Source organism: Enterococcus infantis (assembly GCF_049166715.1).
Lineage (GTDB): Bacteria > Bacillota > Bacilli > Lactobacillales > Enterococcaceae > Enterococcus_C > Enterococcus_C leclercqii.
In genome coordinates, this window is record NZ_JBMHFB010000003.1 from 115,343 (window position 1) to 173,013 (window position 57,671).

At 44.5% G+C, this 57,671-nt stretch carries 48 protein-coding genes and 1 riboswitch (1 of these 49 cut by a window edge); of the genes, 32 read left to right on the forward strand and 16 right to left on the reverse strand.

Annotated features, from left to right (window positions below):
• Window positions 1-50: 50 nt before the first annotated feature.
• From ACOMA8_RS04595 to ACOMA8_RS04605, 3 genes are all read right to left on the reverse strand, one after another.
• Window positions 51-1,022: a GIY-YIG nuclease family protein gene (locus ACOMA8_RS04595; protein WP_421368875.1), complete on the reverse strand. Its 972-nt coding sequence runs from the start codon at window positions 1,020-1,022 to the stop codon at window positions 51-53.
• A gap of 242 nt (window positions 1,023-1,264) precedes the next feature.
• Window positions 1,265-2,815, reverse strand: coding sequence for a DUF4097 family beta strand repeat-containing protein (locus ACOMA8_RS04600; protein ID WP_421368877.1), 1,551 nt, complete (start codon window positions 2,813-2,815; stop codon window positions 1,265-1,267).
• Window positions 2,816-2,981: 166 nt separating this feature from the next.
• On the reverse strand, window positions 2,982-3,350 hold the full coding sequence (locus ACOMA8_RS04605) for a PadR family transcriptional regulator (protein WP_161900325.1): 369 nt from the start codon (window positions 3,348-3,350) through the stop codon (window positions 2,982-2,984).
• Between the two features lie 282 nt (window positions 3,351-3,632).
• On the opposite strand from ACOMA8_RS04605, the gene rsxC reads away from it, so the two are divergent.
• The 4 genes from rsxC to ACOMA8_RS04625 all read left to right on the forward strand — a co-directional run bounded on the left by rsxC (window position 3,633) and on the right by ACOMA8_RS04625 (window position 8,108).
• Window positions 3,633-4,958 (forward strand): electron transport complex subunit RsxC, encoded by a 1,326-nt coding sequence (gene rsxC, locus ACOMA8_RS04610; protein ID WP_161900324.1) that lies wholly within the window; start codon window positions 3,633-3,635, stop codon window positions 4,956-4,958.
• Complete coding sequence (locus tag ACOMA8_RS04615) at window positions 4,955-6,040, forward strand: RnfABCDGE type electron transport complex subunit D (RefSeq protein WP_421368880.1); 1,086 nt, start codon at window positions 4,955-4,957, stop codon at window positions 6,038-6,040. Before rsxC ends, ACOMA8_RS04615 begins: the two co-directional genes overlap by 4 nt.
• Before the next feature lie 11 nt (window positions 6,041-6,051).
• A complete protein-coding gene (locus ACOMA8_RS04620) occupies window positions 6,052-6,633 on the forward strand; it encodes a hypothetical protein (RefSeq protein WP_421368882.1) in 582 nt (193 codons plus the stop codon).
• Window positions 6,634-6,707: 74 nt separating this feature from the next.
• Entirely contained in the window at window positions 6,708-8,108 is a 1,401-nt protein-coding gene (locus ACOMA8_RS04625) for a gluconokinase (protein WP_421368883.1), read from the forward strand.
• A 183-nt stretch (window positions 8,109-8,291) separates the two neighbouring features.
• On the opposite strand, the gene ACOMA8_RS04630 is transcribed toward ACOMA8_RS04625, so the two are convergent.
• On the reverse strand, window positions 8,292-8,720 hold the full coding sequence (locus tag ACOMA8_RS04630; RefSeq protein ID WP_421368885.1) for an Hsp20/alpha crystallin family protein: 429 nt from the start codon (window positions 8,718-8,720) through the stop codon (window positions 8,292-8,294).
• A gap of 280 nt (window positions 8,721-9,000) precedes the next feature.
• Between ACOMA8_RS04630 and ispE the strand changes: the two genes are divergently transcribed.
• The 14 genes from ispE to thiT all read left to right on the forward strand — a co-directional run bounded on the left by ispE (window position 9,001) and on the right by thiT (window position 28,353).
• Window positions 9,001-9,852 carry a 4-(cytidine 5'-diphospho)-2-C-methyl-D-erythritol kinase gene (ispE, locus tag ACOMA8_RS04635; RefSeq protein ID WP_421368887.1) on the forward strand — a complete coding sequence of 284 codons (852 nt, stop codon included), beginning with the start codon at window positions 9,001-9,003 and terminating at the stop codon, window positions 9,850-9,852.
• Window positions 9,853-10,199: 347 nt separating this feature from the next.
• Complete coding sequence (locus tag ACOMA8_RS04640; protein ID WP_421368889.1) at window positions 10,200-11,192, forward strand: metal ABC transporter substrate-binding protein; 993 nt, start codon at window positions 10,200-10,202, stop codon at window positions 11,190-11,192.
• Window positions 11,193-11,374: 182 nt separating this feature from the next.
• Window positions 11,375-12,055, forward strand: a complete 681-nt coding sequence (locus ACOMA8_RS04645; protein WP_421368891.1) for a metal ABC transporter ATP-binding protein — start codon at window positions 11,375-11,377, stop codon at window positions 12,053-12,055.
• Window positions 12,028-12,858, forward strand: a complete 831-nt coding sequence (locus ACOMA8_RS04650) for a metal ABC transporter permease (protein WP_421368893.1) — start codon at window positions 12,028-12,030, stop codon at window positions 12,856-12,858. The genes ACOMA8_RS04645 and ACOMA8_RS04650 overlap by 28 nt, the downstream gene beginning before the upstream one ends.
• A 592-nt stretch (window positions 12,859-13,450) precedes the next feature.
• Window positions 13,451-16,231 (forward strand): LPXTG cell wall anchor domain-containing protein, encoded by a 2,781-nt coding sequence (locus ACOMA8_RS04655; RefSeq protein WP_421368896.1) that lies wholly within the window; start codon window positions 13,451-13,453, stop codon window positions 16,229-16,231.
• A 177-nt stretch (window positions 16,232-16,408) separates the two neighbouring features.
• Entirely contained in the window at window positions 16,409-19,663 is a 3,255-nt protein-coding gene (locus ACOMA8_RS04660) for a Mur ligase family protein (RefSeq protein WP_421368898.1), read from the forward strand.
• 16 nt (window positions 19,664-19,679) lie between these two features.
• Complete coding sequence (locus tag ACOMA8_RS04665) at window positions 19,680-19,955, forward strand: hypothetical protein (protein ID WP_237580464.1); 276 nt, start codon at window positions 19,680-19,682, stop codon at window positions 19,953-19,955.
• 234 nt (window positions 19,956-20,189) lie between these two features.
• Window positions 20,190-21,011 carry a pur operon repressor gene (purR, locus tag ACOMA8_RS04670; protein ID WP_161900314.1) on the forward strand — a complete coding sequence of 274 codons (822 nt, stop codon included), beginning with the start codon at window positions 20,190-20,192 and terminating at the stop codon, window positions 21,009-21,011.
• A 706-nt stretch (window positions 21,012-21,717) separates the two neighbouring features.
• A complete protein-coding gene (locus tag ACOMA8_RS04675; protein WP_421368901.1) occupies window positions 21,718-22,497 on the forward strand; it encodes a helix-turn-helix domain-containing protein in 780 nt (259 codons plus the stop codon).
• Window positions 22,498-23,032: 535 nt separating this feature from the next.
• Window positions 23,033-23,761, forward strand: coding sequence for a hypothetical protein (locus ACOMA8_RS04680; protein WP_421368903.1), 729 nt, complete (start codon window positions 23,033-23,035; stop codon window positions 23,759-23,761).
• A gap of 307 nt (window positions 23,762-24,068) precedes the next feature.
• Window positions 24,069-25,445 (forward strand): bifunctional UDP-N-acetylglucosamine diphosphorylase/glucosamine-1-phosphate N-acetyltransferase GlmU, encoded by a 1,377-nt coding sequence (gene glmU / locus ACOMA8_RS04685; protein ID WP_161900311.1) that lies wholly within the window; start codon window positions 24,069-24,071, stop codon window positions 25,443-25,445.
• Between the two features lie 615 nt (window positions 25,446-26,060).
• Entirely contained in the window at window positions 26,061-27,032 is a 972-nt protein-coding gene (locus ACOMA8_RS04690; RefSeq protein WP_161900310.1) for a ribose-phosphate diphosphokinase, read from the forward strand.
• Between the two features lie 180 nt (window positions 27,033-27,212).
• Window positions 27,213-27,500 (forward strand): iron-sulfur cluster repair di-iron protein, ric, encoded by a 288-nt coding sequence (locus tag ACOMA8_RS04695; RefSeq protein ID WP_161900309.1) that lies wholly within the window; start codon window positions 27,213-27,215, stop codon window positions 27,498-27,500.
• Between the two features lie 103 nt (window positions 27,501-27,603).
• Window positions 27,604-27,705, forward strand: a riboswitch (TPP riboswitch).
• A gap of 63 nt (window positions 27,706-27,768) precedes the next feature.
• Window positions 27,769-28,353: an energy-coupled thiamine transporter ThiT gene (thiT, locus tag ACOMA8_RS04700; RefSeq protein WP_421368907.1), complete on the forward strand. Its 585-nt coding sequence runs from the start codon at window positions 27,769-27,771 to the stop codon at window positions 28,351-28,353.
• 63 nt (window positions 28,354-28,416) lie between these two features.
• Here thiT and ACOMA8_RS04705 read toward each other — a convergent pair whose 3' ends face one another.
• Window positions 28,417-29,190 carry a hypothetical protein gene (locus ACOMA8_RS04705; protein ID WP_161900307.1) on the reverse strand — a complete coding sequence of 258 codons (774 nt, stop codon included), beginning with the start codon at window positions 29,188-29,190 and terminating at the stop codon, window positions 28,417-28,419.
• A gap of 287 nt (window positions 29,191-29,477) precedes the next feature.
• On the opposite strand from ACOMA8_RS04705, the gene ACOMA8_RS04710 reads away from it, so the two are divergent.
• From ACOMA8_RS04710 to ACOMA8_RS04735, 6 genes are all read left to right on the forward strand, one after another.
• Complete coding sequence (locus tag ACOMA8_RS04710) at window positions 29,478-30,200, forward strand: class A sortase (RefSeq protein ID WP_421368909.1); 723 nt, start codon at window positions 29,478-29,480, stop codon at window positions 30,198-30,200.
• Between the two features lie 398 nt (window positions 30,201-30,598).
• A complete protein-coding gene (locus ACOMA8_RS04715; RefSeq protein ID WP_161900305.1) occupies window positions 30,599-31,060 on the forward strand; it encodes a CtsR family transcriptional regulator in 462 nt (153 codons plus the stop codon).
• Between the two features lie 80 nt (window positions 31,061-31,140).
• A complete protein-coding gene (locus ACOMA8_RS04720) occupies window positions 31,141-33,687 on the forward strand; it encodes an ATP-dependent Clp protease ATP-binding subunit (RefSeq protein ID WP_421368911.1) in 2,547 nt (848 codons plus the stop codon).
• Between the two features lie 102 nt (window positions 33,688-33,789).
• On the forward strand, window positions 33,790-34,230 hold the full coding sequence (locus tag ACOMA8_RS04725; RefSeq protein WP_421368913.1) for a hypothetical protein: 441 nt from the start codon (window positions 33,790-33,792) through the stop codon (window positions 34,228-34,230).
• 363 nt (window positions 34,231-34,593) lie between these two features.
• On the forward strand, window positions 34,594-35,517 hold the full coding sequence (locus tag ACOMA8_RS04730; RefSeq protein ID WP_421368915.1) for a peptidase U32 family protein: 924 nt from the start codon (window positions 34,594-34,596) through the stop codon (window positions 35,515-35,517).
• A gap of 144 nt (window positions 35,518-35,661) precedes the next feature.
• On the forward strand, window positions 35,662-36,915 hold the full coding sequence (locus ACOMA8_RS04735; RefSeq protein ID WP_421368916.1) for a peptidase U32 family protein: 1,254 nt from the start codon (window positions 35,662-35,664) through the stop codon (window positions 36,913-36,915).
• A gap of 165 nt (window positions 36,916-37,080) precedes the next feature.
• Here the strand turns inward: ACOMA8_RS04735 and ACOMA8_RS04740 are convergent, their stop codons facing one another.
• Together ACOMA8_RS04740 and ACOMA8_RS04745 are read right to left on the reverse strand one after the other, a co-directional pair.
• Window positions 37,081-38,433 (reverse strand): NAD(P)/FAD-dependent oxidoreductase, encoded by a 1,353-nt coding sequence (locus ACOMA8_RS04740; protein WP_421368918.1) that lies wholly within the window; start codon window positions 38,431-38,433, stop codon window positions 37,081-37,083.
• Between the two features lie 11 nt (window positions 38,434-38,444).
• Entirely contained in the window at window positions 38,445-39,917 is a 1,473-nt protein-coding gene (locus ACOMA8_RS04745) for a helix-turn-helix domain-containing protein (protein ID WP_421368920.1), read from the reverse strand.
• Window positions 39,918-40,139: 222 nt separating this feature from the next.
• On the opposite strand from ACOMA8_RS04745, the gene ACOMA8_RS04750 reads away from it, so the two are divergent.
• From ACOMA8_RS04750 to ACOMA8_RS04775, 6 genes are all read left to right on the forward strand, one after another.
• A complete protein-coding gene (locus tag ACOMA8_RS04750) occupies window positions 40,140-42,989 on the forward strand; it encodes an L-type lectin family protein (protein WP_421368922.1) in 2,850 nt (949 codons plus the stop codon).
• Window positions 42,990-43,005: 16 nt separating this feature from the next.
• The gene (locus ACOMA8_RS04755) at window positions 43,006-43,326 is read left to right on the forward strand and encodes an LPXTG cell wall anchor domain-containing protein (protein WP_421368924.1); all 321 of its coding nucleotides are present in this window, start codon (window positions 43,006-43,008) and stop codon (window positions 43,324-43,326) included.
• Entirely contained in the window at window positions 43,313-43,873 is a 561-nt protein-coding gene (locus ACOMA8_RS04760; protein ID WP_421368926.1) for a WxL domain-containing protein, read from the forward strand. The genes ACOMA8_RS04755 and ACOMA8_RS04760 overlap by 14 nt, the downstream gene beginning before the upstream one ends.
• 57 nt (window positions 43,874-43,930) lie before the next feature.
• Complete coding sequence (locus ACOMA8_RS04765) at window positions 43,931-44,578, forward strand: hypothetical protein (protein WP_421368928.1); 648 nt, start codon at window positions 43,931-43,933, stop codon at window positions 44,576-44,578.
• Between the two features lie 75 nt (window positions 44,579-44,653).
• Complete coding sequence (locus ACOMA8_RS04770) at window positions 44,654-45,685, forward strand: DUF916 domain-containing protein (protein WP_421368931.1); 1,032 nt, start codon at window positions 44,654-44,656, stop codon at window positions 45,683-45,685.
• A 60-nt stretch (window positions 45,686-45,745) separates the two neighbouring features.
• A complete protein-coding gene (locus ACOMA8_RS04775) occupies window positions 45,746-46,537 on the forward strand; it encodes an AP2 domain-containing protein (RefSeq protein ID WP_421368933.1) in 792 nt (263 codons plus the stop codon).
• 187 nt (window positions 46,538-46,724) lie between these two features.
• Here ACOMA8_RS04775 and ACOMA8_RS04780 read toward each other — a convergent pair whose 3' ends face one another.
• Entirely contained in the window at window positions 46,725-47,072 is a 348-nt protein-coding gene (locus ACOMA8_RS04780) for an iron-sulfur cluster biosynthesis family protein (RefSeq protein WP_421368935.1), read from the reverse strand.
• Between the two features lie 164 nt (window positions 47,073-47,236).
• Between ACOMA8_RS04780 and gor the strand changes: the two genes are divergently transcribed.
• A complete protein-coding gene (gene gor / locus ACOMA8_RS04785) occupies window positions 47,237-48,583 on the forward strand; it encodes a glutathione-disulfide reductase (RefSeq protein ID WP_421368937.1) in 1,347 nt (448 codons plus the stop codon).
• A 99-nt stretch (window positions 48,584-48,682) separates the two neighbouring features.
• Here gor and nadA read toward each other — a convergent pair whose 3' ends face one another.
• The 3 genes from nadA to nadB all read right to left on the reverse strand — a co-directional run bounded on the left by nadA (window position 48,683) and on the right by nadB (window position 52,380).
• Entirely contained in the window at window positions 48,683-49,813 is a 1,131-nt protein-coding gene (nadA, locus tag ACOMA8_RS04790) for a quinolinate synthase NadA (protein ID WP_421368939.1), read from the reverse strand.
• A 99-nt stretch (window positions 49,814-49,912) separates the two neighbouring features.
• Window positions 49,913-50,758, reverse strand: a complete 846-nt coding sequence (gene nadC / locus ACOMA8_RS04795) for a carboxylating nicotinate-nucleotide diphosphorylase (RefSeq protein ID WP_421368941.1) — start codon at window positions 50,756-50,758, stop codon at window positions 49,913-49,915.
• A 56-nt stretch (window positions 50,759-50,814) separates the two neighbouring features.
• The gene (gene nadB / locus ACOMA8_RS04800) at window positions 50,815-52,380 is read right to left on the reverse strand and encodes an L-aspartate oxidase (protein WP_421368942.1); all 1,566 of its coding nucleotides are present in this window, start codon (window positions 52,378-52,380) and stop codon (window positions 50,815-50,817) included.
• A 328-nt stretch (window positions 52,381-52,708) separates the two neighbouring features.
• Here nadB and ACOMA8_RS04805 point away from each other — a divergent pair, with 328 nt between their 5' ends.
• Window positions 52,709-54,076: a cysteine desulfurase family protein gene (locus tag ACOMA8_RS04805; RefSeq protein ID WP_421368944.1), complete on the forward strand. Its 1,368-nt coding sequence runs from the start codon at window positions 52,709-52,711 to the stop codon at window positions 54,074-54,076.
• Between the two features lie 79 nt (window positions 54,077-54,155).
• On the opposite strand, the gene ACOMA8_RS04810 is transcribed toward ACOMA8_RS04805, so the two are convergent.
• The 5 genes from ACOMA8_RS04810 to ACOMA8_RS04830 form a co-directional block, all read right to left on the reverse strand.
• The gene (locus ACOMA8_RS04810) at window positions 54,156-54,641 is read right to left on the reverse strand and encodes a GNAT family N-acetyltransferase (protein ID WP_421368946.1); all 486 of its coding nucleotides are present in this window, start codon (window positions 54,639-54,641) and stop codon (window positions 54,156-54,158) included.
• A 369-nt stretch (window positions 54,642-55,010) separates the two neighbouring features.
• On the reverse strand, window positions 55,011-55,997 hold the full coding sequence (locus ACOMA8_RS04815) for a polyprenyl synthetase family protein (protein ID WP_421368948.1): 987 nt from the start codon (window positions 55,995-55,997) through the stop codon (window positions 55,011-55,013).
• A gap of 83 nt (window positions 55,998-56,080) precedes the next feature.
• Entirely contained in the window at window positions 56,081-56,638 is a 558-nt protein-coding gene (locus ACOMA8_RS04820) for a Gx transporter family protein (RefSeq protein ID WP_161900278.1), read from the reverse strand.
• A gap of 72 nt (window positions 56,639-56,710) precedes the next feature.
• On the reverse strand, window positions 56,711-57,154 hold the full coding sequence (locus tag ACOMA8_RS04825; RefSeq protein WP_421368951.1) for a NusG domain II-containing protein: 444 nt from the start codon (window positions 57,152-57,154) through the stop codon (window positions 56,711-56,713).
• A gap of 236 nt (window positions 57,155-57,390) precedes the next feature.
• Window positions 57,391-57,671 carry the end of an FAD-dependent oxidoreductase gene (locus tag ACOMA8_RS04830; RefSeq protein WP_421368952.1) on the reverse strand. 1,723 nt of this gene lie beyond the right edge of the window, so the window shows 281 of its 2,004 coding nt (coding positions 1,724-2,004); its start codon lies beyond the right edge, outside the window — the gene reads right to left on this strand; it ends in the stop codon at window positions 57,391-57,393.

The window sequence follows — 57,671 nt, forward strand, 5'->3', positions numbered from 1 at the left end:
GGTGGGGTCTATTCCTTTATTATGAAAAGAACCCTGGGATATCACTGGCATCAATTGTTTTCTGCAGTGGCTCGCATTATATAATTCATCAGAATATCTTCTGGATCCACTGCGGATTTAGTCAATGGCGGCGGTGTCGACAGTGGCTTGAGATCAAAGGTTTCCGGTGCCTCCAAGGGCAGCAGCTGAGTGGCTAATAACTGTCCACAGCTGACCAGATAAAGCTTTTTGGTCTTTCCGTCAGCCAGTGGCAGAGAAAAAAGCACCGCTTTTTGTTTCCGAAAAGACGCCCGCTGTTTGAGATAACGATGAAAATGTTGGGCCATTTCTAGCAGATGTTGGAGTTCCGCTGCATTTTCGAAGTTCAGTTGTTGGGCGCTGGCGGCAATCCGTGCTTGCAGGTCATCAAAAAAAGCAGTGGGTTCTCCTTGGAAAAACAGATGGACTTGATAAACCCGGTCTGTCAGTTGTTGTTGCGCCATATCCGGTAGTTGTCGCTTGACAGCTAGTTCTGTCAGATGGTTGATGCCTGGCAACAGGTAGGTATCCTGCAATACTTCCAATAAATGAGGAAGCTGTTTGTACTGCCGAAAAGGGCCTACAATACTCGGTGATTTCGCCTGCGCATCTGACAGCTGAAAAGTGGCAGGGGATACTTCTGAATCAGGAGGTAGCTTTTCTTGGAGAAGCTCGGCCCCATTTTTTGTTAAATGAATATAGGCGTAGTTGCGGTGATGATTCATCACCCGATTGTACAGTGGATGATGCTCTTGGATCAGGCGGCATTCCAGCAAAAGTGCATCCAACTCCGTATCAACGACGCGCCATTCCAAATCAGCGATGTTCCAAACCATTCGCTGCACTTTTTTGGAGTGCTGATTATTGTGCTGAAAATATGAACGAACACGATTTTTCAAATTTTTGGCTTTGCCTACGTAAAAGATTGCCCCGTGAGTATCCTTCATCAAGTAGATGCCCGGGAGTTCTGGCAATCGGCGCAGTTTGTCTTGTATAGTTTCCATGGATGAAAAATAACAGAAATCCACTCGGAAAACAAGCGCCGCCTTTTTGGAAAGAGGCCCCTTTCTGTTAGGAGCTTCAGGAAAAAATGCCGTGTTTACGATTGTTCCTAAATTAGCAAGCTTGACAGTATCAGCCTCTGAAATCTTTAACTGCGAACAGACGGCAATCTTCCAGCCTTTTTAAAGGAAGATTGCCGTCTGTTGCTGGTTGCACATTGGCCATTTTTAGTTGTTGCACTTAATTAGCTCACGGTGATACTACCACTTTTGCTAGTAGCAGTCAGGCTGAAGGTGGGGGCAGTGCCGATGGTCCCGGCCAACTGTTTCCGAGAAGAAAAACGATTGTGGATCTCGCCGCTGTGGTGGGTGCTGCCACTGCCAGATTTCAAGTCGAAATCATAGGATTGCTCAGGTGCCATCTGCAGACGAATACTGCCGGATTTCGTACCGATTTCCAGCTCTTCGGTCAGTGTTAACCGGCTGCCATTAATCGATCCGGAAGTTGTTTTTAACGTCCCGGAAGTCTGCAGCTCATCAAAATGCAGAGAGCCGCTGCGAGTGCTGCCGTCTATTTCACCAATTTTACTTTCATGAAGTTTTAAAGAGCCGCTCTTGGTAGCAGCAGTCAAATAGTCGGCGGTGACGGCGGCAATTTTGACGCTGCCGCTAGTCGCCGTTGCAGTCAATTCCTGAGAGCGACCATCAGATAGGCCGAGACTTCCGCTGGCAGTCGTTGCCCGCAGGTATTGTAAAGCAAATTTTTTGATGCGGATTGAACCGGAAGTCGCATTGACCTCAGCTTCTTCGGCCTGTACTTGCCGCAAATCCACACTGCCGCTAGTCGAAGAAACCGTCAGATAGCGGCTGTCTTGCTCTCGTAAAATCAGCGAACCAGCAGTCGTCGCCAGCTGAGTTTCCGCAAGCTCTGACAGACCGCCTAACCAGATGCGACCACTCGTAGTATTGATCTGGAGTGTTCCTGCAAAATGTTGTGGAACGTAAATGGTGAGCCAACTTTTCAGCTGCCAAGAAAAATGTGGTCGCGGGCCTTCCCGCAGAATTAGGTAGCCATCTTCTTGTTCACAATCAGAAAATAGGCTTTCATCTTGCTGATTGATTCGTTCGATAATCTGAAAGTTGTCGTCTTGGCTGGCAAATAGTGCCACGTTGGTTTGCGTAAAACGCTCCAACGACAACTCACTGATGGTGTCTCCTAAAACGTGATAGCGCTTATCAAAAAGGGTTTCTTTTTCCTGCATTTGCCACCAAGCGGCTTCCAGTTGGGCACTGTCTTTGATCCGGCCTTTTGCCAATAAGGGCTCGCCGATCATGTCGTCCACCATACCAAGAAGGTCGTTTTTCAAAGGATCAAAGTTTTCTTTCAGCTGTCGACCCAAGTCCCGCAAGTTACCAGCCAAATCTTGCTGAAGGTCTGCATCTTCGGAATCTTCAAGCTGGATCGTTGCATTGCGGGCTTCATCTGTCCTTTCCGAATCCGCCGCTTTTGGTTGCATTGAAGTAGTCTGTTCTGCATGTTCTTCTTTTAATTGGGCCAAGGTGTCTTTTTTCAAAGGAGCCAACTGACTCAAAGGCTCCGTCAAATCACCGGCCTCTTGAAAGGCAGCGGCGACGGCAGCTTCTGGCGTTGCGCCAGTCACTAGTCGGTCCAAGACAGCCTCCTTCAAATCAGATTGAACTTCCAAATAAAATTCTCTGGTCTCTTCGTTTTCTTCAAAATGCTGGAAGATCTCTTCCAGTCGTGTTTGGATCAATTCTTCTGAGCGACTTGCCATTTTGTTTCCGCCTTTCTCTTTTGAGTGAAAAGTTACTTGTACCTGAACACAGCAGTGATAGCGACAGGGATTTTTTTCGTCTTAGTTGTGGAATAAAGAACCGCTTTCTTCTGATCTTGGTTAAAAATTCTCATAACTGAAGGCTAGCTAATTTTTCAAATGGAAATTATTCGTCGGTTGTGGCAGCGGTTTGTGGTGCGAGTTTGCCAGTAATCAGCTGATCGAGAATTTGTTTAGCCACTTGCCAGTTGGCAACTTCTGCGGTCAACGTTTCTTGCCCTTGCGCAGTCAGGTGATAATATTTTCGCCGACCGCCTTTGGTCTGATCCCCCCAATAGCTCTCAATAGCCCCTTGTTTTTCTAAACGACGAAAGACGGTGTAAAGGGTGGCTTCATTGAGGTCATAGGCGCCGTCGCTGAGTTGGGTCACGGTTTTGGAAATGGCATAGCCGTAAGAATCTCCTTGACTGAGGATATTCAGCACGATGGTTTCTACATGGCCGCGAATCATCTCCTTGGAAATTGTTTCGGTCATAGGTTCTCGTCCTTTCTGCTGAGACAGCAATCAGCTTTTGTTTGAATTAATTGTATCACACACTACTTTGTTGTACATAGTACTTTAGTATGAATAATAGTAGTTTTTTTCAAATTGCTTATTTTTGGAGGAGTCAGCTGATTTCTTTTCCCAGCTTGTGAAATTTGTTACCATTAATATGTGAAAACGATTGTATTTCAAGTGAAGGAAGTGCTGTGAAGAAAGCTGCAGCTGCCAGTGAGGAAAAAGGCGCAGAGACGGCGAGAAATGGGGAGAAGAGCGATGAAAATCCAAAAGTTTACCGGCGGCATAGATTTCGCGCCGTCAACATTGAAGCTAAAAGAACTTTTTCGATTGGAACCGGAGCTTTATGTTTATGAACCGATAGAAGTAATGATTCCATTTGACCAACACATCGGGGCACCTAATGAAGTTCAAGTAGCTGTGGGAGACCGTGTGCAGGCAGGGCAGATTATCGCGATGTCTGAAGCAGAAGTTTCTGGTCATGTCCATGCCTCAATCACCGGAGAAGTGACAGCCATTCGTGAAGTCCCTAACTTAGCCGGTGGCACTCAAACAGCAGTGGTCATTCGCCGAGAGCTATCTGCAAATCAAGAAATAGTACAGCAGCTAAGTCGCGAGACGACAATGGCAGAAAGAGTACGGGAAGCTGGTGTTGTAGGGCTGGGTGGGGCGACCTTTCCAACACATGTCAAACTAAAGCCGGCCGATCATGTGGATGTTCGCTTTGTCGTGTTAAATGGAGCGGAGTGTGAGCCATTTATCCATGCCGATGACTACCTCATGCAGCGAGAAGCCCAGAAAATTATCCGCGGAGGAGAGATTGCGCGGGAGCTTTTACATGCGGAAAAGATTCTAGTGGGGATTGAAGCGGATAAACCACTAGCCATTGCCGCTATGCAAAAAGCCAGTGCGAATATTGTAGATTGCGAAGTTCACGTTTTACCGATTCGTTATCCTCAAGGTGGGGAAAAGCAGCTTTTGGAAACTTTAATTGGTGCTGAGTCACCCATGGGAGGTCGGACAGTAGAAACGGGAGCTTATACGATGAATGTTGCCACCTCCAAAGCTTTAGCCGAGGCCGTCGATGATTATCGTCCGTTGACCAGACGCTATGTGACCATTACTGGTGACGTTGGCAGCCGACGAGTAGTGGAATTTCCGCTGGGCACCTGTGCCGGAGAATTGATTGCTTTTTGTGGTGGTTTTATCGGTGGACCGCCGATTCGCATCATTCATGGTGGACCGATGATGGGGCGGACTCTCCATGAGTTAGACACACCGCTAACAAAGGGTTCAAATGGATTGGTGGTTTTGAACCGAAGTCATGATCGCCTATTTACCGAAGAACCGTGTATTCGCTGCAATCGCTGTGTGGCCAGCTGTCCTATCCGTCTGGAGCCACAAAATATCGATCAAGCGATGCGAAGTGGTGAGCTGGTTCGCTGTGAACAACTACAAGCGGAGCAATGCATCAACTGCGGGTGTTGTAGTTATGTTTGTCCGTCTCGTCGACATTTGGCAGCCACAATCAATGAAGCCAAGCAAACCATCGGCAAGCTAAAGAAGGAGGCGGCGGAAAAATGAGTAAACTGGAAAAACAGGCAGTTTCTGAAGAACAGGCAGTGTCTATCCAGCAGTTAGCAGGAGAATGCAGTCAGCTGCAAACCGCGCCGAACCCGCATTTAACCGGAGATGTGTCAAGCCGTCGCATCATGGGAACTGTCACGTTAGCTTTGCTACCAATCGGATTGTTATCGGGTTTTTGGTTCGGCTGGCGAGTGTATCTACTTTATATTCTGGCGGTGGGAACGGCACAACTTTCGGAGATAATCTGGTTCAAGGTCCAAGGAAAAAAACTGACCTTTGATCTGAGTGCGGTGGTCACCGGATTGCTGTTGGCTATGAACCTGCCGCCTTCTGCACCTTGGTATTTTCCGGTAATCGGAGCGGCTTTCGCAATCGTCGTTGTCAAAGAGTTTTTTGGCGGCATCGGCTATAATTTTTTGAATCCCGCACTAGGAGGACGTGCCCTGTTAGTAGGTTTGTTCTTTGAAGAAATGTTTCGAATCAGCTGGCCAAATCCGCCTTTTAACAGAATTTCACCGGAAGCTGTGGAGCAGGCCACAATAGATGCCACGACCCATGCCACACCACTAGCTGCTATGAAAGCAGGCGAGCTGCCAACTACCGAGACACTTTTGGACATGCTGGTGGGCAATACCGGCGGGCGAATCGGAGAAACATCGGCACTTTTGATTTTATTGGCAGCTATTTTTTTAATCTGGCAAAAAATCATCCGGGTTCATATTCCGCTGATAATGGTCGCTGTGGTGGCAGTAGGGGCTTGGCTATTTGCTGAACCTGGGAATTTGGCTTCTTGGCAGACAGTAGTTGGCCACATTCTGGGAGGCGGGCTGCTATTGGGAGCTGTCTTTATGGCCACCGACTATTCCTCGAGTCCTTCTACGACAGTAGGTGAATGTTTGTATGCCACCGGTATTGGCCTGCTAATAGTGATCCTGCGATTTTGGGGCCCTACAAATGAAGGAGTCAGCTATGCAATATTGATCATGAATTGTTGTGTGCCTTTGATTGATCGTCTGTTTCGGCGCCGGGTTCTGGGTGAACCAGGAAATTCTACGCTGAATATAAAGCTGGATAGATAGGGGAGAAACTTATGAATTTAGCGATTCGAATAGTTATGTTTCTTGGCATAGTGGCTATTGTGAATTTGACAGAAGAAAATGGTCGGCAAATTGGGGAACCAAATAAGATTAGTCGACTGTTGCAAACCATTCTTTTGACAACAATGATTACTGTTGGTGCTGCTTGCGGGCTGTTGCTGTCTTTGTTACTACCACCGTCGTTTGTTTCCAACGGCAACGAACCAGTTATGGGACCTTTGCTTTTAGGATTGACTACCGGCTGTTTTAGCTTGGCGACAGCAAAACTGCTGGGACGAACAACTTGGGCCCTTTTGTCGCAACGGCAATTGGTAGTCCTATTACCGATTCTGATTGTTTTGGCTTTGACCAGTGGCTTGCATCTGGCGGATGTGGGGGACAGTCTTTATCAAGGGGGCTTAAGTCTAGGTTTCTTTTGGCTTTGCGGCATTCTGTCTGCTGGTATTCAGGACCGACTGCGGATTGCACCAATTCCAAAACCGTTACAGGGCCTTCCAATTCAGCTGATTTTGCTATTTCTGATTTTTTTGAGTTTGTCCTTTTTCCGTGGCGTTTTCTTCGAGGAAATTTTCTGAAAGAGTCTGGCTGGGTTGCGAAATTTTCGCAGTTCGGCTAGACTTTCTTTGCGTAGAAAGTGAGGCAGCAGGAGATGGAAGAATTATTTTTAGGAATTGATGTGGGGACGACGGCAGTAAAACTGGGTGTTATCGAAGCCGGTCAGTTGCGCCATCACGGGCAGGCAGCGCTGGTCACGTATTCTGATTATGGGATAGATCGCTATCAAAAAGCTGCTGAGGTGTTAGCGGCAGTCAAGGAATTGATTGGTTTAATTCCAGAAACCTTCCGCAGTCGGATTACTGATATTGCCTTCAGTACGGCTATGCACAGCCTGTTGCCGCAGCCTCCGGAGATGGACCTTACAGCCGGCAAGATTTTTCTCTGGTCGGATCGTCAGGCCGGACCTTTTATGGAAGAGTTTCGTAAAACACAACAAGCACAGGACTTTTACTTAGCTACTGGAACGCCAATTCATGCCATGTCAACTTTTGCTAAGATTGATTTTCTGCAAAAGACTGGTGCTTATCCGCAAGAAACCCGCTGGTTGGGGGTAAAAGAGCTATTGCTGACGACCTTTACTGGTGAAACAGTTATTGATGCCGCCACTGCTTCTGCCACGGGACTATATCAGTTAGCTAGTGGCAGCTGGGATGAAAAAATACTGGCCTATCTGGGAATCAAAAAGCCGCAGATGGCTCGAATCGTAGACGGGTCAAAGGCGTTTACTATCACCGCGGACTTGGCAACAGAGCTGGGTCTGCCGCTGACAAGTAACGTGTACGCCGGCGCTAGCGATGGCTGTCTAGCAGCTTTTGCCGGCTATCACTACACGGGTATTGCTAATAGCTTAACGATTGGCACCAGTGCAGCAGTGCGAGTTTTGCGCAAAGAGCCAAAGCTGGATCCTGTCCGTCAAAATTTTTGTTACGTTTTAAATAATGACTGGTTCGTCACTGGGGCGCCCTCCAACAATGGCGGCTGTGTCTTACAGTGGGCCGCTAACGTATTTTTCCCGCAGGCTCCCCAGCGCTTTTATCAGAAATTGCCGGAAATCCTGGCACAAACAGCCGTCGGTTCAGACGGGGTCAGATTTGCACCTTTCATTAACGGGGAGCGGGCACCCTATTGGCGTACCGCGGTTACAGCTGGGTTTCAGGGACTGACCGTTGATACTAAACAGGCACAATTAATCAGAAGCGTCGTTGAAGGTCTATTGTTAAATGTCAACATACTGGCGGAAATGGCGGGTGTCACGGATGAGATCACTTTAAGCGGCGGTTTTTTCCAAACAACAGCTCTCACACAGCTGACCTTGGATATATTAGGCTGCCAAGGCGTTCTTTCTGAAGAAAACGAGCCTATTTTCGGCTTGTATGCTTGGCTGAAGGAAAAACCAACGCCGCCTAAAAACTCTGGCACAGAACTGTCTTGGAATCCTGAAAACTATCAGAAGTATGCCAAACTCAGCGAGAATTATTTTGATTTTGTGTGAGTTGTGGCGCCAGTTGATTTTCTATAAGAATACGGGAAACCTTTATCATACAAGCTTAGCAGAGATATGAGTAATCAGTGTGCACGTTTACAAGTAACATGAGAGTTTGTAAAAGACACCTGCTCCGTACCGTTTGGTGAGAAGCAGGTGTCTTTTGGTTGTTGTGGAGAGCTTGAAAAACGGTCACTCAATCGTAATCGTCTTCCCTGGCTGATCAGCTAAGGTTTTTTTAGGTAGTGTCAGGTGCAACACGCCGTTTTTAAATGTTGCAGTGATTTTTTCTTCATCAATATTGCGGATGGTAAAAGTGCGTTGGAAACTGGCTGTAGAACGTTCCCGCCGTAGGTAGCGGCCGTTTTCCTCTGCGTCTTCCAGCTCTTTTTTCTGAAAGGCTGCGATAGATAATTGATCATCGGCGTAGTGAACGGTGATATTTTCCTTTTCCACTCCGGGAAGATCAGCTGCGACTTCATAGCGATCGTTGTATTCTTTGATGTCGGTGGATATCTGCCGGTCTTGCCAGAAATTGTTCATGAGTTTGCCCATCAGTTCCTCGCTGTTGCTGCGTAGTGCGTTCAAATCGTCAAAATCTCTTGGAATCAAGTTTGCCATTGTCTATCCCTCGTTTCGTTAGTTTTACTTCAAATTTATTGTAAGGCGGATGGGGCAGGGAAAGCAACTGATATGAAGAGAAGGAACCGCAAGAATCCGTTCATTAAGAGAACTACTAAAGAAAAAGCCCAACTAAAAACTAAGATTTTTTCACGAAAGATGCCAGATGCGGCGGTTTATGATAGAATCGAGGCAACGATTTTTGTTGGAAGAACGGTAGCAAAGACAGGAAGTTTTTTGTATTTGCGGCGGTTGTTTCCTTTAGAAAGCAGGTGACAGGTTGGAGATCATAGAAAAAGCACCCGCCAAGATCAATCTGGGGCTAGATGTGCTACATAAGCGAGCCGATGGGTATCATGAGTTGGAAATGGTCATGTCCAGCGTGGATCTTGCAGATCGATTGACCATCACGGAACTTCCGGAAGATAAGATTATCTTGGAGACCAATAAGGCATTTTTGCCGGTAGATAGACGCAACAATGTTTATCAGGCAGTGGCCATGATGAAAAATCGATATGGTATCAAAACTGGTGTCAAAATTGATATCCAGAAAAATATCCCGGTAGCAGCGGGTTTAGGTGGAGGGAGTTCCGATACGGCAGCCGCTTTGCGAGGGCTGAATCGACTTTGGCAGTTGGGACTATCAGAAGACGAATTGATTGCTATCGGCGTCGAAATCGGGACCGACGTGCCTTATTGTCTTTATGGCCACACCGCTTTTATCGGTGGCAAAGGTGAACTGGTCCAATTGATTGACCCGATGCCGCAGTGTTGGGTGGTTTTGGTGAAACCCAAAATCAGCGTTTCTACTCGTACGGTATTTCCCGAAGTTGATGTGGAGAAGATTAGTCATCCGAATATCGGTGCGTTGCGGGCAGCTATCGAAGCTGACGATTACGAAGAAATGATACGGCAGATGGGCAACAGCTTAGAAGACATCACCATTCAACGACATCCTGTGATTCAGCAGATCAAAGACCGCATGCTAAAATATGGCGCGGATGCGGCTCTGATGAGTGGTAGCGGGCCAACTGTTTTTGCATTGTGTCGGCAGCATTCCCGAGCACAGCGGATCTACAATGCCCTGAAAGGCTTCTGTGAGGAAGTCTATCTAGTGCGGACGTTGAAGTAAATAGGAAGAAAAGACCTTTTCGAAGACGACTTGTTTCTGAGACCGGCAATAGCTGCAGGTTTTGTGAGCGAAGCTTGGTTTCGAAAAGGGCTTTTTTTATTTGTGTCTACAAAAGTTAGTGTTGGTAAAAATTCCTCGTAAAACGACAGTTGTGTTATTGTTCATATGAATGGAGAATCCTATTACACCGGGGTTTATTCCGATTTACAATGAAAATTTCGTTTTAAATCGGAAGTTTTACGATTTCGGTTGACGGGTATTTTTTTCTCTGGTAAATTAATCCCTGCAGCAAATCGTAAAATTCCGATTTGTTTTGACGATGAGATGAAGAGATGAGGCGAATATAAATGAAGAAAGTTTTACTAGGAGCAGGGGTTGTATTTAGCAGTTTATTATTGGCAGCGTGTAGTGGCGGCAAAACCACTTCAAGCAGCAACCCTGCGACAGGTGACGAAAAGATCAAAGTAGTGGCGACATTTTATCCAATGTACGATTTTGCCAAAGAAGTCGTAGGTGATGAAGGGGAGGTCTCGTTATTGATTCCGGCAGGGACTGAGCCCCATGATTACGAACCAAGCGCCAAAGATATGGCTGCTATCAGCGATGCCGATGTCCTCGTATACAATCTGGACGAATTTGAAACATGGATGGACAATGTCAAAGATAACTTGAATAAAGACAAGACATTGGTGATTGAAGCCGGGGACGAGATTGATTTATTGGCAGCTTCCGGTGATGGTCACGATCATGAGGAGGAAGAGGATCACGACCACGAAGCTGAAGAAAGTCACGATCATGAAGACGAACACGACCATGATGGCAAAGATCCCCATGTCTGGACGGACCCAGTGATGGCAATCAAAGAAGTTCAGGAAATTGCTAAAGAACTGGGGGAAAAATACCCTGAGAAAAAAGCGACCTTCGATCAGAATGCTGCGGCTTACGTTGCTAAGCTGGAAAAACTGGATGCTGACTATCAGGCAGCCTTCAAAGATGCTAAAAACAAGACACTTCTGGTACAACATGCGGCATTTGGCTATTTGGCTCACCAATACGGACTGACCCAAGAATCCATTGCGGGTATTTCACCAGATCAGGAGCCAACGCCGGCGCGATTAGCTGAATTGAAGCACTTTGTTGAAGATCATGGCGTTTCGGTGATTTATTTTGAAGAAAATGCCAATTCTAAAGTTGCTGAGACCCTTTCCAACGAAACAGGCGTCAAATTGTCAGTCCTCAATCCGCTGGAAAGCTTGACCAACGAGCAGATGAAAGCTGGCGAAAATTATCTTTCGGTTATGGAAGACAATCTGAAAGCTCTAAAAGAAAGTATCAAGTAAGTAATTCTGCTCCAGTGCTTGTCTACGATCCGGACTTTGCACAAACTGAGGGAATAATGATACACTCAAAGAACCACAGCCTAAGAGGGGCTTTGGTTCTTTGCCACGTTTTAAGGAACACTGATGACATAGAAGCAGGCTGTAAAAAAGTACAGCTGATTTGAAAGAAAAGAGGCAATGCATTGCAGTATATCAATGTTTCGGACCTGACTTTTTATTATGATGATGAGCCGGTCTTAGAAGATATTTCATACCAAGTGAATGCCGGTGAATTTGTGATTTTGACCGGGGAAAATGGCGCCGCTAAGTCGACTTTGATCAAAGCGACTCTGGGACTCTTGAAACCCGCCAAAGGAACAGTGACATTGGCGAAAACCAATACAGAAGGCAAAAAAATCAGTATCGGCTATATCCCCCAGCAGGTAGCATCCTTTAATGCCGGCTTTCCCAGCACTGTATTGGAGTTGGTGCAGTCAGGCCGCTACCCGCGGGATCGCTGGTTTAAGCGTCTGTCTACAAAAGACCACGAGCACGTAAAACGAGCATTGGATGCAGTAGGAATGTGGGAAATGCGAAACAAGCGCATCGGTGAACTCTCGGGGGGACAAAAACAACGAATAAGCCTGGCGCGAATCTTTGCGACGGATCCAGATCTGTTTATCTTGGATGAACCAACGACAGGAATGGATGAGGAAAGTCGTAAAAAGTTTTACCATTTGTTACAGCACAATGCCCATGATCATGGTAAGGGAATCTTAATGATTACCCATGACCACGAAGATATCAAAGAATACGCTGACCGACAAATTCGGTTGGTGCGAAAGGAGGATTCTCCATGGCGTTGTTTTCATATGAATTCATGATTAAAGCTCTTTGGGCGGCAGTTTTTATTGCTGGTATCGCGCCGATGTTGGGCGTCTTTCTGGTGATTCGGCGGCAGTCTTTGATGGCCGATACCTTGTCCCATGTTTCGTTGGCAGGGGTGGCTCTGGGCTTTTTCCTGAATATCAATCCCAGCTTGACGACATTGATTGTTGTGGTAATTGCAGCGATTTTGATGGAATATCTGCGCTCCATGTATCGCACCTACTCAGAAATCTCTATCGCAATCTTGATGGCGGGGGGCTTGGCCTTAGCACTGGTTTTGATGAACCTTTCTAAAGGCAGCTCTGCCACCAGTATTCAGTCTTATCTCTTTGGTTCCATCGTGACGATCACCACTCAGCAGGTTGTAACTTTAGGCGTCTTATTCGCGTTGACAGCTATCTTGTTTGCCTTGTTTAAGCGCCCGATGTATGTACTAACTTTTGATGAAGATACTGCCCATGTAGACGGATTACCGGTACGTTGGATGTCTATGGCATTCAATGTCTTGACCGGTGTCGCTATCGCCGTGATGATTCCAATCGCAGGAGCACTGCTGATTTCAGCAATTATGGTTTTGCCGGCAGCGATCAGTATGCGGATTGGAAAAAGTTTCAACACAGTCATCGTGATCAGTATTATCGTTGGCTTGATTGGCATGATCAGCGGCCTAATTAGTTCCTTTTATCTGAATTCACCACCAGCTGCGACGATTACCCTGGTCTTTATCGCTTTGTTTTTGATAGTGAACCTAGTCAAACGTGTGGTCATTGGAGTTCAGCGAGGACGGCGGTTGAACTGACTTTGTAAAAAATTCTATAGTTCACAAAAGCCTTTCGAAACTTGTCTTTCGAGAGGCTTTTTTGTGTGCTCTCACAAAAAATGAATGTAACAATTAATTAACTAGTGATTTTGTTGTTTTTACCTACGAATAGTTGTTTTGTGAAGGTGTTTTAATGTTATTTAACGTTATTTGAATTCACTTTTTAAACAAAAAGAGCTGAGAAAATACAATGATATATAATCTTTTTCTGATTCTCACATAATGTTCATAGAGCAGAGTAAAATTCTACTTTTGTGACGATTTATAAAATTGTGAATCTATATTAATCCTTGATAGTTATCTGGATAATCACCTTTTTAATGGGGATTTATATTTAATAGTCATCAATATACGTATTATTTATTTTCTTTTTTGAATAAAAATATAGGGGTGCGTGATACAATTTAGGGGGAAGCGAGTAGGCGTGAAGAAAAACGTACTCGGCTTTTTTCGTACCGTTGCGAAGTTTTTGGTTTCTAACATGCACTGGGCCTTGGTTGGGCAACTGTCATATTACAAGTATTTTGATTTTGTACAGTGTAGTTATGTAACGTAAATAAGGAGGAAACAAATGAAAAGAAAAGATTATCGCAAAATGATTGAAACTCGTGCAAAACAAAAAAAGCGAGCGAAGATGCTGGTCTGTGGGACGATGTTGGCAGCACCACTTTTGATGACATTACCAAATGGGATTGTCGCTAATGCAGAGATCGCAGCTTATGGTGCAAATGTAGAGGCGGAAGGTTATGTAGTATTGGATGATATTACAATTCCAATCCCGGCTGGTGGAACGGTGACTTTTACTGGGGGTACGGGAAATCGCCAAATTGTAATCAACGGACAGAATTATAGCTTGGAAGCAGCTAAAGTAATCGAAATTAATAATGCCTCGATTACCGGTACTGCCAGACTGAACTATTTGGACAATGCTGAAACTATCAAAGTTACCAATTGTACTTTTGCTGATAAGGTGGACTTCAGCCATAACACAAAGCTAACGACACTGGAAGTTTCCGGCTGTGAGTTCAATCGGATTGTAGATATTGTTGGGAATACCAATCTTTCTGCAGCTAATTTCGATGATTGTGATTTTGTCAATCGTGATAGCATAACTGAATATGCCGTTCACGCGAATTCGAACAAAACGGGTTTTGACTTATACTTGAATGAGTGTCGTTACGCCGGCAGCAACATCCCGGGTAATAATAGTACAATCCATAATATCCAAGGAACAACTCACTTCAGCCAAGACGAAACACCAACAGATGTCGGACCGAGTGCGTTTGTTGAAAAAGGGACCATCACAGTGGACGGGGTTGACTATAATGTCTTTGGCAAGAAAATTTGGTCTTCTTTTAGCGGTAACAAATTAATTGTACGGGAAAACAATTCTGTTGGGACGGTTCTAATCAGTGTCGATGCGCCTCAAAGCATTGTGTACGATGGGGTTCGAGGAAATTTGGTAGATGTCAATGGACTGGAATCTTTAACGTCATTAGTGATTAAAGATTCCTATTTTGATAATTATTTGGCCGCGGGATCAGGCTCTTTGGTTGAGTGCGAAGTCTCCAATACTTATTTTGGCCAATATATTCACGTCAGATGGAATCCAGGGTTGAGTAATATTGTTGTCGATCATGTCTTTACCGGACAATATATCACGATTAACGACAATGGGTATGAAGACACATCAATCTCAATCAGCAATACCTATGCTAGTTCTTATATTGATTTGGCCATGGGAAAAGGAAAATTTGCGCTGAAGAATACTTCTACTAACAGTTACTTGGTCTATAACCATAATGGTGATTCAAATGTAATTGATATTCCAGACGGAGATGCTGACGCAGATGCAGATGCCGACGCCGATTCAGATGCTGACGCAGATGCAGATGCCGACGCTGACGCAGATGCCGATGCCGATGCCGACGCCGACGCCGATGCAGATGCTGACGCCGATGCCGACGCCGATGCGGATGCTGACGCAGATGCTGATGCGGATGCCGATGCCGATGCAGATGCCGATGCGGATGCCGATGCTGACGCAGATGCAGATGCCGACGCAGATGCAGATGCCGACGCTGATGCCGATGCTGACGCGGATGCTGACGCCGATTCAGATGCGGATGCGGATGCTGACGCTGATGCCGATGCCGACGCCGATGCAGATGCAGATGCGGATGCAGATGCTGACGCTGATGCGGATGCGGATGCGGATGCGGATGCTGATGCCGATGCAGATGCCGACGCTGATGCCGATGCCGATGCCGACGCCGATGCGGATGCCGATGCTGACGCTGACGCGGATGCGGATGCTGACGCGGATGCGGATGCCGATGCTGATGCCGACGCCGACGCAGATGCCGATGCGGATGCCGACGCAGATGCGGATGCGGATGCTGATGCCGATGCTGATGCCGATGCAGATGCAGATGCCGATGCGGATGCTGATGCAGATGCCGACGCTGATGCAGATGCTGACGCTGACGCAGATGCAGATGCTGACGCCGATGCAGATGCAGATGCTGACGCGGATGCCGACGCGGATGCCGACGCCGATGCTGATGCGGATGCCGACGCGGATGCCGATGCAGATGCAGATGCAGATGCTGACGCCGATGCAGATGCAGATGCCGACGCCGACGCCGACGCCGATGCTGATGCTGATGCGGATGCCGACGCGGATGCGGATGCTGACGCCGATTCAGATGCAGATGCTGATGCGGATGCCGACGCGGATGCGGATGCCGACGCTGATGCCGACGCTGACGCTGACGCTGACGCCGATTCAGATGCTGACGCGGATGCGGATGCCGACGCGGATGCGGATGCGGATGCTGATGCCGACGCTGATGCCGACGCTGACGCCGACGCTGATGCCGATGCTGACGCTGATGCCGACGCTGATGCCGATGCCGACGCCGATGCTGATGCAGATGCCGACGCTGATGCGGATGCTGACGCTGATGCGGATGCTGATGCGGATGCTGATTCAGATGCTGATTCAGATGCTGATTCAGATGCAGATGCCGATGCGGATGCGGATGCCGACGCTGATGCCGACGCCGACGCCGATTCAGATTCAGATGCGGATGGGAATACCAATATTACAAATAATATTACGAACAACACGGACAACAGTACGACCATAAATAATACTGACAATAGCACCAACACCAACAATACTGACAACCATTACTACAATAAAGCAGGTGGGGGGTCCCCAACAGCAAGTAAGTCTGCTAGCTTGCCAAAAGCTGGTGCTGTTGCTGATCCAAGTATGGCAGCGATGGGGGTAGGTGCAATTCTGACAAGTCTAGGGCTGTTCAAAAAACGTAATAGAAGAAAATAAGCGGCTTCTATTTTGAGGCACAAGGGTGACTGGGAATATTTTCAGTCACCCTTCAGTCACTACCGGAAAAGAGCAGGGCACACCAAAAATCCAGTTTTTCAAGTTAGTGAAGAATAGTGATTGTCCTTGGAGATTCGGCGGCTCCGCAAACGACTGTCAAATAGGGAGTGAAGAAAGATGGAAAAAAGCAAACGCCGACTATTGGAAGAAATCAAGGAGTTTTTACGAGACAAAAAACTGTCAAATACCAAAGAAACGGTCCTGTTCGTAACTGTATGTAGCCAAAATAAGCGCGGAGATGTCTGGTCTACCAGTGGGCCGGATTTTGAGCGGACTTGGCAAAAGCTGCTGCGCTATTTGGACAGGTATCGGCCGTTGCCCCGGTGGCTAAAAATTGACATCAAAACGGGCAGTGAACGGATCCCAGCCTCAGAAGGAATCCGGCGTTTTGCCAGAGTGAAACGTAATAACTATTTTCAATTTGGTGTTTCCTTTAAGAAAGATGGCAGTTGTTGTTTTTTACCAGAAGAAATCAGCGGAAATGCGTTACTAACCCCGGTGAAAGAGCATAAAGTCGGCGAAAATCCCGCTCGACTACAGTTGAATGCCATCAATATCCGCGGCTATCTCAAACGGCGATATCAGCGAATCATTCCGAATCCATTAGCCTATTTTGATGATACTTGGGAATTTTTCGAAACGGCCGGAGTTTTTATCGAGGCGGGTCACTGGCTACCTTTGGAAACGGATTTCTTTGGCAGAGGGATGCGACAGATTACAAAAGAAAATCAACTGGAACAATTGGCAGTGGCAATTCAGCGAGGTACGGACTATCTTTTTGAGCAGATTCATTCAGAGGGCTCCTTTTGCTATGGTTATTATCCGGCTTATGATAAACAACTGCCCGGTTACAACAGTGTCCGCCATTTTTCTAGCCTTTATGCGTTGTTAGAAGCAACAGAGTACCTGGCATCAGATACTGCGGCGGAACTCGACCTCGAGCAGTTAACCAAAATCGAAAGTGCATTGGATTGGGGTTTAGAACACCTTTGCGTGGAAAAAGAGGGCCATTTGTTTATCGCAGAAAGGGTCAAACAGGAAGTTGAGTTGAAATTGGGGGCACAGGCCATCGCGATTTTAGCTTTGGCTAAATATGAGGCAGTGACAGGCTATGATTTTTATCACCCGATCCTTTTGAATTTACTGGAAGGACTGCAAGTGTTTATCGACGAACAAGGACGAACAACCCACGTTTTGACCGAGAGCCTACAAGTCAAAGAAAAATTTCGAATTGTATATTACGATGGTGAGGCACTCTTTGCGCTGATGCGGGCGTATCCCCTGACGAAAGATTCTCGTTGGTTGAAGCTGGGGGAACTGCTGATGGATCGTTATGTAAGAGAAGGCTATGAGCGGTATCATGATCATTGGCTCAGTTATTCTGTCAATGAGTTGACTCGTTACGTACCAAAGCAGGAATATTTCCGCTTTGGTGTGAAAAATGCTCTGGAAAATCTGACTTTCATGGAGAACAGAGACACGGCTTATCCGACTTTTTTGGAACTGCTGTGTGCGGCTGAGCGAATGTTTGATCGAATCCAGGAGACAGAGGGGCAAGACGAGTTGTTTTCAAAAGCAGAATACCATCAATTACAAAAAGTGCAGGAAAAGCGGGCGCTGCACGAAATGCGTACAGGTATTATGTGGCCGGAATATGCGATGTATTTCGCCAAACCAGAGACAATTGCTTATGGATTTTATGCTCGACATGATCGAATGCGGATGCGAATTGATGATGCCGAGCACTTTCTTTCCGGCTTGATCAATTACAGCCTCTTGCGACGAAAAGCAGCTGTGAAAGAAGCTGGTGGTTCACTTGTCACTGAAGTAAAAACAGGAGAGCCAGCTGGTATGCTACAGCCAGTAACGTCTATCTCGTCAGTAACTGCACCAGTAACCGGGCTAAAAAAGACCGATTTTCAGCAATTTAATGGCGTGTTTTTTGATGAGGGCCATATGTCTTTCAAAGAGATCACTGATTTTGAATATTTTCCGGCGGATGTGAAGCAGATCAATCTACAACGGGCTTTTCTCGACTTGTCTGATGAACGCATTGAAAAAATTACAGGTAAGGCTGTCAAATGGCAACATCGAGAACAGTTCATCCGCCAAAATCATGAGAAATTTAGCTTATTGGTGACAGAACGACCAATTGAAAGTCTAAGAGATAAATTGCCTCAGTTCATTGTTCCTGATGTCTGGGAATTTATGTACGAGGTAGCTGCTTTTCTAAGAAGCAAGTTTACTGGACCAGTAATCGGTATTACCGGTTCAGTGGGGAAAAGTTCGGTGCGACTGATGCTAGAGCAGTTACTGAAACCAGAATATCGGATTTTGAGCAACAGAGGCAATCATAATACCCGCTTGGCGATTCCGCTGTATCTGTTAAAGTTGGCTCAAAATCCGGAAATAGCGCTGTTGGAAATCTCATTGAATGCATTGAATAGCCGAGATCGCGGGCCGCAGAGTTTGCTTGTTGAACCAACGATTGCTATCTTGACTTCTGTGGATTTTGCTCACGTTCGCGGGGTTCAGGACTTACATGTCATTGCGCAAATCAAAAGTCGAATTTTTGCAGGACTTGTACCAGGGGGCACTGCCATCATAAACGGTGACATTGAGTCGACGTTACTAGAATCTATCCTTTTTGAAGCTGGAAAGACAACAGGACAGTTGCTGACTTACAGCATGTCGGGAAAATCTGATGCTGACTTATATCTGGTCCAAAGAAAGACACTAAAGGAATTGACAGAGGTGACTGTGGCATATCGGGGCATCCGTTACACGTATCAATTGTCTCTTGCCAGCGATGGAATGATTGAAAATTCAATGGCGGCTTTTCTCACCTTGTGCAGTCTGAGTCTGGATCCACAACGATACATGGAGCGGTTACAGACTTTCAAAAGCCTGCCAAAAGTTATGGAGAAGCACAGTGGTCGTTTAGCAGGAAAACAAGTGACAATCATTGATGACACCCATAATGCAGCAATTCCTTCAATGATTAATGGGATTAGGGCCTTTGCCCAACAGACTGTCTATTACAGTGGAAGGAAAATCTTGGTATTGGGACAAGTAGCGGATTTGGGTGAACATACAGAAAAGCTGCATGAAGAATTGGTCCCAATTATTGATACTTCAGGTGCAGATTTACTTTTGGCTTACGGGTCAGCGATGGAAGCGGTGGTCGCCAAAACCAGGATTCCGGCGGATTGGTTTTCGGATATGGACAGTTATGTAGCGAGAGTTTTAGAAGAAGTCACGGATCATAGTTTACTTTTATTGAAGGGTTCTGTTTCAGGAAGTGATTACCATAAAATCAGTGAAAGGTTGTTGAAGCGCTTAGTCACGGAGCCAGTCGTAGCCCGAGTGTGAGAAAGGAGAGATGGCGGTGTCAGATATCAGCGAAAGGTTATTGTATGTCTTGAGTCATGTAAATCTTCGTCGCGTTGCCTTAATCTTGTTTCTATTGATGACTTCAGCTGCTTTCATCTACCAGCGATTCACCCGCAGAAAAAGGAAACAAGAGGAAAGCTTCCCCGAATACGAGCAAAATGAGGAAGGCTTATATCCTTGGGAAGTAGATACGGATGATTCACCAAAGCGGATCGCCAAAGATGCAAAACGTTACATCAATCAGCATCAACCCCGACGAGGACGATGGTAAAAGGCAAACGTTTGAGTAAAATGAATCTAGACGAAAGATCCGGTAACTAAATGTTGCTGGATCTTTCTTTGGTGAAGCCTGCAACTATTATTTTTCAAGGAATAGTTGTGTAAGGAAACCAAGCAATGCTCAAGGCGAATTGCCGAACTATTTCTTATAAAATCTAGAAAATGATAGCTTTTTCACGTACAAACCAGTATAATAAGGCGAGAAAATAACGGGAGGTACACAATTTTGAAAATTCGGCGCAGTGAACGGCTGATTGATATGACCCATTACCTGTTGGAACATCCACATGATCTGATTCCTTTAACTTTTTTCGCTAAACGCTATGAATCCGCAAAGTCTTCAATCTCAGAGGATTTAGCCATCATCAAAAAGACATTCAACATGCGTGGAACGGGCATTCTGGAAACAATACCTGGTGCAGCGGGCGGTGTGCTATTCGTGCCTGAGATCACTAAAGAGGATGCATTGGCATATATTAATGAGCTTTGTGGTGAGATGAGTCAGCAAAACCGACTCTTGCCGGGGGGCTATGTTTATCTTTCTGATTTACTAGGCCAACCAGATTTACTACGTCAGGTGGGACGGATCATCGCCTCTCAGTACCTAGGTGAAAAAATTGATGCGGTCATGACAGTAGCGACTAAAGGTGTCCCAATTGCTCAAGCAGTTTCCTATTATTTAAATGTGCCGTTTGTCATCGTGCGACGGGATTCAAAGATTACAGAAGGCTCCACGGTCAGTGTCAACTACGTGTCAGGATCGTCTGAACGCATCGAAAAAATGGAATTATCCAAGCGCAGTCTGGCTCGCGGATCCCGTGTGCTAGTGGTGGACGACTTCATGAAAGGTGGCGGCACCGTCAACGGGATGAAGAGCTTGATTGAAGAGTTTGAATGCGAACTGGTAGGTGTCACTGTCTTCGCTGAAGCAAAATTTAAAGGCGTGCGGGCAATCAATGAGTATACCTCCCTCTTATTCGTAGAGGATGTTGACACGCGTACCAAGACTATCTCGGTTGTACCTGGGAATTATTTTTCAGAGAAATGAACTGAATGATTGGGAATTGGGGCAAGACGGGTGACAAGATTTTAAGTGATACGTCATCAAACGAGATTCCTATCCTAAAGCAAAAAGCAAAACGGTAGAACAGACTAGCCATTGTGGTCTGTTCTACCGTTTTTTATTAGACAAAAGACAAAAGAATCACAAAACAATCGAATTTCTTCAAATTTTGTTGCTTTTTCACGTCAATTCGGAGGATTTAGTGAAATGTAATATTAAATGATATTGTAACTGTTTTCTTGATATTTTTTTAAAAAATAACGGTTAGATGTTTTCAAAACGGTTGTTTTATGGCTTAAAAATATAACATTAGAGAGAACAAAACTTAATATTAATTTTATGATTTGCGGTAATAAATCATCTTTAATAAATCGTTTTATAAGCGTTTAATAAGCGATAGCTCAGAAATGTTAAAAAATATAAAATATTTGAACTTGACTAAAAAAAACGGGGCGACTAATATTTAAACATAGTTATTCTATATACGTGGTTCTCATAGGAAAAGGCGGTAAATATTTCTTTTTTATAACACATGGTTTTAGCTTTTTTGAATTTGTCCGAATAATCTTGAATCGAAGAATTTTAATTTGATTTAGTCAATATATCACAAGGTTAAGGCATGTGTGAATCACTGGTATGAGTACCCTGAAGTTATTGTAGGATTGGAGGAATAGGAATGAGCCAGGTTTTATTGTTGACCAAAAACTGTTTAGCGGATATGCAGTTTCAGCAGGATCTGCAGACCCTGAATTTTGAGGTATTCTGCTCATGTAGTGTACTGGAATTGTTGAACTATAAGATGGATATCAAAGAGTTAGTCGGTTTTTTTAAAATTGTAATTTTGAGTGAAAGCCTGTCAGAAGCCGAAGTAGCGGTAATTGTTCCTCAGCTTAGCACATATGATGTGGCCATCGTACGAAAAGATCATCAGGCTCCAGATGAAGAAAAGTTGGCAAAATGGGAACAGCTAGGCATCGATGAATGGCTGGCGGATAGTGATTCTATTGCGGATATTCGCGAAAAGTTAACTACCGCTCAAAAGCGGAATAACAAAAACATTATTGAATTTTCTTCTCTTTCCAGAAATCAAAAAGGCATGCTTAACGGGGTCTATCATCCGGCAATTAGTTTTGAAACCAAACTGCCGCCAAACTTCCTGGAAGAGCTAAAAAGTGAGTTTAGCGAGCAAGAGCAAACATTGTTTAATGCGTTGCTTATTCGTCAAAACGTTCCACTGACAAGGGAGGAAATCTGCGATATGCTGTGGCCCTCGGCAGATGTTGACCACAAGCTAGCCCAAATCTCGATTATTATTCGAAATATGAAGAAAAAAATAGCTGGTTTAGGTTTCGGTGGGGAAAGTATACGAACGCGCCGTGGCGTCGGTTATGTACTGTGCCAGGGGTTCTATGAACTACTGATGGAGGCTGATGCCGCAAATTATTTTCAGTGTAAAATCCATAGCCGCTAATCAAAAAAATGTTGAATAGTGTAAGTTTAGATCGGTATTTAAAAGCGGTAAGTGCTGCTTTTAAATATCGATCTGTTTTTTTATATATGTATATTTGCTGTTTTTAAACGGATATGAACCATCTTTACATCACCTTGCCTGCAAATTATCGGATACAAATTAGAGAAAGTAAAATTTGAAACATGGTGTTTAAGGTTAAGAAAGTGGTGATGACAACAACGAGAAATTTAAGTGTACTACTTTTCTAAAACTAATAAAGCTGCTAAGAGTCAGAGATAGCTGCGTTTTTCAGCGCGATTTATCCCTCAAATCTTTTTTTTGTGGTACCAATTGTATAAATAACATTTCAGATCTTACACTTGAGAAGTGTGTTTTTTTATATACTTATATAAGTTATTCAATGTATGTCTTGACAGTGGATAAAAAAATTGCGAAAGTTAAAAGATAGCGGAATAAAAGTACATAATATTGGTGAAAGTGTCAAAGAATAGGACGGCCAGAATGAGGGCTGTCTAGAAGAAATGAGGGGTTGGTCATGAAGCGAATCTTGCTGATCACAAAAGACTGCGTTCAGGAGAAAAAAAGACAAGCAGAGCTGCAGTCTAGAGGGTATGAGGTATTTTGTTCGGAAAGAGTCTTGAAACAGATTTTGGAGGGAAAAGAATTACCAGGCTTTTTTGATTTTTTTCAGATTATTTTGTTGAGCGAACAGTTAGCAGATAGAGAGGCTCAGGAAGTAACATGGGCAGTTAGAAAAGGAACCAGTGCCCAGACACTTGTTTATCGTTTCGTCCATGAATTGCCGATGCAGGATACCTGGACGCAGCAAATCACCGCATATTTGGAAGCGGATTCCGACTTGGCGTTGCAACAGTTGCCACCGGCTCATTTGCAGACAGGAGCCATTGCTTGTTTCAGTAAAAAATCTCCGACAGACATAGCAAGTACGGCGGTTGCTTTTTATGATGTGCACTGGTTTTTTAAACGGTTAGAAGAAAGTTTGAGTACAGAAGAGCTCCTTTTGCTGGAACAGATTTTTGCCACCAAAGGAAAGTTATTGCCGTTTGAAGAAGTATCCGTGACTTTTTCAAATAATAAGAGAAATAGCGAGCTGCAAGGAGATATTCGTAGTTTAATCTTTAATCTACGAAAAAAAATTACTGTGGCTGGTTATCAGGGTTCCAGTATTTTGCTGGAAGGTTCGGCTTGTTATTTGTCACCGGCTTTTTCGCAGTGGTTTGCTGCAGCCAAGCAGGCATTATGAGAGCCTTGGGATTTTGCATTGGTATTAGGGAAAGGTTGATGCGTTAAGCCCGTTACTTTGAGAGCTGGTGCTGGTGTTGGAAGGGAATTGCCTTTGCTAAAGAAATGGGTAAGGCAGCTTATTCTCTTAAAAAAAGTGCCAGTGGTCTGTCATTGGTCTATATTTTCGATGTTGAAAACCACTATCAGGTAGGCTAAACTAAAGCATAGATCATTCAAACAGTCATTTTGGAGAGTGTTTTATCCAGGTCATGGATCAGAATAGAAAAAACACCACGAAGAAATCGACGTAATGCTGGAGGAAAATCATGACAGAACGCTATGCGATCATTTTAGCAGCGGGGAAAGGGACCCGCATGAAATCAAAATTATACAAGGTGCTTCATCCTGTTTGTGGCAAGCCCATGGTGGAGCATATCATCAATCGGGTGGAAGAGACGGAGCCTACTGAAATCATTACAATCGTCGGTCACGGTGCCGATAAGGTGAAAGAGCAGTTGGGAGATCGGACGGAGTATGCACTGCAGGCGGAGCAATTAGGGACAGGTCATGCAGTTTTACAGGCAGAGTCATTTTTGAAAGGTAAAAAGGGGACGACGTTGGTAATCTCTGGAGATACGCCGCTGTTGACTTCAACGACCTTGCAAAACCTATTTGAATATCATCAAGGGAAAAATGCCAGTGCGACAATCTTGACTGCTAAAGCTGATGATCCCACTGGCTATGGCCGAATTTTGCGAGACCATGTTGGGATTGTAGAGAAGATTGTGGAACAAAAAGATGCAACGATAGAAGAAGCCCGCATTCAAGAGATCAATACCGGTACGTATTGCTTTGACAATGAGCTGTTGTTTGATGCTCTGGGTAAGTTGGATACTGACAATGCTCAAGGAGAATATTACCTGACAGATATCATCGAGATTCTCAAAAATGAAGGGAAAAATGTCGCTGCTTACATGACCGAAGACTTCGATGAATCGCTGGGGGTCAACGACCGGGTGGCATTGGCCAAAGCAAACGAAATTATGAGAGGGCGCATCAATCATCAACATATGGTTAATGGTGTCAGCTTTATTGATCCAAAAGCGACCTATGTGGATGACGGCGTACAAATCGGTGCTGAAACAGTCATTGAACCGGGTGTTTATCTGAAAGGGGCAACGGTGATTGGCGAAAACTGTCTGATTACTGCCAATTCTCAACTCGTGGATTCTGTGATAGAAGACGATGTTGTTATTAAATCTTCGGTCATTGAAGAGAGTATCGTGCATAGCGGTGCGGATGTCGGTCCTTATGCTCACCTGCGCCCGCAAGCTGAGATTGGCCCGAAAGCCCATATTGGCAACTTTGTGGAAGTCAAAAAAGCGGTGATCGGTGAAGGTTCCAAAGTTGGTCATCTGACCTATGTCGGGGATGCGACGCTGGGTAAAGATATCAATGTTGGCTGTGGAGTCGTCTTTGTCAATTACGACGGCAAAAACAAGCACCACACCACCGTGGGCGACCACAGTTTTGTGGGTTCAAATGCCAACTTGATTGCTCCGGTAACGATTGCGGCCAATACCGTGATTGCGGCTGGTTCAACGATTAACAAAGATGTTCCGGAAGGCGCGATGGGAATCGCCCGCGCTCGTCAGGAAAATAAAGCAGATTTTGCTAAGAACTTTCCTTTCTTTCAAGGCTAGTTTTTAAAAACTTACTGACAGGGACGAAAGATAAAAATGTAAGTGTTAAAAAACTGAAGGTGCCCAATCGTAGCACTGGCGGCTCACAGATTTTGTTTTGATCTGCGAGCTTGCTGTGCAGGATAGGGACCTTCAGTTTTTTTGCCGATCATCGAATCAAACTCCGCTTTGTGAAGCCGATCTTTTTTGCGACTGTCAGGAGGGCTTTGTTGAAGTCTTACAGATAGCCGCCGCTTTGGAGAAGAACTGTTGTGACGGGTTCTTTTGTGAAACGTTATCGTATCTGTTCTGGGAAGCGGGCAAAATTGGCGGTCTGGATTTCTTCTAAGCTGTTTCACAGAGTGCACGAAAACACTTGATTTATTTCATGAAAATGACTACTATTTACTAGGAAGCAACACGGATTTTGACAAGTCTTTTTCGGCTGTGACCAACTGCTGATCCCCGAATCTGTCCGCCAATCAGAGGGCTCGCTTCTGTTTTCTTCATTTATTTGCGGAATTTCCAAGAAAACAGACGTCTTGCAAAAAGTGTCCTGGGATTTGGTGGAGAGCGTTATTGGAGTCGAGTCCGATGTCACTGCCCCATCATGCAGGAAAGAAAGCGGAGGAAACCATGTCTAACCATTATTTTGATCCAAGATTGAAGATTTTTGCCTTGAATTCCAATCGTCCCCTTGCCGAAAAAATCGCAGAAGCTGTCGGTGTTGAGCTGGGAAAATGTTCTGTTAACCAATTTTCTGACGGCGAGATCCAAGTCAACATCGAAGAGAGTATTCGCGGGGCTCACGTCTATGTGATCCAATCCACATCTAGTCCGGTCAATGACAATCTGATGGAATTGCTGATTATGATCGATGCTTTGAAACGCGCCAGTGCGAAAACGATCAATGTGGTGATGCCTTATTATGGCTATGCTCGCCAAGACCGTAAAGCACGCTCTCGGGAACCAATCACAGCTAAATTGGTAGCCAACATGATTGAAAAAGCCGGAGCTAACCGGTTGGTGTGTCTGGACCTGCATGCGTCCCAGATCCAAGGATTCTTTGATATCCCAGTAGATCATTTGATGGGTGCACCATTGATTGCCAACTATTTCCTCGATAAAGGAATCCAAGGTGACGATGTTGTCGTGGTATCTCCTGACCATGGCGGGGTAACTCGTGCCCGTAAATTGGCAGAATTTTTGAAATCTCCAATCGCCATCATTGACAAACGCCGACCAAAAGCCAACGTGGCTGAAGTGATGAATATCATTGGACACGTTGAAGGCAAGACTTGTGTCCTGATTGATGACATGATTGATACAGCAGGGACCATTACTTTAGCAGCCAATGCCTTGAAACAAGCCGGTGCTAAAAGTGTGTATGCTTCTTGTACGCACCCGGTATTGTCCGGCCCAGCAATGCAGCGGATTCAAGACTCCGCCATCGAACGCTGCGTAGTGACCGACTCTATCAATCTGCCGGAAGACCGCAAGATCGACAAGATTGATGAAATTTCCGTGGGTGCCTTGATGGGTGAAGCAATCAAACGGATTCATGAAAACAAACCGGTCAGCCCTTTGTTTGAAACCAATATGAAATAAGTTTACGCATAAAAAACCGTCACCTCTGAAAAGTCTGGTGGCGGTTTTTTTCGCAAATAGAGAAGTTGACAAGCGGTCAAAAAATCTTTTGTTGCGCCGTACTTCTTGATGGCTATCAATTTTTTTTCGGCTGATTTTCGATACACTCGTGTTGAAAAAATCACTCGAGGAGGAAGTAAGATGACAAAGGTACAAGATTTTTTGGAAGACCACAAAGAGGAGCTGACAAGTTATACAACAGCTATTACCAGAGCCCATGGTGCCCACCATCCAGAAGTTTTTGAGGTTAAAAAGCTGTACGATGAATTGGAAGTGCTGAGAAAGTCTAGTGAGCCGGCAGCTTTGCAACCAATTTTTGAAAAATTACGGCAAGTAACCAAAAACTACGAAATACCAGCAGATGTTTGCCCAACATTTAAGGCGACGTATGACTGGTTGGCCCAAGCCGACTACTTGTCACAGGAGTGAGCACTCAATGTTAGGTTGTGCCACCTGAAAAAAAGACCAAACTCTTTTCTTTTTTTTAAAATGTGCTATGATGAAGCCGTACCAAAATAACTGGATATAGAACACGATCACAAAGGGGAGCCGTTAGCGGCTGAGAATGAGTGAACTCTAAACCCTCTGTACCTGTCTCGATAATGCGAGCGTAGGAATTGTGACGAGTTGGAAGTAGATATTACTTCTCCTTTGTAGATTGTGACTGTTCTGTAATCTATGAAGGAGAGGTTTTTTTATGAACAAAAATTTGCGTGTGTGGGTGGAAGGAACGATTATCGCAGCGATGGCTATGGTGTTGTCGTTTATTCCCCTCGATTTCGGGCCCAGCTTGAGTATCTCGTTGGGGCAAATCCCAATCACCGTCTATGCCTTGAGACGGGGCTGGAAGCCGGGGCTTTTTGCAGCAGCAATCTGGGGACTGCTGCATTTTCCGGTAGGGAAGGTCTATTATTTGGCAGTCAGTCAAGTGTTGATCGAGTATCCGATTGCTTTTGCTTTTGCCGGGTTTGCCGGAGTGACAGCAGTCAAGTTGCATCAGGCTATCCAAGCGGGAAATGACAAGCAGGCGCGGATTGCAGTAATTCAAGGCACATTTGCCGGCGCGGCAGCTCGCTACTTCTGGCATTTTGTTGCGGGCGTGATGTTCTGGGGTGCTTATGCCCAGTGGGGGATGTCACCAGTCCTTTATTCGTTGGTGATGAATGGCGCAAGCGGATTGTTAACAGCTGCAGCCACGATGGTAGCTGTATTATTGATTTACCAAATGGCGCCACAACTGTTTCTGCCCAAAGATGCCCGGCTGCAGCAACCGGTAAAATAATCAAGGCGACCTACAACTGAATAAAATAAAAAAATGTTTTCTCGCGTCAAGAGAAAACATTTTTTATTTCGACAAAAACAGGAAATCTTTGTCTTCGTATGCCACCAGCCACTGCCGTTTTTCTTGACTGTAGATCAAGTAGGCCACTAGCAACTCGTCTTTACCTAAAGGATTTTCCTTGCGCAAACCACCGTCTTCCACGAGATAGATGGGAATCTTGTAGTCCCGACCTTCCAAGCGGGAAGATTGAAAGCAGAAAATCACACCCTCTTGAAAAAGAGGTTTCAATTCTCGCAAAAGGGTGACGTCCAGTTTGTCTACCGGAGTTGATTTGCGGAAAAAAGACTTGCGATCGTTGATTTTTTCCAGCACTAGGCGCGTCAATTTGTCAGCTAAGATTCGATAATATTCATCCAAGTAACGATAATAGACACGAGAAAGGTCATCCTTCAGATCAAAATAAACGAAATTGTTTTGCAGTTTGTAAAAAAATGGCGAGTGCAGATGGGTCTTCGTGTGACCGAAGTACAACAATTCACTGATTTCCAACGGAGTCAGTTCCTTAATCATGGCACTGTCGTTGAAGTCAATCCATTTGATGTCTTCGCTGATGCGGTTACGGGCGATCTCGTCAAAATATTGTTTGACGGATTCATTGCCGCGTAAAACTTTCATACCGGTGTGAGCTTCAAACTCGCCATAGTCGGAGGATGGGTCCAAAAGCAATAGATTTTTGGGTTGGTGAACGATGCCATGGTAGAACTCCACAGGACTGATTCCCCGTGACAAAGCAGCGTTGCTGGTAGTATCAATATGTACATAGACCATTTTTGCCATGGCAGAACCCCCCTCTTTTCCCCGATACTACTATCATACAACAAAGCCTGATTTTATGGTGTTTCGTTTACTTTAAAGTTTTATTACAGAACGTGCCGATTTTTGTGATTTGCTGCCACCATTTGTAATGAATAATGAAATTTTCACATTATTTTATCAAGTGTGCCCTCCTTTTTCAAGCAAGCGGTGGCGGACACATTGGCCACTTTGACCAAAATTGATGATTAACCCAACTGGACCAATCTGTGGTAAAATCAATTTAGAAAATGAAGATGGGGACGAGGCTGATGGCAACGAAGAAAAAAAAGCACCGGGTTCGCAATGGACTTATTAATCTGTTCTTGCTGCTGTTGTTGGTGGCGGGCTTGGTTTTGGTGTTTAACAATCAGATTAAAAACTTTTTGATGGATCGCAACACTGAAAAATTTGCTGTCTCGAAGCTTTCAAGAGAAGAGATCGTAGCCAATGAAGAGAAGCCGGCTACCTTTGACTTTGATGCGGTGGTTCCGGCCAGTTCGGAGGCTGTTTTCAAAGCGCAATGGCAAAATCGTGAGTCGCCGGTCATCGGCGGAGTGGCATTGCCCGCTGTTGGAATTAATTTGCCAATTTTTAAAGGGTTATCCAATGAAGCGCTGCTGTGGGGAGCCGGGACCATGTTTGAAGAGCAGGTGATGGGGCAGGGAAATTATTCTTTGGCGAGTCATCGAGCGTATGATAAAGGGTATCTGTTTGAACCGTTGGATCAGACTAAGATTGGAGATCCGATTTATCTGACGGATCTGGAAAATATCTATACGTATAAGGCGACATTGAATATCAAAGTAGTGCCGACTGATACGCAATATATCGATGAGGTTCCGGGGAAAAAATTGATTACATTGATCACCTGTGACGCGATTGGCGGTAAAAATCGGATTGTCGTTCAAGGTGAGCTGCAGTCAGTAACGCCGATAAAAGAGGCTTCTACTGAACTCAAGTCCGCTTTTGGGATTGAAGCGAAACATTATTAAAACTGAAAAAATCGTCGCCAGTCTGCCGCAGTGATAGCTCGGATAGACTGACGGCGGTTTTCTGTATTTAACTATAATGGTTTGTGAGGTTTAATCGAAATTAACTCAATAATCTAAAGAGATAAGCACAAATTTTTGTTATTCCTTAACATTCCATAACTGAACATTCGTCTGCCTTTAATTATTTCGGTAACTCCGGTATAATTAAGGTCAGTATTAGTCAAAAAGGCTTGCAGGTTTTGCTGCTGCCGATTTATCGAGAATCGGGGAAATGAAGAAAACTAAAAATTGTCTAAATGCCGTCTGTTTTTAGAGCTTAGAAGTACGGAGAACAGCCGCTAAGGACCTGTTGACTATGGCCGCTTCAGCACATTCAATAAAGGGAGGGGAATGGGCGTATGAGTCATCATAATACTTCCGATCTGATCGAGGCCTATCTGAAGAAAATTCTGGAAGATAGTGAGATAATTGAAATTAGAAGGACGGAAATGGCGGAATTGTTTAATTGCGTACCGTCTCAGATTAACTATGTCATCAACACCCGCTTTACCATTCAACGGGGCTATGCAGTTGCCAGCAAACGAGGTGGCGGCGGTTATATCCGAATTGAAAAGGTAAAGATTTCCGACAAGCATCGCTTTCTTGAGCAAGTGGATGAGCTGTTTGCCGATCGCTTAACGGAAAAAGATGCATTGGCGATTGTTCAAAAATTATATGAAGAAAAGTTATTGACCAAAAACGAAGGCAATCTTTTGCTGGCGACGATGGCAAAAACAACATTGGCTGTCTATCCGGATGCCAACAGAATCCGGGCGAGTCTGATGCATGCCTTGTTGGAACGGCTGAGCTATGAGAAGTAGTGTCTGATTGTTTCAGGAAAAGGGTACGACGAATAAGGGGGACGCTTCACTTTTGATGAAGCGGGATAGGAAGTGATTGTATGAACGAATTGTTCACAGAACGAGCCAAAGCAGTATTGGCTATCGCACAAGAAGAAGCAAAAACCTTCAAACACCAGTCAGTGGGATCAGAACATCTGCTGTTGGCATTGATGATTGAACAAAACGGAATTGCCGGTAAAACATTGCGGGAAATGAGCATTACGGAAAACGATATTCGAGAAGAGATTGAACATCTGACCGGTTATGGCACCGTGAAAAGTTATCCGGCAGGCGTCTATCTGCCATACTCACCACGGGCCAAGCAAATCTTTGCTTATGCCGGTGATGAAGCCAAGCGTCTGGGTGCTCCGCAAATCGGCACCGAACACCTGCTTTTGGGCCTGTTGCGAGATGATGAAATCCTAGCTTCTCGTATCATGATCAATTTGGGTATGAGTTTGGCTAAAATGCGTCAACTATTGAAGAAAAAAATGGGTCTCAATGAACCGAAGACCGGCAACAATAACGGCATGGGTCGGCGGCGACAAAACGCTGCACCGCAACAAGGTCAGCAAGCACAACGGCAGTCTGGTACCCAACAAGGGACACCGACATTGGATAATCTGGCCCGTGACTTGACGAAATTGGCCCGTGAAGACCGGTTAGATCCAGTAGTCGGCCGGACGAAGGAAGTCAAACGCCTGATTCAGATTCTAAGTCGCCGGACCAAGAACAATCCGGTCCTTGTGGGGGAACCTGGTGTAGGTAAAACTGCCATTGCAGAAGGCTTGGCACAGCGAATCGTCAATGGCGAGGTTCCAGAAGACATGCTGGAAAAACGTTTGATGATGTTGGACATGGGAGCATTGGTGGCCGGCACCAAGTATCGTGGGGAGTTTGAAGACCGCATGAAAAAAGTCATTGACGAAATTTACAACGACGGTCAAATCATCCTCTTCATCGATGAACTGCATACCCTGATTGGCGCTGGTGGCGCAGAAGGAGCGATTGATGCGTCTAACATTTTGAAACCAGCACTGGCTCGTGGGGAACTGCAGACCATTGGTGCGACGACATTGGATGAATACCAAAAATATATTGAAAAGGATTCAGCATTGGAACGCCGCTTTGCCCGGGTGCAAGTAGACGAACCAACGGCTGAAGAAGCCATCGAAATCTTGCGGGGATTGCGCCCACGTTACGAAGATCATCACGGTGTGGAAATCACGGACGATGCATTAAGTGCAGCAGTCCAGCTGTCTGTACGCTATATCAATTCCCGTCAGCTGCCGGATAAAGCCATCGACTTGATGGATGAATCAGCTGCAAAAGTTCGCTTGGATCGAGCCGATGAGCCCACCGAACTGGCGCGCCTACGAGAAGAAATTGCGCAACTGATGCATGAAAAAGAAACTGCGATTCAAGATCAAGATTTTGAGCTGGCAGCCCGACTGCGGCAAAAAGAGAAGAAGCTGAGCCAACGCCTGGCGGAAGTTGCAATCACTGAAACCAAAGAAGCAACCGGTTATGCTAATCAGGTAACCGCAGAAGATGTTGCAACGGTGGTTTCCCAATGGACTGGGGTGCCGCTGCAACAAATGGAGAAAAAAGAATCCGAACGTCTGCTGGAATTGGAGAGTCTCTTGCATCAGCGGGTGGTTGGACAGGATGAAGCAGTGACTGCTGTAGCCCGAGCCATCCGCCGTGCCCGCAGTGGATTGAAAGATCCAGACCGTCCGATTGGTTCCTTTATGTTCTTAGGACCAACTGGGGTTGGGAAGACAGAGTTGGCTAAGACATTGGCTGAAGCAATGTTTGGTTCTGAAGATGCTTTGATTCGCGTGGACATGTCCGAGTTCATGGAAAAATACAGCACCAGCCGTTTGATCGGTTCACCTCCGGGTTACGTAGGGTATGAAGAAGGCGGACAACTTACTGAAAAGATTCGCAGCAAGCCTTATTCGGTTATCCTGCTTGATGAAGTGGAAAAAGCCCATCCGGATGTCTTCAATATCCTGTTGCAGGTACTGGATGACGGGCATTTGACGGACTCGAAAGGCCGGAAAGTCGATTTCCGCAACACAATCCTAATTATGACCTCCAATATCGGTGCCACTCAGATTCGGGAAGAAAAAAATGTCGGCTTCAACGTCACTGACATCACTAAAGACCATAATAAAATGCAAAAACGAATCTTAGAAGAGCTGAAAAAAGCCTTCCGACCAGAGTTTTTGAACCGGATCGACGAAACAGTCGTCTTCCGCTCATTGAATGAAAGTGAGATTCATGAAATCGTCAAAATCATGAGTAAAGCTATCATCAAACGTCTGGCAGAACAAGACATTCGCTTGAAAATCACTCCGGCGGCTTATGATGTCATCGGTAAAGCCGGCTTTGATCCTGAGTACGGTGCTCGGCCCATCCGCCGTGCCCTGCAAAAAGAAGTCGAAGATCGCCTGAGTGAAGCGCTGCTCAGCGGCCAAATTCATTTGGGAGATCAAGTGACCATTGGCGCTAAAAAAGGTAAAATCACTCTGAATGTCAAAGAAACCGCGCCTCAGATTCCAGAAAATGGCAACAAAGGCAAGGCATTGACAAAGGTTTAAGACTCGTGTGATAAATAGAGGCTGTCTGTCGAAAATCTTCTCGGCAGGCAGTTTTTTAATTGTGTTATACTAACAAAAAGTAATGGTACAGGAGGAATAATCATGTCTGATTTGGTCTACAAACTGATTCCGCAAGATCCTTTTTTGGAGTTGACGGAAACGCAGACAGCCCAACTCCAACAGGCAGTGGCAGAAGCGGCACCTGATGCCACCTTCACGGAAACTGAGCGGGTCCAATTTGTGGATGCGGGAGCGGAATTTCATACCATCCACTGTCCATTTTGTAACAGTGAGCTTGCGCCGATGTGGTGGCATAAGGAAATGGAGCGCATCTATGCCCGGGCGCAGGGGTTTTATGATTTATCGGTGACGACCCCTTGCTGCGAGCAAAAGACGACGTTGAATGACTTAGTCTATGACTGGCCACAAGGTTTTGCTTCCTTGGTAGTAACTACGGCTTCAGAAACGGCCGTAGCGGCTCTGCAGCAAGCAACGGAAATGATCAGCGGCACCCCGTGGCGACTGATCAAAGCCCGCTACTAAAAACTAACGAGCTTTATAAGGTTGCGATAAAGTCTGGTCATCTCGCTAATTCAAGCAAATGAAGTGGCAAGTAATGTTCCGTCAAATTATTTTGGAGTTAGGCCGACAATTACTAGTCATCACCTTTTTCGAACAGCGGGACTTTTGCGACTGCTTGCAAATTGTTTAAAAAATGGCTTCTGCTGCTGACAGCGGAAGCTTTTTTGTGCTATTTTGAGTCACGATGACTACTAGATTCAGAGAACTCCCTGACTGTTTTTTGGCTAGGAGTTGTGATACGATAGTCTGGTTGAAAAAAGCACGTTATCTAATTGTCAGCGGGATGGTGAGTCTCTGCAGACATTGACATAAAGGAGACATGAAATGATCGAGATCATTGCAACATGCGAATCATTGCGACAGGCTAAACAGCTACTCGCTGCCGGGGTGGATACGCTGGTTTTTGGTGAAGAGACTTTTGGGTTGCGGTTGCCGACGGATTTTTCCCGAGAAGAACAGGCGGCACTAACCGCGTTGATTCATCAAGCTGAAAAGACAGCGGCGGTAGCGGTGAACGGCATCATGCATCCAGAAAAAATGAAGCTGGTTCCGGAATATTTGGCATTTTTAAAAGAAATCGGTGTGGATCGAATCATTATCGGTGATCCCGGAATCGTCTATATAATGAAGAAAAATCCAGAATTGGCATTGCCCTATGTTTACGATGCAGAAACGCTGGTGACCAGTGCCCGCCAAATCAATTTCTGGGCGCAAAAAGGAGCAGTGGGGGCTGTCTTGGCCCGGGAAGTTCCCTTTGAAGAGATGAAGGAAATGGCGCCGCAATTGCAGATCCCTACGGAAGTGCTGGTCTACGGTGCAACTTGTATCCATCAATCCAAGCGGCCTCTTTTGGAAAACTATTATCGTTTTACCAAACAAGAAGAAGACGCCGACAAAAAGCGGGGCCTGTTTTTATCCGATCCACAAGATGAGAATACCCACTATTCGATCTACGAAGACAGTCATGGCACCCATATTTTTGCTACTAATGATGTTTGTCTGGTGAAAGAGACGGGGGCTTTGGCGCAGGCTGGTTTTACCACTTGGAAGCTGGATGGCATCTTTGCACCGGGAGAAAATTTCGCAGCTGCAGCGACAGTCTTCGTAAAAGCCCGCAATCTGATTGAAGCAGGAGCGTTTACAGAAACAGCAGCAGTCGATTTGCAAGCGCAACTGACAGTCTTACATCCGAAAAAGCGGGGCCTGGATACTGGGTTTTTCTATGTGGATCCTAAAAAAATCCGCTAATGCCCACAAAACTTCGCAGCATAAAAAACTGCGGGAAACTCAGGCGATCACTACAGGTAAAGGCGGCAGTTGAAATAGGGCGCCACGCTATTTGGCAGAAATTCTATGACTACTTGGTTTCACTGAAATAAAGGAGAAAAAACGATGGCAACCACTAGTACAAAAGCGTTGAAACGTCCGGAGATCTTGGCACCGGCAGGAACGTTAGAAAAATTAAAAACCGCGATTCATTACGGAGCGGATGCAGTTTATATCGGCGGAAATGCTTACGGCTTACGCAGCCGTGCCGGCAATTTCAGCTATGAACAAATGGCAGAAGGGGTCGCTTTTGCTAAAGAACATGGAGCAAAAGTTTATGTAGCTGCCAACATGGTTACCCACGAAGGCAATCAAGAAGGGGCCGGCGAATTCTTTCGGGAATTGCGGGATGTCGGCATCTCGGCGGTGATTGTGTCCGATCCCGCACTGATTGAAATTTGCGTGACAGAAGCACCGGGACTGCCCGTTCACTTATCGACGCAGGCTTCAGCCACGAACTGGCAGACATTGGAATTTTGGAAAGAAGAAGGGCTAGAACGAGTCGTCTTGGCGCGGGAAGTGTCGATGGAGGAAGTAGCTGCAATCCGGGAAAATACCGATGTTGAGATTGAAGCCTTTATCCACGGGGCTATGTGTATTTCTTATTCCGGTCGTTGTGTGTTATCCAATCATATGTCGATGCGGGACGCCAATCGTGGCGGTTGTTCCCAGTCTTGCCGTTGGAAATACGATTTGTTTGATATGCCATTTGGAACAGAAGCTCATCAGAGTTTGTTGGACCAAGGGCAAGTGACTGAACCTTTTAGCATGAGTGCAGTAGATATGTCTATGATCCAACACATTCCCGATTTAATTGAAAACGGGGTGGATAGTTTCAAGATTGAGGGACGAATGAAGTCCATCCATTACGTGTCTACCGTAGCCAATGTCTACAAAGCAGCGGTAGATAGTTATATGGAAGATCCTGAAAATTGGGTCTGCAAACAAGAATGGATCGATGAATTGTGGAAAGTAGCCCAGCGAGAGCTGTCTTCCGGCTTTTATTACGGTACTCCATCTGATGAAGATCAGTTGTTTGGTGCCCGCCGCAAGATTCCTCAGTATACATTTATCGGCGAAGTGATGGCTTATGACCCACAGACAAAAATGGCAACTGTCCGTCAGCGTAATCATTTTTCAGTGGGAGATGAGATCGAATTTTATGGTCCCGGCTTCCATCATTTCCACCAAAGCGTATCGGTCATGTACAACGAAGACGGCGAATCTATTGATCGGGCACCTAATCCTATGATGCTCCTAACCATGCCGGTAGCCCAACCAGTAGCTGTCGGTGACATGATTCGTAAAAAGAAGGAATAGTGAAAAATCTCAATACAGAAAAGTAGAACTAGATTGTCTTTCCTCAGGGGTTATAAAATAAATGATTTATAAAGGGAAAAAGCGTACAGCAATTATTGTTGTACGCTTTTTAGCTTAATTTAGATAGAAATAGTATTTTGGACAGGATCTTTTAGCAAAGACAGATTAGGTATTTGAAATAGCCTCTAAAAGAGTCTGTGTAATGAAGTTTTGATCTGAAGAAAGTATAGGAGCATAAAAATATTCGCCAAGTAACATAGATTCAAGAGTTTCTGATTTTGCTATTGCTCGAGAAAAGACTGAAATGATTTGAAGAGCTTCTTTGTCATTCGCAATTACTTGTGCACCTATTATTACGTGGCTATCAACTGTATAGAGTAGCTTAATAGTTAGGTTGAAGGTAGCTTTTTCATAAATTTTTGAGTAATAGACGAATCGTTTGGTCACGGATGACAATGGAATATTGAAAAGTAAACCTTCTTCAAAAGTAATTCCAGTACTTCCCAAATACTTTCCGAATATTTTTGACGAGATAGTTCGTTGAAAACTTGTGGTCATTTCGAGAGGATGGTTCGCAATGTGGGATACAGCGATAAGGGCAGTTCGTCGTGCAATAGAAATAAGTGGTAAATATGCATCTTCAGACCTAGGGCCAAATGGAACTTTTATCAAGTCACCAATTGCATAGATTGCGGGATCATCCGTTTGCATATAGCGATTAACTTTAACTGTGTCGTCATGATTCAACTGGATCGGATAGTTGATAAGATGAGTATTTGGGCGAGGATTCAAAGCCAAAACTGCAGCATCTGTTGTAAATGAATCGCCACCATACAATGAAATTTCCGTAGTTGCACCAGTTTTATGAGCAGATTTCATTGTTTTCTCGAAGATGAAAGTAAGATTTTTTGGTTGGCTTTTCATCAGTTCAATCGTAATATCATCATCAAAATAGCGGAATAAGGGTCGGGACATCTGTTCTACTAATGTAATTTTTTTTTCTGAAAGGTGAGCAAGACTACTTGCTAGTTCAAGGCCAATCAATCCTGCGCCGATGATGGTAATATGGTGACTATCTTTTAATTTGTGATAAGCAGTTTTCGTTTCTGTAAGGGACTTATAAGTTAAAAGCGCTGAAGTACTTGTATGAAGCATAGGTTCTGCGACTGAAAATTTTTCTGATCCCATCGCGAGTATGATGCGATCGTAGTTTAAATGATACGTTCTGTCTCGATCGCTGATTGTGATAGTCTTACTTCTCGGTTTAATCTCAGTGACAACACTGTTTAACCTTAAATCAACTCCGAGAGTCAAAAGACTTTCTGGTGAAACTGTACCTGTTAAGTCGGAAATATCAAATCGTATATCTTTTTCAAAAATAAAATTTAAGCTGCTAGGAATAAAGCCGAGGACATCACCTTTTTCCAGCAAAATAACTTCATGCGCAGGGCTGAGTTTTTTAAGCCCTTCAGCAGCTGCAAGTCCGGCATGAGATCCTCCGATAATTACAATCCTCATATAAATCTCCCTTAGTATTTGTTTAGTATCTCTCGCAAGGGTAGGGTATAATCCTTTTCAATTTCTTGCATCGAGTAGTATCTGTCAAAAGTAAAATCATGTTTTAAATTTACATCATCTGATACTAAAATATTATAGTATTTATCCATGACTGCTGCTTCTACTTTAACATACTCTTTTTGTTTATAGATTTTTTTCAAAGCGTCTACATATGCAGCTAGTAATAATGGTGATCGATTCAGAGCGACACCGATCCTAATACTAGGCAATCCGATACTAAGAATCACATCAATTAGAGTTTGGTATACCCAGGAAATGTAGATTCGTGTAGTGTTGACTAGTTTCCATTGTACTTCTCTTTCCAGATGCTCCAAAAGTATCTGGATAAGGTCTTCAAAAATATTAGTTTCATGATTTTTGACAAGGAAACTGGATGACATATAGTCTTCGATTCTTCCGTGAAAGTAGCAGGTACCAGCATGGGTTACTGAGAGTAAATATTTGTATTCGGGATCCACCCGTGAGTGAATCTCTTGTTTATTGAGACCAAAATAAGAGCACGTAATATCAAGAAATTGTTCGTTGAGATTAATAACATTTTGAACTCGAGTGGGCCACATATCTGACGATGTAGAATGAGCAATTTTACAAAGCTGTATATCTGCTGAAAAAGCAGAAGATAGAAAGATATATATATAAGCTGCGATATAATCCGATCCTAAAATTGCAGTGTGACTTTGGGATATAAGATAAGCCTCTTTTATCATTATATACAATGGATCTGTTTGGAAATCATCAATCAAGTTTAGGATAATATTTGAAATATGAACATCTTTCGAATAGTTTCCTTTGATTATTTTGCACCAAAGTAGGATTCGGTCCCGTGAGTTTTGAGTAAAGGTAATATCCATCTTTTTTTCAAGTAGGTTGACGAAGCGAAGTAACTCGGGATCACTAATTTTACTTTTAAGCTGGGATGGAGGAAGCGAGTACCAGAAAAATTGATAAAAAAAGTAAGAAAGCTGCAAATCATCTCCTTTAATCTTTCCGTTTTTGATTGTCAAATGAAACTCTTTAAGTCCTTTATTTAATTGATAAATATGTCGGTAGGTCGTAGAAGTACTTAAAGACAAAGACTCAGATAATTTTTGGATATTGAAATTTCTATTGAGATAGAGATGTACGAGGATAGAATGGTTTATCGAAGAATTAGCAAAATGATAGTAAATCTTTTCAAAATCAAGCTGATTATAGCCTTCCAAAAGAACTGAGTCTGTGTAATTGTGCACATGAATTGACATATTAAGCTGAAGAAGCTGGAATAAATCAAGTAGGCTATAGATGCTTTTTTCTAATACAAAAGTCGAAATATTTAAAGTGTTAATTAATGAGGATTTTTTTATTGAATGATTTTTTTCCGTCAATGCTGTTAACAGATCGAATTGAATCTGTGCGTCTTTATCAAAAAAATCTTTAATATTCATGTGCAAGCAACCCCCATTTTAATTTAAGACTATTGTAATATCAAATAAATTTTTTCACAATACGAAGGGATAATGAACAATAAACATTCACAAATTAAAATCCTATAATACCAATGTTTTCTTACATATTTGAAAATAATCCCTAAATATTGAAAACAAAAAAAATGAAATCGCTGTATTATTTAGCTATCAAATAAAAGATTGAAGAAATGAGGTGATTGAATGAAAAGAAAACATCGACGTATATCGGCGCTTTTGGGTGTATTCATAATTGGATTTTCCCAAATAAGCCCGCTATCACCGCTAGCTTATGTTGCAGTAGGCGAATCGAGCAGCAATAGATTGAATCAATTTCAAAGTCCGGAATTGCGCGCGGTACTAAATTATCAGGGCACTGCTGAGGATTCTACTGAGGCTGCATGGCGATTGACACTTGATAACGTGACTAAAGGACTGGAGGAACTGAACTTTCAGATCAAAGATTCTCAAGGGACACTTATCACAAAAATAAAGATTAATGAGATTTTGATTGAAGCGAATTCGGAGGGGTATTTTTCAATCGAAGCAAAAGATACCAAAATAGAAATTACATCTGAGTTAAATCACGATCTAACAGTCGAATTTTTCAAGCTATCATCTGGGAAAAAGGACTTTTGGGGACTCGTAAAAGCCAGCGACTCCACAGAGAATCATTCGTCCCTACCTTCAGAAGAGAGTCAGGAAGGAGCAGATACCTCCAACATAGTGAATGAGGGAGCAGCGGCAAGCTTGGAATCTTTTTCAGAGGGGGGAAGTGAGCAGAACAAAGAGACTATCCCATCTTCAGAGATAGCTCCAACCTCCAGCTTAGAAAACGAGACCACGTCGACCAATTCTAACAATCTGCAATCTGATGTAGAGAAATCAGATCAAATCACAAGTTCATCTGTGGAAAAAGAACAACAGAAAGAAAAAGTAGCTCAAAAAGTCGCTTCACCTCTTTTACGAAGTACAGCAGCTCCTACAGGGATTACAGGAAATCCGAATATTCCAAAAGGTGCAATACTTTTGGACGGTGTATTTGGAAAGATTAATTCTGTAGGCACGAATGATGGAAGTGGGGTATCTAAGGTTAATAATCCAAAAGAAAACAACGGGATACCTTATTCTAAAATCACATTGAAAGGATCAAACAATTGGTTGTCAATTTGGACAGAAGATCAGTACAGAATGGATTTTTCAAAAACTTTTCACGGGCGGACCTATATCAATTTTGGTACGTCCAAAGCAGACGGTTTAGCTTTTGTTATGCAGAATGCTGGAAAGAAAGTCTTAACTTCAGCAAACACTGGCAATGATGGCCAGAATTTAGGAGTGTATGGAGGAACGGGTGCGTGGAGAGAATCAATTTTTAGTTCATGGATTACGCCGGAAACATATGCAATCAAAAAATCAGTTGCCATCGAATTTGATTTGAATCCAAATAATGATGCGCAAGGACATGTCTACGATAAGGACAATCCACAAACGCCCCATATGGCATACAGTTTTCCTTCGAATTTAGATCGAGGATACCGACCGGATGGAAATTCTTGGGATAACTGGCTTAGTACTAAAGGTGCCAACGCCAAAGTTCAACATTATAGTTCTCGACTGCTAAACGGAGTCGTAGGTGACAACATTCAGGATGGCACTTGGTATGAATTTCGATATGACTTTGATCAGTCAAAAAAAGAATTTTCGTATTACTTAAAAAATCCAGTGACTAATGCCCAGACAGAACCTGTTAAAATTCCGTGGCCAGATTTACAGAGGGAGCTCGATCTGACAAATAATAATATGAAGGCCTATTGGGGCTTTACCGGCGCAAATGGTGCTCTTGGAGGAACCGTCGAATTTGTCTTTACTCAAGTACCAGTAGACTTAAGTGCAAAAATCATGAGTGATGTCCAGTCTTCCGGAAAATCAATCGTAGATGCTGAAGATCATGAAACCTATGTTCCCCAACTCCCAATAGCTAACAAAGAAGGAAAAGAAGAGAGCTTAACCCTTCAAACCCGTTTTACCGTGGATAATGGAGAAGCAGCTATTGAGATAGCTAAGTGGACATCATTTGTTAGCCCGACACAGTTAGACTTGACCAAAGCATCCAAAAACGTTGTAGCTCAAATCGGTTCTAACAAGTATACCGGTGTTGCTGATGTTGATCAAAAAACAGGCGAGATTCAAATTACCTTCCAGAATTTGAAGGTAAGTCCTGGAGAAACGGTCACCATGTCCTATGAACTGATGACAAAGAAGTTGGATAGTACGCAAAAAGCCTACTTCTCTAGTCGCGTAACGACACAAGAAGTAGGGACTATTATTCCTAATGATTTTTTGAGCAAACAGGTAGCCTTTTGGATCAAAGGAAATCAAGCACCGGTTCTAGAGGCTCTTTCAACTGAAAAAGCTGAGTTTACTGATTTGGATAGTTTTCAGTACAAGTTCAACTACAAGGATGCGGATAGTGATGAACTGACCTATAAGGTAAGCCTTAACGGTAAAGAATTAGTGAATAAAAAGTTACAAAGTTCAGCAAGTAATCAAACTCAGGTTGAGAAAGATGTGATGATAGATTTACTTGCTGCAGAGCCATCTTTCCGGTTAGGAGAAAATACTTTGACTGTTACCTTAAACGATGACTTTAATACAGCAGTCTCCCAAGAAGTTAAATTCAACATAGTCGGCTATTTAGGCTTTGAAAAACTAACCAAAGCATATTCCTGGAGATATTCACGAACTGCATTAGAGGCTGTGAACACACCTATGGCTCGGGAAGCGCCTATGGTTCTAAAAATACGCGACACACGAAACAAGGAAATTAACAAGAATGTCAAGGTATCACTTGAAGCTAAGTCCCTAACCAATGGAGTTTTAAATGCAAATGAGCGCTTTGTTTTCAATGGTAAGGAATTAGGTGAGTTTGAAATTCCTGTTAATCAAGAGGTGTCCTATGGAAAAGATGAAGGATTACTACTGAAGTTAGGTAATCAGGACGAGTCAGGTACTTTTGAGGGAACTCTGACTTGGACTATAATCGATGCACCATAAGGGGGAAACGAGATAGATGCCTAATAAAAAATGTAGAGTAAAATTGGTAGCTGTTTTCTTGGCCCTCTCTCTTGTCTGGGTATCAGTAACACCATCCAAAAGCTATGCAGCTGTCGATTCTATGGAAAATCGGACAGTAGTCCATTTGTTAGAAAAAAAAGGGGAGCAGGAACAAGGCGCAAAGGATACAGAAGAGAGCCTTAAAAATATTGTCAGTCACTACCCCAAAACTTCTGAAGTGAGGTCCTTTGTGCTTTCACTTGTAGGAACGCTCTCTTTGTTCGGTACCTTCTTTATATGGTTATTGAGAAGGAGGCGAAAAGATGAAGAAGTATAGAGCTATCGTGGCGTTGTTATTAGCCAGTTGCAGTTTTGCTCTTTTCAAACATCACTCTTTTGCCGCTGAAGGTAGCACCTCATTGGAGATTTTGCCATTAAAAGAAGAATATCCAAGAGTATACGAAGTTAGTGACTTAGACTTCGGTGATCATTTTTTGAAAGAAAGTGGACAACAGCTCCATCCTAAAAATGATTTAACTATCAAAATTTTGGACTCTAGAGAGACCTCATCTTCTTGGGAGCTTCAGGTTCAATTGGCTCCTTTAAAAAATGAAACAAATGAGGAGCTAGCGATGACTTCGATTTCAATTGGCAAAGGAAAAGTTGAAATGCAAGAAGGTTTCAACATCCAAGGAGTAGCGGTGAATCAAATATTAGATGAAGCAACGTTCCAAACTATTTTACGATCAGAGAGTGCTTCTTCCCATGGGTGGGTCACCTATAGTGTGGCCAAAGAGGACATTTCCATTTCCTTAGGCCAAATTAACAAGAGCGGGAGTTATCAAGCAACGAATAATTGGCGTTTTATCAATGCCAAGCTTTAGTAGAAATGACAATAATCTATTGTTCATCATAAAAATAAAAAAGCGGAGAAATTTAACATGAAAAAAATTATGAGCGCATTGTTAGTATCAGGTATTTTACTTGGAGTAAGTACACCAGTGTTTGCAGATGAAATTGCTTTAACAACGGAATCGGGAAAGACAACACTAGAAATAACCGACTATACTACTGATCCTGAGACAGGTCTGCCTTCTGATCCCGGAGCATTTACACTGGTAGCTGTACCCGACATCGATTTTGGAGCACACTCGCTAGACAGCATTCAGCCGACAAATCAAATATTCACTGGAAAATACAGCAGTGACTTACAAGTAAAAGATACTCGTCCGACCTCAGATTCTATCACAGCAGCTAAAGAGGCTATTAAAAAAGTAGTCCCAATAGATGGAAAAATTACCCAAGAAGATATTAACACTTCGAAAGATAAATGGGATCAGGCAATTGCGGCTTCTTCATGGCGTATCGATGCGAAGGCGACTGAGTTGAACGGCATTGGGACTTCTTTAAAAATCGGTGAGATAGAAGTATTAACTGCTGGTGGAACTATCCTCAAAGAAGATGCGACAAATCCAGTAGGGACAAAAACTTACAAGTTAGATTCCCCCAGCCTAACAATTGCCAATAACAATCTAAGTGTTAAAAAATACACAGGGACAATCACATATACAGCTGTGAATGCATTGTAAACAGAAACTAAGACAAGGACGGTAAGCTAGTTGTTAGTTTGCCGTCCTGTTGTTCCAAGGATGGAGGACGTTACAGTGAAGAAGATTATTTTTACCTGTCTGGTATTTTTTTCCAGTCTGTTCCTGTCGACTGCTATTGTAAATGCAAGTGATGATTCCGAGCAAGTCGATTACAGTATCCAACCGATTCTACCAGAAAACCAGATTGATCGAGGAAATTCTTTCTACGATCTAAGGGTAAATCCAGGAGATAAACAAACGATTAAGCTTCAAATCAATAATTTTTCCGAAGCTGAGCAGTCTTTTACGATTCATGTGAATCCAGCCGAAACTAACGGTAATTTAATGATTGATTACAGTGGGTCCCGTAAAGAGAACCTACAAGAAGGAAAAATTAAAATTAATGAAATTGTGAAAGCTCCCGAATCGGTAACAATACCTGGAGGCAAAACCGGTATTGTTTCACTGGAACTTTCACTACCAAAAGAAGAATTTGCTGGTGTCATTCTTGGAGGGATACAAGTCAAAAAAGCTTTGCCTGATAAAAAGGAAGCGGGTTTGTCGACAGATTATGACTATATTCTAGGGATGATGTTGAGTGAAAGTGATGAAGAAATCAAACCGGAACTGAAGTTTGTTTCTGTCTCTCCGGGAGTGATCACTAATAATGCCGGGCTTCTTGTAAAAATGAAAAATATTCACCCAATGTATAGTAATAAAGTTCATATGGTAGGGAATGTCTACAAAACAGCAGATAAAAAGCAAGCAGTGATTACTAGAGAGATTAAGGATGGCGGGATTGCTCCAGATTCTGACTTTCAGATAAACTTTTTCAATGGCTCAGTCGGAGCAACAGAACCTTTGGATGCAGGTGACTATCTTTTGAAACTAGACTTTACTGATGCAGCAGGCAATAACTGGCATTTTGAAAAGGAATTCTCTATTACAAAAAAAGAAGCGGAAGCCATCAATACCAAAGTTTTTACGGTGAAAAAAGATAATTCGCTTTTGTTTGTTATTATTGGGGTACTCACTGCTATTTTACTCATACTACTAGTGCTTATTATTGTCTATCTTTCGAGAAGAAAAAGAGAAGAATCCGAGTAGCAGAAAAGTATTTCTAATTGTGAGGTCAGCACGTTCTAGTAAGGTGGTGAGAAGGTACAAATGGAACAACTTGTAGGGAAAGCATATGGCGAACTTATAATACTGAGGACATATCGTTCAAGTAAAGGATATCTGATGTGTCATTGCCATTGTTCTTGTGGCAAAACATCTGAAGTCATTTATTCAAACCTTAAGGCAGGGCGAACTAGAAGCTGTGGACATTTGGAAAGAGAAAATCAAGAAAGTTATCGGAATCTACAAGGAAAAATTTTTGGAGAATTGATGGCTTTTCGAAAAACATCGAAACGCAAGGAAGGCACCATTGTCTGGGAATGTATCTGCAGTTGTGGCAGAAAGGTGGAAGCTTCTCGCAGACAATTAGTTCGAGGATATGTGACCTCTTGTGGAAATCACAAAGACGATGCACTCATAGATACAAGGTTCAATGAGCTTACCGTGGTAGAACTAAGTCAAGATAGAAAGAAACTATATTGCAGGTGTAGCTGTGGGAACGAGGCGTGGTTTTTGAAGTACAATGTTTTAAGTGGGCATACAAAGAGCTGTGGGCATTTACTTAAAAATGATAATTTTGAGCGAGTGGATGGTGTCGTGTTAGCAACTTTACGGAAAAAAATCTCTGTGAAAAATACAAGTGGGTACACCGGTGTCAGCCAAACTAAAGCAGGGACTTGGGTATCATATATCACATTTAAAAAGAAACGATATACATTAGGAATATATCCAAATATTGAAGAGGCGATCGTAGCAAGAGCAGACGCTGAAGCCCGTTTTTATAAGCCAATTTTAGAGAAAAAGTCAGAGAGATTGATTGAAGAAGAATATCATACTTAGAAGGTACAATACTCTGGTAACTCTAGCAAGTGATTCATGATGGTCTGATTATTTCAATCCTATTATGAGTCATTGCTGATATTACTATGGACAACTCAGATCGTTTGCTAACAATAAAACCACTTATAACTCCAAGCAAAAAGGTACGTGAAGGACTCCATTCACGTACCTTTTTGCTATATTCAAGCTACTTGTGACTAGCGGGATTGACCGGAACATTGGCGTCCAATCTGCCGGAACGATTTTTTAATTGGAAAGTATTTAAGCGTTTATCGATGTCCAATGCCAACTGCTCACCCAAAAAAGGCAGCTCATCGGTTGAGGTATAGACGGTGAAATCGGGATTTTCAAGAATTTCAGTGAAAGGTGCAGTGGCTGATTCTATCGGTATGATCTGAAATTTATCGGCGACTGCGCAAGACCCACCGACATTGGAAAAACGATTGGTTCCGTCATTTAATGCTAAAATAAACCCACGGGTCTCAAAACGTTTTTGCAAAGCGGCAACAGCATCAGGTGTAATTGTGATTTTCATAAGATAGACCTCCTCTTGCATGATAGAATAAGTATACGAGGAATGTCGGTTTATGGGAAATTGCTTGCTCAGAGCCGAAAAAATTTGATGGCGGCTGTGGGGATACCAGATGCAATAATCTATGAACAGGTGGCAGAGCTTTTTTTTAGAAGGGAAGACGAGATATGAAAGAATATGATTATATCGTGATTGGAGGCGGATCTGGCGGGATCGCATCTGCAAATCGCGCTGGGATGTACGGGAAAAAAGTATTGCTAATTGAAGGCAAGGCACTGGGTGGTACCTGTGTCAATGTGGGTTGCGTGCCGAAAAAAGTGATGTGGCAAGCATCGGAAATGCTGGAGACGATTAACCGAGATACTGCGGGTTATGGTATCCAAGCTCAGGTAACAGCGTTTGATTTCGGTGAATTGGTACGGCGGCGGGAGGATTACATTGAGTTTCTTCACGGAGCTTATCAGCGGGGACTAGACAGCAATAAAGTAGAAGTTTTACGAGGCTTTGCTCGATTTACAGCTCCTCATGTAGTCGAGGTGGCGGGTGAGCAGTATACTGCGCCACACATTTTGATTGCTACTGGCGGTGTGGCATCGTTGATGAAGATTCCTGGTGGGGAGATGGCGATTGATTCTGACGGTTTCTTTGCTTTGAAGAATAAACCGGAAAGTATCATCATTTTAGGGGCCGGTTATATTGCGGCTGAGTTGGCGGGGATGTGCCAACAATTAGGTATTGCCACGAGCTGGGCATACCGGCGGGATCATCCCTTACGAACTTTTGATAAAATACTCAGTGACAATTTGGTGGAGATCTATCAGGAAAATGGTGTGGCTCTTTATCCGGAGCACGTCGCAAAAAGTATTCAGCGGGAAGCAGCAGGTTTTTGTGTGACCTTTGAGAATGGGGCGCAATTGCGGGCAGATTTGGTATTGTTTGCCGGTGGTCGCAAGCCGCGAACGGAACATTTAGGCTTGGAGGCAGCTGGTGTAGAGCTGGATGAAAAGGGCTTTGTTAAAGTTGACAAATTCCAAAATACGACGGCTGCTGGGATTTACGCAGTGGGAGATGTCATTGGTAAGGTAGATTTGACGCCGGTAGCTATCGCGGCTGGACGTCGTCTTTCAGAGCGTCTTTTCAATGGCAAGACAAATCTCTATCTGGATTATGAATTGATTCCGACAGTCATTTTTACCCACCCACCAATTGCTACTATCGGCTTGTCTGAAGAGGAAGCTATTGAAAAATACGGTAAAGACCGGATCAAAGTCTATCAATCTCGCTTCACACCGATGTACTTTGCTTTAAATGATTATCGGCAGCGGTGTGTCATGAAGCTGGTATGTCTGGATGATGATGAAAAAATCATCGGTCTGCACGGCATTGGCATTGGTGTCGATGAAATGTTGCAAGGCTTTGCAGTAGCTATTAAGATGGGGGCCACGAAAGCAGATTTTGACAATACCGTAGCAATCCATCCCACTGGCTCAGAAGAATTTGTAACGATGCGTTAAAAAGCTCCTACCTGGAAGCAAGATGTAAGGAAAAATCAGACCCCACAGTCTGATTTTTCCTTGCGTGTTCCAGATAGGAGCTTTTTGATTAGGCTGAGCTTAACTTAAAGCCAGCATTCGGTCCAAAGCCTTCAGAGCACTGGCAGTAGTGGCTGGGTCAACGGTGATACGATTGACACTGCGACCAGCTGCGAGTTCTTCTAAACACCAAGCCAGATGAGGCAATTTGATGCGGTTCATAGTGAGGCAGGCGCAGGCAACAGGATTGATGAAATGGATCTCGTGTGTTGGACACAGTTGTTTTGCCATGCGAGCCACTAGGTTGTGATCGGTTCCGACTGCCCATTTGGTGCCTGCCGGTGACGCTTGAACCACCTGTAAAATCTTGTTGGTGGAGCCGTAGTCGTCAGCGGCCTCGACGACCTCGTGAGGCGCTTCCGGGTGAACGATGACCGACAAATTTGGAATGCTCTGCCGCAGGGTTTCGATTTGTTTGACGGAAAACTGCTGATGAACTGAGCACCAGCCATTCCACAAAATGACTTTAGTATCTGGGGCTTGTTCGTTTGTCAGTGGCTCTTGGCCCGCGTTAGTCAGCAGTTGGCTGGTCAAAGGGTCCCACAGCGCCATTTCGGCTAAAGGGATGCCCATATGATAGGCGGTATTGCGTCCTAGATGCTGATCCGGCAAAAAGAAGACTCGCTTTTTCTGCGTAAAGGCCCAACGTAAAATGGTATCTGCATTACCGGAAGTCACAATAGCTCCACCATGATCTCCAACGAAGGCTTTCACGGCAGCGCTGGAGTTGACGTAGGTGATAGGGATAATTTCAGCTGGCCACTGCTTTTGCAAAACTTCCCAGGCAATGGTTAATTGATGGCGGTTAGCCATATCTGCCATCGAACAGCCGGCAGCTAAATCCGGCAGCAGAACTTGTTGGTGAGGGTCAGTGAGCATATCAGCTGTTTCGGCCATGAAATGGACACCGCAAAAGACGATGTGCTTGGCTGTTTTATTTTTGGCGGCAATCTGAGCCAGCTGTAAAGAATCACCAGTTTCGTCGGCAAAGGCTACCACCTCGTCTTTTTGGTAATGGTGAGCCAGCATTAGGAGATCGGTTCCCAGTGTTTGTTTGGCGCGAGTGATGCGGGCACAAAGCTCCTGCTGGTCAGCTTCTAGATAGGACTGGGGCAAGGTTTGATTTTCAAAAGCGGTCAAGATACTGGTCATGAGAAAGATCCTTTCTGTAGGGCAATTGAAATTAGGGGTCTACTAAAGGGCTATTGCCGGGAAAATTGCAGCGATGAGTGATTTTGTGAAGCGCAAGTTTCAAATTTTTCCATTGTTTTTGGAATTGAAGCTGATATCCAAAGCTGTGACGGAATGGGTCAAGTAGCCTAGGGAAATATAATCTGCTCCGCAACCGGCGTACTGGCGGATGTTTTGCGGAGTGACGCCACCGGAGATTTCTGTTGTAAGCTGCTTTTTATTGTATTTCAGAAACTGTTTGATTTCTGCTGGCGTGCGGTTGTCCAACATGATGATGTCTACACCGCAGTCATGCGCTTCTTTGAATTGGTCCAACGTCTCGATTTCGACTTCGATTTTAATCATGTGACCCGTGTTGCGGCGGACTTGCTCCACCGCCTGGGTAATTCCGCCGGCGTAGGCAATGTGGTTGTCCTTGAGCATGATGCCGTCGTCTAGTCCAAAGCGATGATTGAAGCCACCGCCTTGAGTAACGGCATATTTGTCCAACTCCCGCAGGCCTGGAACGGTTTTACGGGTGTCGCAAACACGAGTTGTCGGATCAGCTAAAGTATCAATGGCGAGCTTAGTAGCAGTTGCGATGCCGCCCATTCGTTGCCAGAGGTTTAGAATCAGGCGTTCTCCGGTCAGTAATACCGCAATTGGGCCTCGTACCTCAGCAATCGCAGTACCGGCAGATTGCTGGGTACCTTCTGCGACAAGGGAGGTGAATGTGACGTCGCCTCCTAGCAAGTCGTAGATCATGGGTGCCAACCATAATCCGCAAACAACGCCGGCTTCTTTCAATAAAAAGACGCCCTCGTCACGATCGGTGGGGGCAAAAATAGCTTCAACGCTGCGATCACCACGGCCGATATCTTCAATTAGAAACTGTTTCAATTGTTCTTTTAGTTGCAGTTGATTCATACGTTTTTCCTTTCAATTCTGGCGGCTATAATCTGTTGAGCTTGTCAGCACATCCTTTAGAGGGGAACTTTTTCTTGAGTGATGGCATGGGCCCCCAAGCTTTCTTTGCGCAAGAGCGCGGCTTTGGCAGCTGTTTCGGCAATCAAGCAGAGATTGGCGCATTCCAGTTCTTCTTTAGTATAAGTTTCAGGCAACTGCCGGTAGTGAAATTGGCCCAGCCAACTCAAGAGGTGCTGCAAAGAATCCGGAGAGCGGCGAATACCCAGGTGCTGCCAGCATTTTTGCTGCAGTAACCGGCGTTGTGGCAGGACAAATGGTGTTACAACAGAGGTTGCAAATTCAGCTCTGGTCCTCGGGGCACTTGAAGTGTGGAGAATCTGTTTTGCCACACGTTTTCCAAAGACCACACACTCCAAAAGGGAATTTGAAGCGAGGCGATTGGCCCCATGAACGCCGGTACAGGCGGTTTCTCCCACAGCATAAAGACCGGGTAATGCCGTCTGCCCCCAAGGATCTACTGGGATGCCCCCCATCATAAAATGGGCACCGGGACGTACGGGAATTCGCTGTGTCTGGCGAAAAGGAATCTGCTGGCGAAGGAGATTTTCTGTGATTTGAGGAAAGTGATTTTCGAAATCTTTCACCGGCTGAATGTCTAAAAACACCTGATGACCGTTATCGTAAGCCGCAGTCAACTCCCGGGCAACGATATCTCGAGGTGCCAGGTCCGCCAGCGGGTGAACACCCGTCATGATGGCTTTGCCTGTTTCATCTACCAGCTGGGCGCCGGCGCCGCGGACGGCTTCAGAAATCAGACCATAGCAGCGATCATTTTTAGTTAAAAGTGTCGGGTGAAACTGGATGAATTCCATATCCTTCAAGGGCAGGCCCGTTCGTAAAGCCAGTGCCATGCCGTCACCGGTGATGGTGGCATCGTTGGTTGTCAAAGGAAATAAGCCGCCCAATCCGCCAGTAGCTAAAACAACAGCATCGCCATCTAAACGGTGAATCCTACCACTTTTTCCATCCAGATAGCGCAGACCGATGCAACGAGGAAGCTGTTCTTCTGCAGTGTGCGCCGTACCACTTGCGGTGGACCAGCTTGCCGGTTTCTCAGAGGTTGTTTTCTGTTTTGAGCTCACCAGCAATTCGGTGACCATGGCTTGTTCAAGCCATGTGACTTGTGGCCGTTGGGCAAGCTGCTCTTGCAAAAAGCCGGTCATAACTTTTCCGGTCTGATCTCCTAAACAGTGGAGAATGCGAGGAAAACTGTGGGCACCTTCCAGCCCATATTGAAAATCGGTATCGTCAGCGCGGCGATCAAAAAGCAACCCATCTTGGATCAGCTCATTGACGGCAGCAGGGCCTTCCTTCACTAAAATCTCTGTGGCTTGTTGTTGATTGTGTTGGACGCCCGCTGTTAGAGTATCGGCAAAGTGGGCTTGCCAATTGTCATTTTTAGCTAAGGCGACGGCGATTCCTCCTTGGGCCAACATGGAATTGCACTGGGTTCTTTGTCCTTTTGACAAAATGGTAATGGCAAGTTGAGGTTGTCTTTTTAACAGCTGGTTGGCGGTTTGACAAGCTGCCAGTCCGCTGCCGATAATCAGGATGTGTCTCATAAATTTTCCTTCAATCTGTATGTACTGGAATAAAAACGATTAGCTACTGTGATGAAAGCCGAAAATTTCTTTGTGAATCATTTTTCATTGTTGACACCTAACAGGGATTATTTTACCATAACTGTCAAGACACCTCTAGAGAAGAATGTCACTTTCTAGTGAAACGATGCTAAAAATTTTCAGAAATCACCTATGTTTAAGTGAAAGCAACGGTATCTCTAGAACGAAAAAGCAGTGTCGAATTTGGAACCCAAGCTGGAACCAGCGAGCAGCGGCCCAAATATTCGACGCCCGACAAAATTCGATACCCGGTAAAGGAGTGCCTTTTATGATCTATTTAGACTATGGAGCAACTGCCCCGATGACCGAAGCCGCGAGACAGACCTATCTCAAAACAGCACAGCAATACTTTGCTAATCCCAGCAGCATTCACACAGCCGGGGTGCAAGCTGCTGGCTTGTTGGCTCATTGTCGGCAACAGTTGGCCCAGCTGTGCGGTTGTCGGAAAGAAGAATTGGTTTTTACCTCAGGGGGCAGCGAAGGCAATCATTTGGCGCTTACTTTGAGCCTGCAAAAATTACGCGGATTGCGGCAGTCGGTAACAAAACAAGACGGCGATGCAGCTGCTTTATGGGAAAAAGAGTTCCCAACTGTAGCCCGCAAGCAGAAAAATGATCTCAAAAGCCAGAAGCACAGCCATGAAAGCAACGCTTCACTGCTTACAACAGTTGCCGAGTCCAGGGGCCGCCATAACCGGGCAAAGATTCCTGTTTTAGTCAATCCCCTGGAGCACGGGAGTATTTGGCAATGGCTGAAGGGCTACGAAGCCGACCTTATTGTGAAAAAAATTCCGCTGACAGATGCTGGGCGTGTGGATATCTGTGAAACAGCCCAGCTTTTAGCTCAAACAACTGTGGAAAACGGCAACGGCTTGGTGATTTGTCAACAGGTGAATTCTCTGACGGGAATGATTCAACCTGTGGAAAAGTTAGCAGAGTTGGCGATGACACAAGATTGGCTTTTCCACAGCGACTGTGTTCAAGGCTTTGGCAAGCTTGTTGGAGAGTGGCCTCATGGCATAACCAGCTGGTGTGCCAGCGGTCATAAAATCGGTGGGCCCAAGGGTACAGGTATATTGTATTTAGCAGCAAATGCCGGCTTTACTCCGTTACTTCCCGACATTCATCAGGAATATGGGTTTCGTAGTGGAACTGAAGACCTGCCGGGAATCGCGGCATTTACGCAGGCGGCTGTGGATAGTTTTTCTCAGCGACAAGAGCTGGATAAAAGATTTCAGGATTTTCGGCAGTCTTTTATGTCCTGTCTTCCGGATTGGCAGATTATTGGTGAAATTTGTGGAAAAGTTGAGCTCACAACCAATCCGATAGGCAACTGCAAAACTGTGGAAAAGTCGGCGTCCTCAACTACCGGTACTTTTGAGGGCTGTTATCCCGGCGTGTGGGGGATTTTATCACCGCGGCTAGCCGGGGAAACGGTAGTCATGCAGTTATCAGCAGCGGGCATTGCCTGTTCAACTACTTCGGCTTGCAACACGCATCGTAAAATCGATCCCGCCCTTTTCCCATTGGGGCTTGATCAATCCGCTGCGCAACGGTTTTTGCGAATATCGTTGGGACCAGCGACTACGAAAGTTGAAATTGAAACCTTGATTCGGGTTCTATCAGAAATAGGCTGAGAGTTAGCCTTATAGGATGTCACCAAAAAAGAGTGCCCCTGGCAAATTAATTTTTGCGAAGGGCGCTCTTTTTTTGTTTTTATTCAGTTTCCTCAAGGACCAAATCCTGGATAGAGGCTACTTTTGATAAGTCAAAGCTGAAAATTGTCTCCAGTTCTCCCCAAGGGGCGAGCTTTTGTAGTAGGGGAATAAAGCCGTATTTTTCATACAGTCCTTGATGATCGCTCACCAGGTAGATTTGTGAAAAGCCGGCTTCGACAGCGTAAGCGCAGACAGCTTGACATAGCGCTCCGCTCAAACGGCGGCCTCGGTAGGCTTCATCTACAAAGACAAAGCCGATATAAGGAGAATAGTCTACATCGGGAAGGCAGTCTTTTTCTGTAAAGGTACAGTATCCGCAAATTCTCTCGTGGTCCAGCACCACAAAGACCCGCTCCCCAGGGGCGAAACGTTCTTCACGCATCCGCTGTGCTAAATGTTTTCCTGCTCCCCATGAACAGTTCTCTGCATATTCGGCAGTCGGCCACCATAATGATTGGCTTGCTTCCAATGGGATAATTTTCATTCCATGCTCCTTTTGATTTGTTATTTATAAATTAACTATAGCACAGATAATCATTAGAAAATCAGATTTAAAAAATGGCGATAGTTTTTAAAAGGAAAAGCAGCAACTGATATTTTGAAGGCAGTTTTAAAGTTACCCTGCTGCTGGCCAGGGGGCAAAAGGAGTGGAAACTTTCTTTTTAGTGCGCAATGGTAGAACTTAACCGGTCAAATCCGAATCATTCCGCAATAAGCCAGTGGCCTTCTTTGCAAAAAAAGCCCCGGGAGAGATCTGCAGTGCCCCAAAGTCAGATTAAAAATCTGGCTTGTCCCGGGGAATACAGACTTCCGAAGCTTTGCAGAAGCAATTTTAATGGGATAGGATAATCGCTTAATTGGTTCGTTGTAAAATCACGCGCGTCAGACGATCCAATTCGCTGCGGGTATCTTTGGGGTCATCAGGCAATTTAGCGATGGCTTTTAAGGCTTTGGTCGTATAATTGGTGGCCATCTGCTGGGCTCGTTGGACACCTTTGAAATGTTGAACCAAACGATAGACTTCTTGGGTATCGTCAGTGGTCATTTGCTCTTTTTTCTCCAGCAGGGGCGCCAGCTGATGGTACCCGTGCTCTAGTGCCAGTAGCAGTGGCAAAGAATAGACCCCTTGGCGCACATCCTCCAAGACGGGCTTACCGATCTGCTGAGCGGGTTGGCTATAGTCGAGGATGTCATCAATAATCTGAAAGGCAATGCCGATGTTCAGGCCAATCTGGGCGCAGTCCCTGGCGAATTTTTCAGAGGCACCGCTTTCCAGAGGACCAACTGTGCAGCTGAGAGCGAAAAGTTCGGCAGTCTTGCCGGAGATATTGTCCAAATACTGATCAACCGTCATACGCATGTCGTAACGCCGGTCCATTTGGCCCAGCTCGCCATTTAGAATTTTTTCCATGCTGCGGGAGTTCAACTGCAGACTGCGCAGAGAGCCGGCATAATCTGCCAGTAGTTTGAAACAGCAGACAAAGAGATAGTCACCGGCATAAACCGCTACATCGTTACCAAAACTGGCCGCAATGGTGGGCAAGTTGCGGCGCAGATCAGATTCGTCTACGATGTCGTCATGAATTAGGGTAGCTGTGTGAAGCATCTCGATCGAAGCGGCTAATGCCACGGCTTTTTGGCGATCTTGATCGGGGCCGAAGCGAGAAAACAACAGTTGATACGCTGGCCGCAGCAATTTTCCGCCGGCATGGATCATTTCCATCACAGCTTTTTCTACTGGTTTGTTTTTCAATTTGATACTGTCTTCCATCAGAGTCAAGGTTTGAGCCAACTCCGGTGCAAGATCAGGATAATCCTGCCAGAGGGGATGAAGTTTCATGGGAAATCTCCTTTATTGTAAAGAAAGTCGAAGGGCTGCCGCCGTTTTCAGGAAACACCCCGGCAGCTCACGGTGAGAAAAAGTTAATTCAGGTGCCAATGTTCTTTTTTGTCCCGCTGTTCGTAATCCAGCCGGAAGCGACGCAGGGTATCTACCCGTACGAGTAAAAAGTTGGCGGCAATGCCGATGGCGATCCCTGATAGGATGCCTAGAAAACTCAGAATCGGCAAGTATAGCATCACGGTAGCGGAGCCGGCGATCATTGAGGCGGTCACCAATTGTCCCACGTTGTGCAGAAAACCACCGGCCGCACTAATGCCGATAATGCTCACCCGCTTAGGACCCAACGCTTTTATTAGCAGCATCCCGAAGTAGCTGAGCATAGCACCGCTCATACTGTAAAGAAAAGTCGAAACCGTTCCTCCCAGTAAGGTAGTCAGAATTAAACGCAACCAGACCAACAGAAAGCTCTCTTTTTTTGGCATAGTGAACAATGCGATGATGGTAATCAGGTTGGGTAATCCCAGCTTAGCGCCGGGTGCAAAACCAAAAGGATAGGGGATCATATTTTCAATCAGCCCAATGACAACTCCTTGAGCCACCAGTAGTGAAATGAAGATCAAACGTCGATTTTTGTTCATTGTAATCGTTGATGACAATCGCTGATTAGCTGTTTCAAAAATACAAAAGCCGTTTTTGAGATGAAATAGCAATCAGTAGATTAAATTGTCATCGGCACCTCCCGTCTGATCTTTGATTTCCACCACGAGTTTGTGGGGGAGACAGACGATGGTTTGCCCGTCTTTGTAAATCCAACCTTGACGGACGCAGACCTGGTCGCCACAGTTGGCTTCTTTGATGCGCACGGCACCGTCTTTGAATTCCAATAGATTATAATCTCCATCTGGATCCTCGTAACGATAAGTAGTCGATTCTGCTCCTTGTTTTAGCACCCAGCGTTTTTGTTCCATACCGTCTACCCGCAGAATAGCGATTTTTTGTCTTTCAGCGGAAGTGCCGTCATCTTTGACGATAGGATCTGGACGTGTCAGGCCAAATATCACTAGGGGAAGAAAACTCAGCAGTATCAGTAGGAGAATGATGGGAACATCCCAGGGCTTCAGGCGGCTTCTTTTGGCGAACTCTTTGAATTTCATGCCGGCTGACACCTCTCTTATATATAATAGTAAATAAATAATTTTTCTGGTGCAAGATTGAGTAAATTTTGTCAGCAGTACCTAACAAATAGTCATTGCTAATCTCTCATATTCTAGCACAGCCGAGAAAAAAAGTAAGGTTCGTGAAATGAACGAGGGTTGAAAGATGACTAACGTCCATCGGAAAATAAAAGAAAATCCTAGGCGCGGGCCTAGGATTTTAGTATTTAGTTGGCTCAGCTGTTGTCCTGGCCGTAGCGAGCTTTCGGTTTCCCGTACCACCAACCGCCAAGTTTGCGTTGGATCCAAGGAATTACCCAACGGTCAAGACCGATTGCACGACCGGAGCCGTTCATCAAGGCAAAGGCAACTGGAATGAACCACAAGTTAATCCAGTAGAACATCCCTGACATACAGAACATCACTACCAGAATGATTGTTGTCCCACTCATCAACCAAGTGAAAAGACCAGCCATCAGACACAAAGCAATACCGATTTCCACAAAGACCATGAATT

Bases quoted from the DNA above. Each gene is read 5' to 3' on its own strand.
- ACOMA8_RS04595 (WP_421368875.1), bottom strand. From the start codon at position 1,022: ATGGAAACTATACAAGACAAACTGCGCCGATTGCCAGAACTCCCGGGC.
- ACOMA8_RS04600 (WP_421368877.1), bottom strand. From the start codon at position 2,815: ATGGCAAGTCGCTCAGAAGAATTGATCCAAACACGACTGGAAGAGATC.
- ACOMA8_RS04605 (WP_161900325.1), bottom strand. From the start codon at position 3,350: ATGACCGAAACAATTTCCAAGGAGATGATTCGCGGCCATGTAGAAACC.
- rsxC (WP_161900324.1), top strand. From the start codon at position 3,633: ATGAAAATCCAAAAGTTTACCGGCGGCATAGATTTCGCGCCGTCAACA.
- ACOMA8_RS04615 (WP_421368880.1), top strand. From the start codon at position 4,955: ATGAGTAAACTGGAAAAACAGGCAGTTTCTGAAGAACAGGCAGTGTCT.
- ACOMA8_RS04620 (WP_421368882.1), top strand. From the start codon at position 6,052: ATGAATTTAGCGATTCGAATAGTTATGTTTCTTGGCATAGTGGCTATT.
- ACOMA8_RS04625 (WP_421368883.1), top strand. From the start codon at position 6,708: ATGGAAGAATTATTTTTAGGAATTGATGTGGGGACGACGGCAGTAAAA.
- ACOMA8_RS04630 (WP_421368885.1), bottom strand. From the start codon at position 8,720: ATGGCAAACTTGATTCCAAGAGATTTTGACGATTTGAACGCACTACGC.
- ACOMA8_RS04640 (WP_421368889.1), top strand. From the start codon at position 10,200: ATGAAGAAAGTTTTACTAGGAGCAGGGGTTGTATTTAGCAGTTTATTA.
- ACOMA8_RS04650 (WP_421368893.1), top strand. From the start codon at position 12,028: ATGGCGTTGTTTTCATATGAATTCATGATTAAAGCTCTTTGGGCGGCA.
- ACOMA8_RS04655 (WP_421368896.1), top strand. From the start codon at position 13,451: ATGAAAAGAAAAGATTATCGCAAAATGATTGAAACTCGTGCAAAACAA.
- ACOMA8_RS04660 (WP_421368898.1), top strand. From the start codon at position 16,409: ATGGAAAAAAGCAAACGCCGACTATTGGAAGAAATCAAGGAGTTTTTA.
- ACOMA8_RS04680 (WP_421368903.1), top strand. From the start codon at position 23,033: ATGAAGCGAATCTTGCTGATCACAAAAGACTGCGTTCAGGAGAAAAAA.
- glmU (WP_161900311.1), top strand. From the start codon at position 24,069: ATGACAGAACGCTATGCGATCATTTTAGCAGCGGGGAAAGGGACCCGC.
- ACOMA8_RS04690 (WP_161900310.1), top strand. From the start codon at position 26,061: ATGTCTAACCATTATTTTGATCCAAGATTGAAGATTTTTGCCTTGAAT.
- ACOMA8_RS04695 (WP_161900309.1), top strand. From the start codon at position 27,213: ATGACAAAGGTACAAGATTTTTTGGAAGACCACAAAGAGGAGCTGACA.
- thiT (WP_421368907.1), top strand. From the start codon at position 27,769: ATGAACAAAAATTTGCGTGTGTGGGTGGAAGGAACGATTATCGCAGCG.
- ACOMA8_RS04705 (WP_161900307.1), bottom strand. From the start codon at position 29,190: ATGGCAAAAATGGTCTATGTACATATTGATACTACCAGCAACGCTGCT.
- ACOMA8_RS04710 (WP_421368909.1), top strand. From the start codon at position 29,478: ATGGCAACGAAGAAAAAAAAGCACCGGGTTCGCAATGGACTTATTAAT.
- ACOMA8_RS04715 (WP_161900305.1), top strand. From the start codon at position 30,599: ATGAGTCATCATAATACTTCCGATCTGATCGAGGCCTATCTGAAGAAA.
- ACOMA8_RS04720 (WP_421368911.1), top strand. From the start codon at position 31,141: ATGAACGAATTGTTCACAGAACGAGCCAAAGCAGTATTGGCTATCGCA.
- ACOMA8_RS04725 (WP_421368913.1), top strand. From the start codon at position 33,790: ATGTCTGATTTGGTCTACAAACTGATTCCGCAAGATCCTTTTTTGGAG.
- ACOMA8_RS04730 (WP_421368915.1), top strand. From the start codon at position 34,594: ATGATCGAGATCATTGCAACATGCGAATCATTGCGACAGGCTAAACAG.
- ACOMA8_RS04735 (WP_421368916.1), top strand. From the start codon at position 35,662: ATGGCAACCACTAGTACAAAAGCGTTGAAACGTCCGGAGATCTTGGCA.
- ACOMA8_RS04740 (WP_421368918.1), bottom strand. From the start codon at position 38,433: ATGAGGATTGTAATTATCGGAGGATCTCATGCCGGACTTGCAGCTGCT.
- ACOMA8_RS04745 (WP_421368920.1), bottom strand. From the start codon at position 39,917: ATGAATATTAAAGATTTTTTTGATAAAGACGCACAGATTCAATTCGAT.
- ACOMA8_RS04750 (WP_421368922.1), top strand. From the start codon at position 40,140: ATGAAAAGAAAACATCGACGTATATCGGCGCTTTTGGGTGTATTCATA.
- ACOMA8_RS04755 (WP_421368924.1), top strand. From the start codon at position 43,006: ATGCCTAATAAAAAATGTAGAGTAAAATTGGTAGCTGTTTTCTTGGCC.
- ACOMA8_RS04760 (WP_421368926.1), top strand. From the start codon at position 43,313: ATGAAGAAGTATAGAGCTATCGTGGCGTTGTTATTAGCCAGTTGCAGT.
- ACOMA8_RS04765 (WP_421368928.1), top strand. From the start codon at position 43,931: ATGAAAAAAATTATGAGCGCATTGTTAGTATCAGGTATTTTACTTGGA.
- ACOMA8_RS04775 (WP_421368933.1), top strand. From the start codon at position 45,746: ATGGAACAACTTGTAGGGAAAGCATATGGCGAACTTATAATACTGAGG.
- ACOMA8_RS04780 (WP_421368935.1), bottom strand. From the start codon at position 47,072: ATGAAAATCACAATTACACCTGATGCTGTTGCCGCTTTGCAAAAACGT.
- gor (WP_421368937.1), top strand. From the start codon at position 47,237: ATGAAAGAATATGATTATATCGTGATTGGAGGCGGATCTGGCGGGATC.
- nadA (WP_421368939.1), bottom strand. From the start codon at position 49,813: ATGACCAGTATCTTGACCGCTTTTGAAAATCAAACCTTGCCCCAGTCC.
- nadC (WP_421368941.1), bottom strand. From the start codon at position 50,758: ATGAATCAACTGCAACTAAAAGAACAATTGAAACAGTTTCTAATTGAA.
- nadB (WP_421368942.1), bottom strand. From the start codon at position 52,380: ATGAGACACATCCTGATTATCGGCAGCGGACTGGCAGCTTGTCAAACC.
- ACOMA8_RS04805 (WP_421368944.1), top strand. From the start codon at position 52,709: ATGATCTATTTAGACTATGGAGCAACTGCCCCGATGACCGAAGCCGCG.
- ACOMA8_RS04810 (WP_421368946.1), bottom strand. From the start codon at position 54,641: ATGAAAATTATCCCATTGGAAGCAAGCCAATCATTATGGTGGCCGACT.
- ACOMA8_RS04815 (WP_421368948.1), bottom strand. From the start codon at position 55,997: ATGAAACTTCATCCCCTCTGGCAGGATTATCCTGATCTTGCACCGGAG.
- ACOMA8_RS04820 (WP_161900278.1), bottom strand. From the start codon at position 56,638: ATGAACAAAAATCGACGTTTGATCTTCATTTCACTACTGGTGGCTCAA.
- ACOMA8_RS04825 (WP_421368951.1), bottom strand. From the start codon at position 57,154: ATGAAATTCAAAGAGTTCGCCAAAAGAAGCCGCCTGAAGCCCTGGGAT.